This window comes from Neobacillus rhizophilus, from assembly GCF_018343535.1.
GTDB lineage: Bacteria > Bacillota > Bacilli > Bacillales > Cytobacillaceae > Neobacillus > Neobacillus rhizophilus.
This window is the reverse complement of the sequence record NZ_JAGYPF010000001.1, coordinates 1-57671: the sequence shown is the minus strand read 5'-3', so window position 1 is coordinate 57671 and position 57671 is coordinate 1. Positions and strand designations below refer to the sequence as shown.

General features: G+C 43.3%; 43 protein-coding genes, 18 tRNA genes and 3 rRNA genes (1 of these 64 running past the window's edge). 2 read left to right on the top strand and 62 right to left on the bottom strand.

The genetic code is table 11. From position 1 onward, the window contains the following. The 24 genes from KHA99_RS00320 to menE form a co-directional block, all read right to left on the bottom strand. Positions 1 to 627 carry the 5' portion of a 3-hydroxyacyl-CoA dehydrogenase family protein gene (locus KHA99_RS00320; RefSeq protein WP_249366375.1) on the bottom strand. 252 nt of this gene lie to the left of the window's left edge, so only the first 627 of its 879 coding nucleotides appear in the window; its start codon is at positions 625 to 627; its stop codon lies off the left edge, out of view. After that, a complete protein-coding gene (locus KHA99_RS00315) occupies positions 617 to 2239 on the bottom strand; it encodes a long-chain-fatty-acid--CoA ligase (RefSeq protein ID WP_249366374.1) in 1623 nt (540 codons plus the stop codon). The genes KHA99_RS00320 and KHA99_RS00315 overlap by 11 nt, the downstream gene beginning before the upstream one ends. Before the next feature lie 337 nt (positions 2240 to 2576). After that, positions 2577 to 3347, bottom strand: coding sequence for an SDR family oxidoreductase (locus KHA99_RS00310; RefSeq protein WP_213115448.1), 771 nt, complete (start codon positions 3345 to 3347; stop codon positions 2577 to 2579). 14 nt (positions 3348 to 3361) lie between these two features. Then, positions 3362 to 4510: an acyl-CoA dehydrogenase family protein gene (locus tag KHA99_RS00305; RefSeq protein ID WP_213115447.1), complete on the bottom strand. Its 1149-nt coding sequence runs from the start codon at positions 4508 to 4510 to the stop codon at positions 3362 to 3364. Between the two features lie 225 nt (positions 4511 to 4735). Beyond that, positions 4736 to 6400 (bottom strand): sigma-54 interaction domain-containing protein, encoded by a 1665-nt coding sequence (locus KHA99_RS00300; protein ID WP_213115446.1) that lies wholly within the window; start codon positions 6398 to 6400, stop codon positions 4736 to 4738. A gap of 76 nt (positions 6401 to 6476) precedes the next feature. Continuing rightward, positions 6477 to 7415 (bottom strand): MBL fold metallo-hydrolase, encoded by a 939-nt coding sequence (locus tag KHA99_RS00295; RefSeq protein ID WP_213115445.1) that lies wholly within the window; start codon positions 7413 to 7415, stop codon positions 6477 to 6479. Positions 7416 to 7418: 3 nt separating this feature from the next. Then, positions 7419 to 8978: a class I adenylate-forming enzyme family protein gene (locus tag KHA99_RS00290; protein WP_213115444.1), complete on the bottom strand. Its 1560-nt coding sequence runs from the start codon at positions 8976 to 8978 to the stop codon at positions 7419 to 7421. A gap of 191 nt (positions 8979 to 9169) precedes the next feature. Then, positions 9170 to 10312 (bottom strand): acyl-CoA dehydrogenase family protein, encoded by a 1143-nt coding sequence (locus KHA99_RS00285; protein WP_213115443.1) that lies wholly within the window; start codon positions 10310 to 10312, stop codon positions 9170 to 9172. A gap of 178 nt (positions 10313 to 10490) precedes the next feature. Continuing rightward, the gene (locus tag KHA99_RS00280; RefSeq protein ID WP_213115442.1) at positions 10491 to 11543 is read right to left on the bottom strand and encodes a phosphotransferase family protein; all 1053 of its coding nucleotides are present in this window, start codon (positions 11541 to 11543) and stop codon (positions 10491 to 10493) included. Beyond that, a complete protein-coding gene (locus tag KHA99_RS31295; RefSeq protein ID WP_213115441.1) occupies positions 11518 to 12732 on the bottom strand; it encodes an acyl-CoA dehydrogenase family protein in 1215 nt (404 codons plus the stop codon). The genes KHA99_RS00280 and KHA99_RS31295 overlap by 26 nt, the downstream gene beginning before the upstream one ends. Positions 12733 to 12792: 60 nt before the next feature. Next, entirely contained in the window at positions 12793 to 13968 is a 1176-nt protein-coding gene (locus KHA99_RS00270; protein ID WP_213115440.1) for a dihydrolipoamide acetyltransferase family protein, read from the bottom strand. Positions 13969 to 14041: 73 nt separating this feature from the next. Continuing rightward, positions 14042 to 15037 (bottom strand): alpha-ketoacid dehydrogenase subunit beta, encoded by a 996-nt coding sequence (locus KHA99_RS00265; protein ID WP_213115439.1) that lies wholly within the window; start codon positions 15035 to 15037, stop codon positions 14042 to 14044. 12 nt (positions 15038 to 15049) lie between these two features. Next, a complete protein-coding gene (locus KHA99_RS00260) occupies positions 15050 to 16054 on the bottom strand; it encodes a thiamine pyrophosphate-dependent dehydrogenase E1 component subunit alpha (RefSeq protein ID WP_213115438.1) in 1005 nt (334 codons plus the stop codon). Between the two features lie 58 nt (positions 16055 to 16112). Further along, positions 16113 to 16880, bottom strand: a complete 768-nt coding sequence (locus KHA99_RS00255) for an SDR family NAD(P)-dependent oxidoreductase (protein ID WP_213115437.1) — start codon at positions 16878 to 16880, stop codon at positions 16113 to 16115. 20 nt (positions 16881 to 16900) lie between these two features. Then, positions 16901 to 17959, bottom strand: coding sequence for a zinc-dependent alcohol dehydrogenase (locus KHA99_RS00250; protein ID WP_213115436.1), 1059 nt, complete (start codon positions 17957 to 17959; stop codon positions 16901 to 16903). Between the two features lie 91 nt (positions 17960 to 18050). Further along, on the bottom strand, positions 18051 to 18869 hold the full coding sequence (locus KHA99_RS00245; RefSeq protein ID WP_213115435.1) for an enoyl-CoA hydratase: 819 nt from the start codon (positions 18867 to 18869) through the stop codon (positions 18051 to 18053). A 19-nt stretch (positions 18870 to 18888) separates the two neighbouring features. Beyond that, on the bottom strand, positions 18889 to 19596 hold the full coding sequence (locus tag KHA99_RS00240) for an ABC transporter ATP-binding protein (RefSeq protein WP_213115434.1): 708 nt from the start codon (positions 19594 to 19596) through the stop codon (positions 18889 to 18891). Continuing rightward, positions 19589 to 20314, bottom strand: a complete 726-nt coding sequence (locus KHA99_RS00235; protein ID WP_307852007.1) for an ABC transporter ATP-binding protein — start codon at positions 20312 to 20314, stop codon at positions 19589 to 19591. Before KHA99_RS00235 ends, KHA99_RS00240 begins: the two co-directional genes overlap by 8 nt. Continuing rightward, a complete protein-coding gene (locus KHA99_RS00230; RefSeq protein ID WP_213115432.1) occupies positions 20301 to 21311 on the bottom strand; it encodes a branched-chain amino acid ABC transporter permease in 1011 nt (336 codons plus the stop codon). The genes KHA99_RS00235 and KHA99_RS00230 overlap by 14 nt, the downstream gene beginning before the upstream one ends. Further along, positions 21308 to 22177: a branched-chain amino acid ABC transporter permease gene (locus KHA99_RS00225; RefSeq protein WP_213115431.1), complete on the bottom strand. Its 870-nt coding sequence runs from the start codon at positions 22175 to 22177 to the stop codon at positions 21308 to 21310. The genes KHA99_RS00230 and KHA99_RS00225 overlap by 4 nt, the downstream gene beginning before the upstream one ends. Before the next feature lie 56 nt (positions 22178 to 22233). Beyond that, positions 22234 to 23412, bottom strand: a complete 1179-nt coding sequence (locus KHA99_RS00220) for an ABC transporter substrate-binding protein (protein ID WP_213115430.1) — start codon at positions 23410 to 23412, stop codon at positions 22234 to 22236. A gap of 94 nt (positions 23413 to 23506) precedes the next feature. Then, the gene (locus KHA99_RS00215) at positions 23507 to 24652 is read right to left on the bottom strand and encodes an acyl-CoA dehydrogenase family protein (RefSeq protein ID WP_213115429.1); all 1146 of its coding nucleotides are present in this window, start codon (positions 24650 to 24652) and stop codon (positions 23507 to 23509) included. A gap of 16 nt (positions 24653 to 24668) precedes the next feature. Next, positions 24669 to 25688 (bottom strand): zinc-binding dehydrogenase, encoded by a 1020-nt coding sequence (locus KHA99_RS00210; protein WP_213115428.1) that lies wholly within the window; start codon positions 25686 to 25688, stop codon positions 24669 to 24671. Between the two features lie 92 nt (positions 25689 to 25780). Then, on the bottom strand, positions 25781 to 27331 hold the full coding sequence (gene menE / locus KHA99_RS00205) for an o-succinylbenzoate--CoA ligase (RefSeq protein WP_213115427.1): 1551 nt from the start codon (positions 27329 to 27331) through the stop codon (positions 25781 to 25783). Between the two features lie 293 nt (positions 27332 to 27624). On the opposite strand from menE, the gene KHA99_RS00200 reads away from it, so the two are divergent. Continuing rightward, positions 27625 to 28221: a TetR/AcrR family transcriptional regulator gene (locus KHA99_RS00200; protein ID WP_213115426.1), complete on the top strand. Its 597-nt coding sequence runs from the start codon at positions 27625 to 27627 to the stop codon at positions 28219 to 28221. Between the two features lie 35 nt (positions 28222 to 28256). On the opposite strand, the gene KHA99_RS00195 is transcribed toward KHA99_RS00200, so the two are convergent. After that, the gene (locus KHA99_RS00195) at positions 28257 to 29051 is read right to left on the bottom strand and encodes a hypothetical protein (protein ID WP_213115425.1); all 795 of its coding nucleotides are present in this window, start codon (positions 29049 to 29051) and stop codon (positions 28257 to 28259) included. A 387-nt stretch (positions 29052 to 29438) separates the two neighbouring features. Here KHA99_RS00195 and KHA99_RS00190 point away from each other — a divergent pair, with 387 nt between their 5' ends. Then, positions 29439 to 29897 carry a low molecular weight protein-tyrosine-phosphatase gene (locus KHA99_RS00190; RefSeq protein ID WP_213115424.1) on the top strand — a complete coding sequence of 153 codons (459 nt, stop codon included), beginning with the start codon at positions 29439 to 29441 and terminating at the stop codon, positions 29895 to 29897. Between the two features lie 67 nt (positions 29898 to 29964). On the opposite strand, the gene KHA99_RS00185 is transcribed toward KHA99_RS00190, so the two are convergent. The 37 genes from KHA99_RS00185 to KHA99_RS00005 all read right to left on the bottom strand — a co-directional run. Further along, a complete protein-coding gene (locus KHA99_RS00185; RefSeq protein WP_213115423.1) occupies positions 29965 to 30429 on the bottom strand; it encodes a ParB N-terminal domain-containing protein in 465 nt (154 codons plus the stop codon). Positions 30430 to 30646: 217 nt separating this feature from the next. Then, positions 30647 to 31681, bottom strand: coding sequence for a beta-carotene 15,15'-monooxygenase (locus KHA99_RS00180; protein WP_213115422.1), 1035 nt, complete (start codon positions 31679 to 31681; stop codon positions 30647 to 30649). Positions 31682 to 31781: 100 nt separating this feature from the next. Beyond that, positions 31782 to 32906 carry an NADH-dependent flavin oxidoreductase gene (locus tag KHA99_RS00175; RefSeq protein ID WP_249366373.1) on the bottom strand — a complete coding sequence of 375 codons (1125 nt, stop codon included), beginning with the start codon at positions 32904 to 32906 and terminating at the stop codon, positions 31782 to 31784. Between the two features lie 319 nt (positions 32907 to 33225). Next, on the bottom strand, positions 33226 to 34140 hold the full coding sequence (locus KHA99_RS00170; protein WP_213115420.1) for a VOC family protein: 915 nt from the start codon (positions 34138 to 34140) through the stop codon (positions 33226 to 33228). A 90-nt stretch (positions 34141 to 34230) separates the two neighbouring features. After that, the gene (locus KHA99_RS00165) at positions 34231 to 36207 is read right to left on the bottom strand and encodes a PAS domain S-box protein (protein ID WP_213115419.1); all 1977 of its coding nucleotides are present in this window, start codon (positions 36205 to 36207) and stop codon (positions 34231 to 34233) included. Then, positions 36176 to 37021 (bottom strand): CheR family methyltransferase, encoded by an 846-nt coding sequence (locus KHA99_RS00160; RefSeq protein WP_213115418.1) that lies wholly within the window; start codon positions 37019 to 37021, stop codon positions 36176 to 36178. Before KHA99_RS00160 ends, KHA99_RS00165 begins: the two co-directional genes overlap by 32 nt. Positions 37022 to 37038: 17 nt before the next feature. Next, a complete protein-coding gene (locus KHA99_RS00155) occupies positions 37039 to 39708 on the bottom strand; it encodes a response regulator (protein WP_213115417.1) in 2670 nt (889 codons plus the stop codon). 453 nt (positions 39709 to 40161) lie between these two features. Continuing rightward, on the bottom strand, positions 40162 to 41856 hold the full coding sequence (locus KHA99_RS00150) for an L-lactate permease (protein ID WP_213115416.1): 1695 nt from the start codon (positions 41854 to 41856) through the stop codon (positions 40162 to 40164). Between the two features lie 397 nt (positions 41857 to 42253). Further along, positions 42254 to 43030, bottom strand: a complete 777-nt coding sequence (locus KHA99_RS00145) for an IclR family transcriptional regulator (protein WP_213115415.1) — start codon at positions 43028 to 43030, stop codon at positions 42254 to 42256. Between the two features lie 75 nt (positions 43031 to 43105). Beyond that, positions 43106 to 43885, bottom strand: coding sequence for a fumarylacetoacetate hydrolase family protein (locus tag KHA99_RS00140; RefSeq protein WP_213115414.1), 780 nt, complete (start codon positions 43883 to 43885; stop codon positions 43106 to 43108). A gap of 14 nt (positions 43886 to 43899) precedes the next feature. Continuing rightward, positions 43900 to 45102, bottom strand: a complete 1203-nt coding sequence (ystJ, locus tag KHA99_RS00135) for an NADP-dependent malic enzyme (protein WP_213115413.1) — start codon at positions 45100 to 45102, stop codon at positions 43900 to 43902. 159 nt (positions 45103 to 45261) lie between these two features. Continuing rightward, positions 45262 to 47442 (bottom strand): malate synthase G, encoded by a 2181-nt coding sequence (locus tag KHA99_RS00130; RefSeq protein WP_213115412.1) that lies wholly within the window; start codon positions 47440 to 47442, stop codon positions 45262 to 45264. Between the two features lie 26 nt (positions 47443 to 47468). Next, positions 47469 to 48935, bottom strand: a complete 1467-nt coding sequence (locus KHA99_RS00125; RefSeq protein WP_213116839.1) for an FAD-linked oxidase C-terminal domain-containing protein — start codon at positions 48933 to 48935, stop codon at positions 47469 to 47471. After that, positions 48935 to 50287, bottom strand: coding sequence for a (Fe-S)-binding protein (locus KHA99_RS00120; RefSeq protein ID WP_213115411.1), 1353 nt, complete (start codon positions 50285 to 50287; stop codon positions 48935 to 48937). The genes KHA99_RS00125 and KHA99_RS00120 overlap by 1 nt, the downstream gene beginning before the upstream one ends. A 2-nt stretch (positions 50288 to 50289) precedes the next feature. After that, positions 50290 to 51600 (bottom strand): FAD-binding oxidoreductase, encoded by a 1311-nt coding sequence (locus KHA99_RS00115; protein WP_213115410.1) that lies wholly within the window; start codon positions 51598 to 51600, stop codon positions 50290 to 50292. An 86-nt stretch (positions 51601 to 51686) separates the two neighbouring features. Next, positions 51687 to 52376: a FadR/GntR family transcriptional regulator gene (locus tag KHA99_RS00110; RefSeq protein ID WP_213115409.1), complete on the bottom strand. Its 690-nt coding sequence runs from the start codon at positions 52374 to 52376 to the stop codon at positions 51687 to 51689. 567 nt (positions 52377 to 52943) lie between these two features. Continuing rightward, positions 52944 to 53060 (bottom strand): 5S ribosomal RNA (gene rrf, locus KHA99_RS00105). A gap of 20 nt (positions 53061 to 53080) precedes the next feature. Further along, positions 53081 to 53162 (bottom strand) — tRNA-Leu (locus tag KHA99_RS00100). A gap of 6 nt (positions 53163 to 53168) precedes the next feature. After that, positions 53169 to 53242: transfer RNA gene (locus KHA99_RS00095), tRNA-Cys, on the bottom strand. Between the two features lie 8 nt (positions 53243 to 53250). Next, positions 53251 to 53325: transfer RNA gene (locus KHA99_RS00090), tRNA-Gly, on the bottom strand. Between the two features lie 4 nt (positions 53326 to 53329). Next, positions 53330 to 53404: transfer RNA gene (locus KHA99_RS00085), tRNA-Gln, on the bottom strand. A 4-nt stretch (positions 53405 to 53408) separates the two neighbouring features. Then, positions 53409 to 53484 (bottom strand) — tRNA-His (locus KHA99_RS00080). A 30-nt stretch (positions 53485 to 53514) separates the two neighbouring features. Next, positions 53515 to 53591 (bottom strand) — tRNA-Asp (locus KHA99_RS00075). Between the two features lie 3 nt (positions 53592 to 53594). Further along, positions 53595 to 53668: transfer RNA gene (locus tag KHA99_RS00070), tRNA-Met, on the bottom strand. A gap of 119 nt (positions 53669 to 53787) precedes the next feature. Beyond that, a tRNA-Ser gene (locus KHA99_RS00065) sits at positions 53788 to 53880 on the bottom strand. A gap of 7 nt (positions 53881 to 53887) precedes the next feature. Further along, a tRNA-Met gene (locus KHA99_RS00060) sits at positions 53888 to 53964 on the bottom strand. Between the two features lie 16 nt (positions 53965 to 53980). Then, positions 53981 to 54056 (bottom strand) — tRNA-Ala (locus KHA99_RS00055). 17 nt (positions 54057 to 54073) lie between these two features. Further along, positions 54074 to 54150: transfer RNA gene (locus KHA99_RS00050), tRNA-Pro, on the bottom strand. A 15-nt stretch (positions 54151 to 54165) separates the two neighbouring features. Next, positions 54166 to 54242: transfer RNA gene (locus KHA99_RS00045), tRNA-Arg, on the bottom strand. 22 nt (positions 54243 to 54264) lie between these two features. Next, positions 54265 to 54339 (bottom strand) — tRNA-Gly (locus KHA99_RS00040). 7 nt (positions 54340 to 54346) lie between these two features. Further along, positions 54347 to 54431, bottom strand: a tRNA-Leu gene (locus tag KHA99_RS00035). Between the two features lie 21 nt (positions 54432 to 54452). Beyond that, positions 54453 to 54528: transfer RNA gene (locus KHA99_RS00030), tRNA-Thr, on the bottom strand. Between the two features lie 5 nt (positions 54529 to 54533). Further along, positions 54534 to 54609: transfer RNA gene (locus KHA99_RS00025), tRNA-Val, on the bottom strand. A gap of 5 nt (positions 54610 to 54614) precedes the next feature. Continuing rightward, positions 54615 to 54689 (bottom strand) — tRNA-Glu (locus KHA99_RS00020). Between the two features lie 18 nt (positions 54690 to 54707). Then, positions 54708 to 54798, bottom strand: a tRNA-Ser gene (locus KHA99_RS00015). 120 nt (positions 54799 to 54918) lie between these two features. Further along, a 5S ribosomal RNA gene (gene rrf, locus KHA99_RS00010) occupies positions 54919 to 55035 on the bottom strand. Positions 55036 to 55122: 87 nt separating this feature from the next. After that, a 23S ribosomal RNA gene (locus KHA99_RS00005) occupies positions 55123 to 57671 on the bottom strand; the annotation flags it as partial.

Sequence of the window (57671 nt, the reverse complement as noted above, 5' to 3'; positions counted from 1 at the left end):
ATTTTCGAGAAGGAACAATGCCTCGTCCATCAGCTTCCCTAAAATCCTGTTGGCGACAAAACCGGATATTTCTTTATTCAGCAAGACTGGAAGCTTATTGATAGACTTCACAAACTCCATTGCCGTTTCGGCCGTCTCGGCAGAAGTGTGCGGCCCACGGACCACTTCGACAAGCTCCATCACGAGCGCTGGATTGAAGAAATGGACATTACACACTTGATCCGGCCTGTCAGTTGCATCAGCAATTTTCGAACTAACGATCGTTGAGCTGTTGGTGGCAAGAATCGCGTGGGCTGGTGTGATTTTATCAAGCTTTGAAAATAGCTCTCTTTTAATCTCCAATTTTTCAACGATCGCTTCGATAACAAAATCGGCATCGCTTAGTTCTTCTAATGAAGTGGTGAACGCGATTCGGCTGAAGGCTGCTTCTACTGTTTCCGCGGTCAGCCTTCCTTTTGCCACCCTTTTTTGCATTTGTTCATCAAGAATTTGTCTTCCTTTTTCAAGGCTTTCTGCACTTACATCCTGGAGCGTGACGGTATAGCCGCCGAGCGCACACACCATGGCAATTTGTGCCCCCATGGTCCCGGCGCCAACGACGCCGACTTTCCTAATTTCAGCTGGCATGATTCTGCTCTCCTCTCTCTAGCTCTTCTTTGACTAGGAGCCTTTTTAATAGTTTCCCAACTGTGTTTCTCGGAAGCGCCTCGCGCACTTCAAACACTTTTGGAACTTTGTATGGCGTTAATTTTGAATAGCAATATCCCTTCAGTTCATCGAGATCGATTTCCCTCCCGCTTTTAGTGACAATAAATGCTTTGACGATTTCCCCGTGCACTTCGTGGGGAATGCCAACAACGGCTGCTTCCTCGATATCTGGGTGTTCATAAAGGACACCCTCCACCTCTTGAGGGTAAATATTGAATCCACCGACAATAATCATTTCTTTTTTGCGGCCGACGATGTAAAAATAGCCATCATCATCCATCATCGCGAGGTCTCCCGTATGAAGCCATCCGTCCTGGAGTGCTGCACTTGTCTCTTCTTGGTTGTTCCAGTAACCTTTCATAATTTGCGGGCCTTTGATTAACAGCTCCCCAATACTTTTCGGACCAACCTCGTTGTTTTGTTCATCCACAATCATACAATCCGTATCAAGCAAGGGAATCCCAATACTTCCAACCTTCCGTATTCCAAAAGGCGGATTGCGGTGTGTGGTAGGCGATGCTTCCGACAACCCGAATCCTTCGGATATTTTTGCACCCGTTAGTCCCTCAAATCCTTTGAGCACTTCTACCGGCAGCGGCGCAGAACCGGATGAACAAAATTTCAAGCAGTTCAAGCTATAATCTTTGATTACTGGGTGGTTCACGAAAGAAATATACATTTTGGGTACACCTGGAAAAAATGTAGGTTGATATTGTTCAATTTTTTCCAGAACATGATTGATTTCAAATTTCCTGAACAACAAAATTTTGGCACCAATATAGATTCCGAGATTCATAGCACTTGTCATGGCGTACACGTGATACAAAGGGGTTGCAGCGAGAATGGTCTCCTCACCGCGAACCATGTTCTCCCCATACATATGAAGACTTTGAATCACATTGGCAACCAGGTTGTAATGGGTGAGCATGGCCCCTTTCATTTTCCCGGAAGTGCCACCGGTATATTGAATGACCGCAATATCTTCCCTGACGTCTATTTCCACAGGTGCATTGATTGGTTCTGAAAATGGAATTAGCAAATCCAGAGTTTTACACTCTTCTGAGTGCAAATCTTCAAATTGTGAGCCAATAATGTACCGAAAGGGATAGACTTCGTTTACATCGAGAATGGTTTTTCTAGACTTTGGATCCCCTACAATATAGGATACCTGCGAGTCATTAACGATTTGCAATAGCTCTCTTGGCGTATACAATGGATTGATTTGCACGACCGTTAGCCCGAGTGCTTGTGCAGCATAATAACAAATAATATAATCTGGATGATTGGCAAGCATTAAGCCGATCCGCTCGCCTTTTTGGAAGCCCATCTCCAGCCAAGCGCCTGCCAGCCTGTCGACCTGATCCTTCAGGTCTTGAAAAGTGACATGTTCATCCTCGAAAATAATTGCTGTTTTATCCCTATATTTTTGGACGGATTCTTCCAGCATGCGGTAAAGCGGAATTTCCGGAATTTCGACACTGGCATTGTGTTCGTAATATTTTGCCCATGGCCGGTTGCTTAATCGTCGCAATAATGTTGCACCTCCTTTTGAAGCATTGAATTAAATATGGTTTCGGGCAATACTCTCGGATAAACAGCTTTTTCTCTCGGATAGAATGGAAATACTCTCGCATAAGTTCGATTTTCTCTCGGATAAACCCGATTTACTCTCGCAGGACGTTTTTACTCTCGAATAGGCAAGAAATACTCTCGCATAAGCTCGATTTTCTCTCGGATAAACCCGATTTACTCTCGCAAGACGTTTTTACTCTCGATTAGGCAAGAAATACTCTCGCATAAGCTCGATTTTCTCTCGGATAAACCCGATTTACTCTCGCAAGACGTTTTTCAGGCCGAGAGGACGAGCCCTAAAGAGTACTTCCCCCATCCACAGCCAAAACCTGCCCCGTCACAAAATCACTTGCAGGACTGGCGAAGTAAAGCGCTGCTCCCATTAGGGCGTGGTCATCACCGATTCTGCCGAGCGGATTGTGCTTTTTAATTTCCTCTCCACGTTCTGCCAGCACATGTTTCGTCATTTTTGATGGGAAGAATCCCGGTGCAATGGCATTTACATAAATTTGATGACGGGCCCATTTTCTCGCAAGGTCTTTTGTAAAATGATGAACGGCTGCCTTGCTCGTGCTGTAGCCAATGGCATTCAGCACTTCAGGCGGTTCCGCCTTGATGCCAGCGACCGATCCAATGTTAATAATTTTGCCTGACCTGCGCTCAATCATTTGTTTGCCGACTGCTTTTGTCACTAGAAACATCCCGGTCAGGTTGACGTTCATGACTTTTTCCCAAGCCTCTAAAGGCATTTCTTCAACCGGTGCTCCCCAGGTGGCGCCGCTGTTGTTGACAAGGATGTCAATTTGGCCAAAATCAGAGAGAATCTGGTTTACCAACTCGTTGACTTCGTTTTCACTTTGGATATTGCAGGAATAACCTTTTGCCTTGACACCATACTTTTCTTCTAAATACTGTGCTGTTTCCTCGCACTGGTCTAGATGCCGCGAACAGACGGCGATGTGGCAACCGGAGGAAGCGTATGCCTCAGCGATTTGCCGGCCAAGGCCTCTTCCTCCGCCCGTGATAAAAGCAACCTTATTTTCGATATTAAACAATTCTTTTTGCATGCTCTTCCCCCATCTTAATTTTCTTCTAGGATTCTTCTTGCGATAATTAGACGCTGGATTTCGTTTGTACCTTCATAAATCTTTGTGATCCTAGCGTCACGGTAGAAGCGTTCGACTGGATAGTCAGATACATACCCCATACCGCCATGTATTTGAACGGCTTTGTCGGCCACTCTGTTAAACACTTCAGAAGCAAATAATTTTGCCATCGATGCTTCCTTGATCACTCTCTTGCCTTCATCAATCATCATCGCCGCTTTTAAGGTAAGGGCTCTTGCTGCCTCTGTTTCGGTAGCCATATCAGCAAGCATCCACTGAATAGCTTGGTTTTCGGCAATTGGTTTTTTAAATTGGACTCTTTGCTTTGCATAGGAGGCGGATAACTCAATTAACTTGTCGCAGGAACCGACGGACCGTGCGGCCAACCCTACGCGGCCTTCGCCAAGGATTTTTAACGCGGACATATAGCCCATGCCGACTTCACCAATGACATTTTCTTCAGGAACTACGCAGTCTTCAAAAATTAACTGTGCAGTATAGGAACCGCGCAAGCCCATTTTTTTATCCTTCTTGCCTACAGTGAAGCCTGGAAAATTCTTTTCTAGGAGGAAAGCAGTAATGCCGCCTTTGGCACCTTTTTCAGGGTCTGTTAATGCAAAAACGGTAAAGACATCAGCGACCGGTGCATTGGTTATGAAATGCTTTGTCCCGTTCAAAATCCAGTTACTGCCCTTTTTCTCGGCACGAGTTGCTAGATTAGTAGCATCTGACCCAGCTCCTGGTTCAGAAAGTGCGAATGCGGCAATTTTTCGGCCGGCGGCCATATCTGGAAGGTATTTTTGCTTCAGATAATCTGAAGCTAGCTTCACAAGTCCGGTCGAACCGATACCTGTGTGAGCACTGATTAAGCTGACGAAACCATTATGCGTACGGCCAAGCTGCTCCAGCACGACGGCCTTACCAACAGCATTGAGGCCGATGCCGCCGTATTCCTCTGGAATGCTGATTCCGAATAACCCTAAGTCTTTTGCCTGCTCAACCAAGTGCTGAGGAATGCGGTCTTCATCCTCAATCACCTGAGCGTATGGTTCAACTTCTTTTTCAACAAAGTTTCGAACCATTTGTTTCATTTGTTCAATTTCTTGTGGAAGTGTCACTAACATATGTATTTCCTCCTCTTTTTAGTTTCTGAATAAAATAGATGCAAGAACCGTGCCAACATTGGAAACGCTTTAAAATAAATATTTTGAACCTTTTTATAATTTAAATGATTCATTTTTGAATTAAAGAAAGGGCCAAAGTATAGTTAATTCCTGTGATTCATTTTTGAATTAAAAAATCAATTTTAAATCAAAAATAAAACCACCCATAACAGGCGGTTTGGTAGATTAAAAATTTAAGTTGTATTTCTTTAATTTCCGCACGATGGTTGGCTGGCTGCTGTCCAGTGCTTCCGCTAATTCATAGGTGGTCCGATATTTTTTCAGTGCCAGTTTGAGAAGCTGCTCCTCCGCCATTTCCGCCGCCTGCTTCAAAGTCATCAATTCATTGATAGGAATGGCCTGCATTTCCGTTTTTCGATAATCGACTGGTAAATGATCAACGGTTAAGATTGATTCTTCTGTAACAAGGCACATTCTCTCAATCAAATTGGACAATTCACGGACATTCCCCGGCCAGCCATAATTATAAAAGAACTCTTTGAGACCCGAGGAGAGTTGTTTTTTCAAGGAATATTTGCTATTCATTACCTCCAGGAAATAATCGACGAGCGGCAGAATATCGGCCTTTCTATCGCTGAGCGGTGGAATGGAAATGGGAATCACATTCAAACGATAAAATAAGTCCTCGCGAAACTTCCCGTCCGCTACCATTTCCTTTAAATTTCTGTTGGTAGCAGCAATGATGCGCACATCCACTTTCTTAGGGACCGTTCCGCCGATCCGCTGCACTTCCCGCTCCTGGATGACCCTTAGCAGTTTCACCTGCAAGTGAAGCGGAAGCTCACCCACTTCATCCAGGAAAAGGACGCCATCATTGGCAAGCTCAAACATACCCGCCTTTCCTTTGCCACTCGCTCCAGTGAAGGCACCGGCCTCATAGCCAAACAATTCCGATTCGAGCAAATCCGGAGGAATGGCACCGCAATTGATTTTAATCATTTGGCCTCTCCGGCTTCGTTCACTATTGTCAAATATATAGCGGGCCAGGACATCTTTCCCTGTTCCTGTTTCACCAAGAATCAGCACGGTTGCATCGACATTGGCGATGCGCTCTGCTGTCTCATAAATTTTCTGCAACTGCTCACTCCGGATAACCACACCACTTTTTGTAAATGATTTGCCTTTCAGTCGTTCAATTTCTTCTTTATAACTATTATTCAACTGATTTGCTTTTGTCAGTGCGGCCTGCAGGTCATTTAGCTCTGATAGGTCGCGGATATTGGTGACAATACTTTCGATTTCTCCATTTTCATCAAGAACAGGACTGCCGGTCAAAAGCACTTCCCTGCCTTTAAAATTTTGCTGGACTAAAGACACGCTTCGCTTTTTCTCTAGGACCTGATGGGTGACGGAATTTTTTAAAATTCCCCTTTTTATCAAGTCATCGACTTTTTTGCCAATATAATATTCCTTTGGAATCCCGGTCAGCCTTTCAATCGCCGAATTTGTTTTAACGGTAATGCCTTCTTTATTGGTAATATAAATCCCGTCATACATATTCTCAATAACCGCATTAAGCTCACGGTTTACTTTATTGGCTTCCTTTAGTTCCTTGATCAAGGAAGTCAGTTCAGTAGAAAAGGTGCCGATATAGCCGATATTCTCAGAATCAGGGAAAAGGCTTTTGATAAAAATCCAATCCTTACCCTCCAATGATGCATGAACAAGCTGCCCTCCCCTTAACTCTACCCAGGTATCAAAGACCTCCTGGATACATTTTCCTGAAAACGGAATGTGCTTTTTAAAAATTTCATTGCGATATAAGATGCGATTATCGGACGCAGTGATAAAAAACGGAAACGGAAGTTGGTCGATGATGACTGCCTCCATGAAATCACCTCAAAAAATTGTTATAATTATAATTTCTATGATAGGTTGAAAATTCCTCTTGGGGTATTTTTTCTATTTATACACCTTCATAATACCAAGTACCATTATGCAAACTTTTTGTGCACTGATTTTTAAAATAAAGATATTCCAGGTGTGCTAATGTTTCACCAACAGCAAAGCGTGTTTCGTGAATGTTTAAATTTTGAAACAAATGCCCGTTAACTTCGTAGATGGTCCTTGGTTGTTTCAGCACCTCACAGACTTTTTCCAATCGCTCCTGATGATGTGCCAATAATTCATCGATTCTCTGGTTGGCTCCTTGAAAAGGTTTGCCATGGGAAGGGATGACGTACTCTGCATCCAATACTTTTATTTTTTCAAGAGATTGAAAAAATGCTTCTAATGGATTGCGGATACCCCGGAACCAATAAGAGATATTTGGCGAAATTCTCGGCAAAATATGGTCCGTTGAAAAAAGAATACTATGTTCCTTGTTAAAAAGGCTAATTAATCCATCTGAGTGTCCCGGGGTGAAAATCACCTCGTATTCATAACGGCCGAAAGGGATTTTCATTCCCTCAATGAGATGACGGTTTACTGTAGGATAAGGTTTTACTTTAGCATTAAAACTATTTTCATCTGATATTAGAATCATGGATAAATCATCAGGAAAACCAAAGGTATCATAATGCTGCTTCATTTCAGCGATCGATTCTGGTTCCCAGCAGTCTAGTCCTGTCTTTGCATCCACTTCGGTCATCCAAACTTCGGCGTTGGTTAATTGCTGTAAAGTCCCGGCATAGCCAAAATGGTCGGGATGATAATGGGTAATGATAATATCTTGGACATCATGTTTTTCAATAATTGGCGTCCAGATATCCCTGGAAACCTCCGTGTTTAAACCTGCATCGATGATAGTCCATCCATTTGCTCCCTCGGCTAAAAAACAATTCACGTGATTTAAACGAAAAGGAAGCGGGACGGTTACTTGTGTGACTCCTATTTCTGTAAGCAAAATTTACGACTCCTTTCTGGTACTTTCTAATTCTCTTAAAACAGTTTTTAGAATTTTTCCTGCCGCATTCCGTGGCAATTCCTCCAAAAATTCAACATAGCGCGGTTTTTTGTAGCTGGCTAAGGCACTTGAACAAAAGTTGATGACCTCTTGTTCAGTTAACCTTTTCCCATTGCGCAGGACAATTAACGCTTTTACAGTCTCGCCCCATTTAGGGTCCGAGACACCAATAACTGCAGCATCAAGAACATCAGGGTGGGTATATAATACCTCTTCAATTTCTTTCGGATAAATATTCTCACCGCCGCTGATAATCATGTCCTTTTTACGGTCAACAACGGAAATATATCCCTCTTCATCTGTCACTGCCAAATCGCCGCTGTGCAGCCATCCGCCTCGAAACGCTTCCGCTGTTGCCTCAGGATTTTTATAATAGCCCTTCATAACCGTCGGACCTCTGAAAATAATTTCGCCAACCTGTCCCGGTTCAACATCGAGCATCCGCTCATCAACAACCCGAATCTCGACATTGGTAAAAGACAATCCCACCGAGCCAGATTTATTTAAGGAATCGGTAGGTTTTAGCGTTGTAGTTCCAGGAGAGGTTTCTGTCTGGCCGTAAGTATCAAAAACTCCTGCATTTGGGAAATGCTTCATGAGTCGTTTTTTCAATTCTAATGGTGTGGAAGCAGCAGCAGTACAAAGAACCCGCAAACTTGAAACATCAAATTCTAAGAATCTCGGATGTTCCAATAACATATTCCACATGGAAGGGACCATGAAACTATACGTAATCCTCTCAGCTTCAAAGGTTTCCAATACGCGTTCCGGTTCAAATTTATCATGAAAAATAGACCTTCCTCCCATGAGAATCACCATGGAGAAGGCAGAAATCCCGCCAATATGGAACATCGGAGTCGTAATTAATTGGACCTCATCCTTTGTAAGGCCGAATTCAAGAGAATAGTTCATGGCATTCATATAAACATTCTTATGTGATAGGACAGCACCCTTTGGTTTGCCTGTTGTCCCGGATGTATAGCAAATTAAGAAATCATCATCATCTTCAAGCTCAACCAAACTTGGAGTATATGGATTGGCAAAAATTTGATTATATGGATAATGGGAATCATTATGTAGGCTGTTATCATCAACCACAACAATTTCTTCTAGGTTCAGAAGATGGTTTTTTATAGTTTCTATCGTAGAAACAAGTTTGTTGTCAACCACGATCATTTTTGCTTCAGAGTTTGTGAGAATATACTCAATTTCAGCTGGCTGTAACCGGAAGTTAATCGGAACAGCGACAGCCCCTATTTTGGCTAAGGCATATAAACACTCTGCATACTCAATCCGATTAAACAGTAATAAGGCAACCTTATCACCCTTTTGAATACCTTTGAATTGGAGCCATCCAGCCAGGACGTTGACCCGATTATTTAGATCTTCATAGGTTACCCACACCTCATTGCTCACTAATGCAATCTTATTGGGAAACCTTCTTGTTGACCGCTCAAGCATTTGGTCTACTAACAATTGTCTTGATCGAATGAAATCTATCATGGTATCGCTCCTTAACTGACAAAAAGTTTAAAATTGAAAGGTTACTATATTAAAATTCCATTTATAATCGAAAATCCCTCCATTTATCGTAATTTTCAAAAAAATATTTTTAAATAAAGGGCCGGATCCCGCTATGATTGTAATCCGGAAACTTGACAGGTCAGACCCCTTAAGAGAAGTTTTCTTTAACTCTAAAGAATTATATCGGCAATATTTTCCATGATAGTTTCAGCTTTTTGTAGGTTTACCCTTGCTATTCGAATTTCCTTGTACCACCGCTCGATTGGCAGGTCACCGGCGAACCCCGAACCGCCGTGTATTTGCACAATATCATCGATGACTTTTGAAGCAGTTTCGGTTGCCTGCAGTTTTGCCATTTGTGCTGCAAGCTGCCAATTCTGTTCCTTTGATTCTATTTTTTTGGCTGCATCGCTTACCATTAATCTTGCAGCCTGTAGATTCAAAAATGATTTTGCCAGCATGGTACGGATAGTTGGAAATTCAGCTAGCGGTTTCCCTCTAGTAATTCGTATCATTGCATATTGTTTCCCAAATTCAAGCGCTTTGGTAGCTATGCCGATGCTTTTTGCACCAAGCAATACCTGTGCCTCTGCAAGCCAGTGCTGAACGAGAGCCGTGCCTTCCCCTATTGCCCCAACTCGTTGACAATCGTTGACGCGGATATTTTCCAATACAATACTGTGAGTTGATTGAACATCAATCATCACGGTTTCCTTAATACTAAGTTGATTGGCCTCCAGTAAAAATAAGGCTGGCTGATAATCGCCATTCTCTAATTGACAGTTTACAAGAATGACACCAAAGGAAGATTGAGCCATGTTTTGTATGAAAGCCTTATGGCCATTAATGATCCACTCAGTTCCGTCCTTTATAGCTGTCGTGGTCAAACTGTCAAGATGGTTATCTTCTTGTTCCTCCCATACGGCAACAAAACATCCCTTGCCCAGGCTGATGGCAGGCTTTATATATTTATCAATCTGCTCCCGCGAACATTTGTCCAAAAAACTTGGGAAATCTCCGCCAAATGCATCGCCGGCAGGATGGTAGAGTCCCAGTCTGTGCTTAGCGGCTTCCTCAAGCAAAACAGCTCTTGCTGATAAGGACAATCCTGTCCCGCCCCATTCCTGTTTAGCATGCAATGCCTGTAATCCCGCCTTTTTGGCCTCGGTTTGGAGATGGGCGACAACTTCTTCGGAAAGCTCTTTTACATACTTTTCAGGTGCATGTTCTGCGGGCAGAACATGGTCTTTGATAAAGGCATGGACGGTCTTTTTTAGTATTTCGAGCTCAATATCTACTATTGTGTTGGACATGTGTTTCACTCCTTTGTTAAAGGCTAACTCCTAAATAATCCGTGGGAATCCAATTCGCTAATAAACGGGGATAATTCGCTAATAAAACTGCTAAATTCGCTAATAAAAGTCGGAAATTCGCTAATAGACGGCTAAAATCCGCTAATAGAGAAGCTTTTTTTAGCTTAATTAAACCTTTTTATCGCAAAAGCTCCTTCCGCTGTGCTTTTGCTGCTTGTTTTAGCAGGTTTTTAATGCCCGTATCTAGTTTGCCAAAGCGTTCATCCGGTGCTTCGCCAATTTTCCAGCGGTAATAAAGTTGCTGAAGGATGACGGCAATTTTATAAAAAGCAAACGTTAGATAATAATCAATGTTGGATACGTCACGGCCGCTTTTCTTCGCATATCGTTCTAACATTTCTTTTCTGGAGAGAAAACCGGGATTGGCTGTAACGGACGTCAACCCGCTATCTTCCTCACCAGGTTCCGCCCAGTAGGCGATCGCGGAGGCTAGATCTGTCAATGGGTCCCCGATTGTACTTAATTCCCAATCAAAGACGCCGACGACTTCTCCTGGGTTGCTGGCAGAAAACATCATATTATTTAATTTAAAGTCATTATGAACGATAGATGGTGCGGGTGAAGATGGGATATTGTCAATTAACCACTTCTCTAATTTTTCAACAGAAGGAATATCATCTGTTTTCGAGTTATGGAATCGTTTAATCCAGCCATGCACCTGCCGGCTTAAGTACCCATCCGGATATCCGAAATTTTGCAGATCGGCTGCTTCATAATCTACGGCGTGCAACTGTGCCAGGGTATCCACAACAGCATTGGAAACTAGTAAGCCGGTATTTTCTCGGGTTTGAAACTCATCAGGCACGGAATCATCAATCACGACACCTTCTTTTTTCTCCATCACATAAAAGTGCCGCTCCATAATCCTTGAATCCTCACAATAAAGAAAGGGTTTAGGTGCTAATGAAAAAACGCGATTTAGTTTCTGAAGGATGACGTATTCTCTTTTCATATCATGAGCTTTAGGAGGGATGGCGCCAAACGGTGGTCTTCTTAATACTGCCTGCCAATCTCCGATTTTAATAAAGTACGTTAAGTTTGAGTATCCTGCTGAAAAAGCTTTGACCTGAATGGATTCGTCACTTAGCACGGGGATTTCCTGCTTAAGATACGCTTCAACCTTTGACCAGTTCACTTCAGTTACTTTATTTTGGAACTGCTGCTGGCTCATTCAATCTCTCCTTTTCTTGATACTCTTTTAAAACGTGTCTCGCTACGACCATGCGGTGGACCTCGTCAGCACCATCATAAATGCGGGCGGCTCTTGCTTCACGGTACAGGCCCTCGAGCGGTGTATTAGGGGTTAAACCGTACATTCCAAGAGTTTGAATGGCACGGTCAATCACATTGTTCAGTACTTGTGCACCGTAAAACTTGATGAGGGATACTTCTTTGCGGGATTCATCGCCCTGGTCCATTTTCCAAGCTGCATGCAATGTTAGGAGTCTCGAAGCTTGTATTTCTGCTTCTGAATCTGCAATATAGTTTTGAATTATTTGCGAGTCTGCTAGTGTCTTTTTACCATCTTTTTTCGTTAAGGAATAATCAATCATTTCATTTAATGAGCGGCGGGCAACACCAATCCAGCGCATGGCATGGGTAATCCGGCCAGGGCCTAAGCGCAGTTGGGCCAGCTTAAAGCCTTCGCCGCGTCTCCCGAGCATGTTTTTCTCCGGAATTCGGCAGTTTGAAAAACGGACTTCACAGTGTCCCCCGACATAATGGTCACCTAAAACAGGAACCTCGCGAACAATTTCAAAGCCTGGGTTATCGGTATCAACGATGAATAGGCTGGTTCTGTGATATGGGTCTGCAGCGGGGTCGGTCACCACCATGGCGATGGCGAAAGCAGCCCCCTCAGCTCCTGTTGTGTACCATTTATGGGCGTTTATCACCCATTCATCACCATCTTTGACAGCCGTGCCTTGAAGGGTTCTTGGATCAGAACCTGACACTTCCGGTTCGGTCATCGCAAAACAAGAGCGAATATCGTAGTTTGCGAGAGGACGTAAATATTTTTCCTTTTGATCTTCTGTTGCCGCATGTACTAGAATCTCACCGTTACCTGCATCTGGGGCCATCGAACCAAAGATATACGGTCCAATTGGACTTTGGCCAATCACCTCAGATAGCAAACCTAAAGAAACGAACCCCATTCCCATTCCGCCGTATTCCTTCGGTAAATGGGCGGCCCATAATCCGTTATCTTTTACAATTTGCTGCAAAGGCTTTAAGATTTCATCCGGCAGCCCACGATGTGGAACCATGTACTTCTCATTAGGAAATACATATTTAACCATAATTTCCGAAGCTTTATCGAGCATTCTTCGTTGTTCTTCACTTTCTGTGAAATGAAACACGATGGATCACTCCTTTTAAAAAAATAATTGGTAAGGCCAAAAAGAACCAAAAAGGCTCTCTTATGCCAGGCTATGAACAGATAGATTTTCAAGAGCATTCTTCACGGCATTGGTAAATCCGGCAGCTGTTACACCATCAATAAACCGATGATCATAAGCAATTGACAGCTTCATCATCGGGGCTACCACAATTTCGTCAAACTCATTTACGACAGGGGTTTTTTGGATGCTGCCAGCAAAGATAATCGTTGATTGTGGAGCATTGATAATCGGTGTACCTGTTTCGATACCAAGGCTGCCCAAATTCGAAACGGTAATCGTTCCGTTTGCATAATCATCCAATGTTAACTGATTATTATTTGCTTTTTCAGATAGGGCTTTAATTTCTTTCGAGATTTCTGATACTGATTTGCTGTCAGCATTTTTCACTACCGGCACCACTAATCCTTGCCCGCTGTTGACGGCAACGGAAATGTTCACATCTTCAAACACAACAATTTTATTTTCCTCTAATCTACTATTTACGATGGAATACTCTCGTACCACATTCGCAACAGCCTTTACAATTACATCGTTAATCGAAACACCCCCTAACTCCTTCTTCGCCTTTAATACTTGGGTCATATTGACACTGACGATTTGGGTAAATTGTGGGATGTTTCTCCAGCTGTTTAACATGTTTTCAGACATAGATTTTTTTACATGGTTTAAAGGAATCGTTTCTTTAATCCTAAGTTCAGCAGTTGTTTCCGTAACGGCAGCAGCATTTTGGACATCCTTTTCAGTAATGAGCCCATCTTTTCCGGTTCCAATCACCGTAGCAAGGTCAATTCCCAACTGTTTGGCAAGCTGGCGTGCTTTCGGTGCGGCTTTGCCGCCTCCGCCTACCTTCCCTGCTGCTTCTTGTTTCTCAGCCACAGCCTCAACTGCTGCAGCAACCTGCACTGTTGCTTCTTCCGCAGGTTGTGCTTCTAAATATGGGGAAAGGTTAATCTCTTCATCCTCTTCGGCAAGAATGGCAATAACCGTATTAACAGGCACCTCTTGTCCCTCTGGAATGATAATCTTACGCAGGACGCCTGAATTCATGGCTTCAATTTCCACTGTGGCTTTTTCTGTTTCCATTTCAAAAAGGTAATCACCTTTCTCGACAAAATCACCTTCTTCCAATAACCAATTTGCTACCGTTCCTGCCTGCATCGTGACACCGAGACGGGGCATTTTAACTTCATTCATCCACATTTCCTCCTTTTAATAGTATGTAAGAATCGCCGAATACATCCCGAATAGATGTATTCGGCGTCATCGACTAGTATTCTAGTAATTCTTTAACCACTTCAATAATTTGATTTTCGCTCGGACGGTAGAATTGCTCCAAATAGATACTTTGGGCTATCGGAACATCCGGGCTGCCAATTCGCTTGATCGGGGCATGAAGATCGAACAAGGCCTTTTCCGCAATTTGTGCAGCAATTTCGGCACCGCAGCCGCCTGTTTTTGGTTCTTCATGGACAATCAGCACCCTTCCTGTTTTCCGTACAGACGCTAGGATCGTATCCATGTCTAATGGCGCAAGTGTTCTCGGGTCAATCACTTCCGCCTCAATTCCGTCTTTCGCCAAGGTGTTCGCGGCATTCAAGGCTGTGTGTACCTGCAGGGCGGTAGCAATAATCGTTACATCCGTTCCCACACGTTTTACATCAGCCTTTCCGAGCGGAATTAAGTATTCCTCCTCAGGAACATCACCTTTCATTCCATAAAGAAGCTTATGTTCGAAGAAAAGTACCGCATTATTGTCTCGAATCGCGGTTTTTAATAAGCCCTTTGCATCTGCTGGTGTGGATGGAATCGCAATGTGAATGCCGGGAGCGTGCATAAACAATGCCTGCGGGCTTTGCGAATGTTCCGGACCGGCACCGCCGGCAATCCCAACCGGTAACCTTAATGTGACCGGCACTTCCATCTGACCGCCATGCATATAGCGCCATTTACCAAGTTTATTAAACACCTCATCAAAGGCTATTCCGACAAAGTCACCGAACTGTAATTCAGGTATTGGCCGTAGCCCCGTTATGGCCATCCCCAAGGCCGCACCTACAATCGTAGTTTCCGCGATAGGTGTGTCAAACACGCGCTGGCCGCCGAATTTTTCGTACAAACCCTTCGTGATGGCATTAATCCCGCCAAATTTACCAACATCTTCACCAAATAAAACGGTACTTGGATCGCGCTCCATTTCCTCCACTAAGGCTTCAATAATCGCTTCGCGCATTGTAATTGTTTTTACTTTTACAGCTGTCCCCATCGTTATCCCTCCTTAAGCATATAGGCCTTCAAAAATTCGATTTGGTTCTGGCAGCGGCGCATTTTCGGCTACTTTAATAGCAGCATGAATTTCATATTCCACCTCTTCATCAACATTTAATAGATCGTTCTCTGTACAATATTGATTTTCTAGCAATTTTTTCTTAAAGCTCTTAATCGGATCACGGTTTTCTTTCCAGTCATTTAAGACAGCCTTGTCAACATAATCATAGGCATCACCTTCGAAGTGGCCCCGGTGGCGGAAGGTTTGAGCCTCAATGAAAGTAGGACCCTCACCAAGTTTGGCTCTTTCAACCGCTTCCTTCACCACTTCCTGCATTAATAGAACATCGTTGCCATCGACTACGCAGCTTGGAATTCCATAACCCCAAGCCCAATCTGCTAAATGCTCCCTGACCGAATGTGTTTCTTCAAAAGTAGAAGAAATAGCATAGCCGTTATTCTCGCAGATATAGACGACCGGAAGCTTATACAACCCTGCCCAGTTAAGGGAACCGTGCAATGGTTCACGAGATGCTGCTCCATCACCAAAATAGCAAACCGAAACCTGGTCAGTGCCTCTTAATTTAGCGGAATAGGCTGTTCCAACAACAATATTAAACTGGGAACCAATCGTTCCACATTGGCCCAACACGCCTCTAGAAGGATCGGCGCTATGTACAATCCCTGCTCCCAATCCTCTAGTGGTTCCCTCTACCGTCCCCAGGAAGTCCCCATAAATTTTAGAGAGAGGTACGCCTTTAGCAATCTTTTGATTGCAGCCCCGGTGATTATAGAAGATATAATCTTCATCACGGAGGATATTCGTGATAGAACCCACTGAGACACTTTCTGAACCGATACCGGAATGATAGAACCCGGACACTTTCCCTTCATGCATTAAACGAATCAGGTGTTCATCAAATTTCCTGATTTTCACCATTTCTCTATAAAACTTAATTAAATCCTCTTTCCGGTAATCACTGAGCTTAATTTCCTTTTGATAGATTTCAGCCAAAGTACTCACTCCTTTAATTTTTATAATTTAACGTAGTAAACCTACGGTAAATACTTGATTACTGGGCCGCGATGCCGCCATCGACCGGCATAATCAGTCCGGTAATATAGCTGGATTCATCGGAGGCCAGAAATAGAGCAGCGTAGGCTATCTCTTCCGGTTTCCCTACTCTTCGAAGCGGATTGCTTGTGAAGGCCTTTGTAAATGCCTCATTTTTCAACACATCCGCGATCATCGGCGTATCAATCGCTCCCGGACAAATACAATTGACGCGGATATTATATTTACCATAATCAACGGCCATCACACGTGTAAGTGCCACGACACCGCCTTTTGCGGCGGAATAGGCATCAGCACCCGGCACGCCAACAATCCCATTTAATGAGGAATTGTTGATAATACTTCCGTAGTTTTGCTTCTGCATAATGGGCAGCACATGCTTAGACAACAAATAAACACCGTTCAAATTGATGGAGAGAATATCATTCCAATCTCTTTGCGGTGTTTCAATCAGCGATGCCATTTTATATTTTGAACGGGAAGAAAATCCTACCCCTGCATTATTAAAGACGATATCGATTCGGCCGTAACGGTCCATGACTTCCTCGACGAGAGCAACGATATTATCCTCGTTGGATACATCTGTTTGAAAAAATAATGACTCATGCCCTTCCAAATTGATTTCATCCTCCACACTTTTTCCATTCTGTTCATTCCACTCAGCAATAATCACCTTGGCACCTTCTGCTGCGAATAATTTCGCTGCTGCTTTCCCTTGACCGCTACCTGCACCTGTTATAATAGCTACCTTATCTTTTAATCTCATATTCTGCTCCTTTTTAAAAATTAGAATTCTATCATGACCTTCACGGATTGATGCGGGTCCATTTGGGTCTCAAATGCTTCTTTGGCATGCCGAATTGGGAAAGTATGGCTGATTAAATGGCGGGTCTTAACTTTCCCTTCCTTTAATAGCGAAATCGATGATAGGAAATTCCCGCCTAACGCCCCAATAATCCTTGGCATTTTATGAACGATCTTGGTTGTATCGATTTGCGCTTTTTTCTCAGGCAGGCCGACAAAGGCAATCGTGCCGCCGCTTCGGACAATCTCAAACGATTGTTCCACAGCGGACGGGGCACCGGCAGCATCGACAACGATATCCGCCATTGCTCCTTCATTAAAATGGTACGGGCCAGCGCCTGTTATGTCTTTAAGCCCCTCGACAACATTTTCCTTGGCCGCATTGATAACCAGATCAGCCCCGGATTGGATGGCAGCCTGCAGGCGAAGCTCGGAAACCTCCGTGACAATGGCTTTTTCAACGGAAGATGCTTTGAAAACCTGCATGACTGTGTTTCCGATTAAGCCAGCGCCCATCACAACCACTTGATCGCCAGCTTTTGGCTGGCAAAGCTCGACTGTGTAGGCCGAGACAGAAACTGGTTCTATCGTGGCGGCGGTTATATCGTCAATTTCATCAGGGAGGTGATGGAAACTTACCCCGGCAATGGCGTTTGGTATTCTGACATATTCGGCAAAAGCACCTGGCTGACCATAACCAGTAGAGTTTTTAAACAAATCGGGACATAGGGTGTATTGATGGTTTTTACACCAATAGCAGGTGCCGCACACACCGGCATAAAAACCTGTCCCTCTTTCTCCCGCCTGGATTCCTTGGACATTTTTCCCGACTTTTACGACCTCACCGGAAAATTCATGGCCCATAATCTGCCCTTTGTTGATATATAAACCCGTGCCGTAACTATGGACATCTGAGCCGCAAATTCCACAATATTTCACCTTTAGCAGGATATCGTTTGGACCAATTTCCGGCAGGGATACATTTTCGATACGCAAATCGCGGGGGCCGTAATAGACAGCAGCCTTCATCGTACTGTTCATCTAGATTTACCACCTTAAAAATAAATTTTACAAATCAGTATTTTTATAAAAGAAGACAGCAAGAATGGGCGAGCATATACATTTGTTAAAATCATATGGACGATTTAAAAGATTTATCTCGTTCATCGAAATATTTTTTCAAGTCTCCGCGTTTATGATTACCCATCCCATTTCTTGCTTCTTCAGTAGAGTGGCTTAACAAATGGGAGGCAAAGTGCATTTTCATGGAATTGGTGAAGCCCATATTATCAAGGGTATTGTTAATCGACTCTTTGACGAGTGAAACCGCCATTGGCGGCATGAGGGCCACTTTTTTGGCCATTTCATAGACTGCTGTATCGAGTTCCTCTCTAGGAACCACTTGATTGATCATCCCAAGACGGAACGCTTCATGAGCGGTTAAACTATCACCGGTAAATAGCAATTCTTTTGCTTTTTTCTCACCGACCACCCATGGCAAGATCATCACTTCTTGACTATTGGCACCCATTCTGACAACAGGATCATTAAACACGGCATCCTCTGAAACGATGACGATATCGGCCATTAACGCCAATACAAGCCCTGCGGCGATACAGTAACTATGAACCTGAGAGATTAAGGGCTTGCGAATATTCCGCAAATACATAATTTCATCAAAGTAATATTTTCTCTCCCATATAATTCGTTCTTCGGAAGTACTCGGATATTGTTCTTCGGCTGATAAATCATGTCCAGCAGAAAAACAAGGACCTTCCCCATTAAAGATGATGACCCGAATATCATCGTTTTTCTCTGCTTGGCGAAAGGCTTCGCCCATCTCCAGAATCATCTTTTTATTGATGGCATTTCGTTTTTGCGGACGGTTCATCGTCACCCAAGCAATTCCTTCATCAGGCGATTCTTTATATACAATCGTTTCAAAGTCCATAACCGGCATCTCCCTTCAGTTAAAACCCCAGATAAATTTTTCTGACCCGATCATCATTTAATAAGTCAGATGACTGGCCTTCGAGGCCGATCTTGCCTGTTTCAAGAATATAAGCCCGGTCCGAAATCTTTAACGCGGCATTGGCATTTTGTTCCACTAATAGTATGGTGGAGCCTTCTTCGTTCATCTTTTTAATCATCTTGAAAATTTCGGCAACAATGATAGGGGCTATGCCTAACGATGGTTCATCAAACAAAAATAACTTAGGCTTTGCCATAATCGCACGGCCAATCGCCAGCATTTGCTGTTCCCCGCCGCTCATCGTTCCCGCCATCTGCTGGCTTCGTTCCTTCAGCCGGGGAAAAAGGTCAAAGATGTGTTCCAAATCCTTTTTGATGGCAGCCTGTGAATCCTTGCGGCGGAAGGCACCCATCTGCAGGTTTTCATAAACAGACATGTCAGGGAAAACATGTCGTCCTTCCGGAACATGTCCAATTCCCATCTCCACAATTTTATGGGAGGTCATCTGGTGGATCGGCTCTCCCATAAAAGTAATCGACCCTCCAGAAGCCCTTTTAATCCCGGAAATCGTTCTTAATAATGTGGTCTTCCCCGCACCATTTGAACCAATAAGGGTCACGATTTCGCCCTCATTGACCTCCAGTGAGACATCATGGATGACCTGTACTTTATCATAATGGACTTGAAGATTCTCGATTTTAAGCAAGTGCCTCACTCCCTAAATAGGCTTCAATCACACGAGGATTCTCCTGGATTTCCTGTGGTGTTCCTTCAGCAATTTTCTTGCCGTACTCCAATACGACGATTTTGTCGCACAAGCCCATGACGGCTTTCATATCGTGTTCAATCAAAATAATGGTCACACCTAATTTGGTCCGGATTTCTCTTAGTAAATGCACCAATTGCTTCGTTTCCTCCGGATTCATTCCGGCGGCTGGTTCATCGAGGAGAAACAGCTTTGGTTCTGTTGCCAAAGCAATACCAATGGCGAGCCGGGTTTGATAGCCTAGGCTCAAGTTTTCAGCAGTGGTATCTTTATATTCGCTGACACCGACGAACTCCATAATCTCGTGTGCCTTTTGTTCCAGCTGGCGCTTCGTTCTTGATGGGTCTTTTCTCTTCATCACGTACTGTCCAGTTGTGATATTTTCATAGACAGATAATTTTGGAAAAACCTGCGTATGTTGAAAGGTTCTCGTCAAACCCAATTCTGTAATTTGAAAAGGATTTAAGCCTGTAATCTTCTTTCCTTCAAAATAGACTTCTCCTTTTGAAGGCGGAAAAAAGCAGGTGATGCAGTTAAAAAGCGTACTCTTTCCGGCCCCGTTTGGACCGATAATCCCCAAAATATCCCCTTGCTTAACCGTAAACGTAACATCGTCGAGTGCCACTAGCCCTTTAAAAAATCGGCTAATTCCTTTCACTTCCAGCAATGGCCGCCTCCTCCTTTCCTGTCGACAGAAGATTTTTTTCGCTATGGTGTTTCTTTTTCCGGACAAAGCTCTTAATGAGACCAAGAATACCGTCACGCATAAACATAATCGTTAAAACAAGCAATCCTCCGTAAATCACCATCCGCCATTCCGATACACTGCGTAACAGCTCAGGCAGGAAGATTAGGAAGGTTGTGCCTAAAATCGGTCCGATGATGGTTCCCATTCCCCCGATAATGACCATCAGCAGTATACTGACAGACTCTGAAACCGTAAAGGAATACGGGGATATATAGGAGTTATAGGATGCATAAAGACTGCCCGCAAACCCAGCGAGCGCAGCACTTAACGTAAAAGCAAAAATCTTCACTTTCCAGGTATTAATCCCGACAAACAACGCGAAGTTTTCGTTTTCCCGGATGGCGATCATGGCTTTACCCGTTCTCGAGCCAATTAACAGCTTCACGAACAAAACTACCAAAACCGCACTGATTAATATTAAGTAATAAAAGTGTTCACGTAGGGCAAAATCAAGCCCGAGAATATTAGTTGGAAATGGAATGTTATAAATACCGTTTGGTCCGCCGGTTAAATCTCTCCAGTTATAGATGGTTAAGCGGATAATCTCGCCAAAACCCAAGGTAACGATAGCAAAAAAGTGGGTTTTAAAGCGCAGTACCGGAAGCCCAATTATAAACCCCAACACCCCCGCAACGATTGCCGCAATGGGGAAGGAAGTCCAAAACGAAAAGCCTGCTGAAGTTGTCAAGATGGCACTTGTGTAGGCGCCAACTGCAAACAAACCGACATGGGCAAACGATAGCTGTCCCGTATACCCGACCATCAGGTTAAGGCTGGCAGTTAAGATGACCCAAATCCCAATTTGATTGAGAATGTGGATTAAATACGAGTCTAACAGGAACGGCAAGACGGAGAGAACAACCAAGACCGCGATAATCGTTCCAATTTTCATTCGGTTATTGTTCATCTTTTCGCCCCCCCAAACAATCCATTAGGTTTTAGTAAAAGAACCAAAATTAACAGAATATATCCAACTAAATCTTGGTAGGAAGCAGCCCAGAATAGAGAGGTAAACGTTTCGGCGTACCCCATAACAAAGGCACCGACAATTGCACCCACGACACTCCCCATACCGCCAAGAATGACAATAATAAAAGCTTTCAAGCCTGGCCCTAAACCCATCGTCGGGTCAACGACATAAAGTGAACCAATTAATCCGCCCGCCATCGCCGCCATACCGGCACTAATCGCAAACACCAGGCCGTATGTAAGGTTTATGTTGACTCCCATCAGGGCCGATGCATCCTGATCCTGTGATGTTGCCCTTAGTGACCTTCCAAACTTCGTAAATTTAATGACCCAAAATAGAACCGCCACTAATAATGCCGTCAGCAACAGCACCATTAAACGATGGGTAGAAATAGTAGCACCAATGATTGTAAAACTCTTATCAGAAAAAGGCGTCGGGATGCTTCTCATTCCTGTCCCTGCAATCTTCAAAACTAGATTGCTAATAAAGATGGATAACCCAATGGAAGCTAATAAGGTATTTAACATCGCCGTATTTCTGAGCGGCCGGAAAATATAGCGCTCAATCAAAAACCCAAGGCCGCCGACAATCAACATGGCCGCAAGAATCGCTACAAAGAAGTTAATCTGATAGACACCAACCATAATAAACGTAGTAAAAGCACCCAGCATATATAATTCACCATGTGCAAGGTTAATAACATGCATAATACCAAATACAAGGGTAAAACCAATCGCCATTAAGCCATAAATGCTGCCACTCACTAGTCCATCCAGTATAGATTGAATTATTTGATCTCCCATGATTACCCCCCTTTAGAAATAGAGGCAGAGACCAAGATCTCTGCCCCACTATATAATTATTTCGGTAGCGGTTCGTTGACTGTTTGGTAAATCACTTTACCGTCTTTGATGATTGCTCGGTTTCCTACTAGGCTGTTTTCACCTTTTTCATTGAAGCTGTAAGTTCCAATCAATCCCTTATACTTTGCATCGCGGATTGCTTTGTTGATTTTTTCCTTATCTGTCACAGTGCCCGCTCTCTGCATGGCATCGACAATAAAGTGGATGCCATCATAACCGGAATAGTTGAAGGAATTAGCTTTGTAACTATTAGATTTAGCAAAAAGCTCTTGGAATTTTGTGATTTCTGGTGTTACGGCGCCAGCACGACTTAAGGTAACTAAGCCGTTTACGGCATCGGGAGCCACTTTAATCAATTCTTCCGGAATACTTCCACCTGACTCCATAATTTTCACATCTGGCATCACTTCATGCAGTTGCTTTAATAACGGAACCGCTAATTCGGTTTCGGCAGCGAGCACAATACCGTCAGGATTTTTTGCTTTGACTTTATTTAACATGGTCATAAATTCTTTTTGTTCCGGCGCAAACTTTTCCGTAGCGACAATTTTAAGACCTTTTTCTTCCATTGCAGGTGGATAAAGCTTTCCATATGATTGCCCCCAGGCATCATCAACGTAAATAAAAGCAATATTTTTCATTTCCATATCTTTCATTGTTTTTGTACCGGCTTCTACATAGTTTTTGTTTGCCGGTGCTGCTTGCGAGAAGAAGCTGGCTCCCTGTGCTGTTAAGATGTCACTGGCGGCAACAAAGGTGATAAGAGGTGTCTTGGCGCGTTGTGCAATTGGAATCATGGCTGCTGTTTCGGAACTAATCGAGGTTCCAAGAATGACCGGCACTTTGTCCTGATTAATCAGTTTTTCTGTTGCAGCTGTTGCCGATTCAGCTCTTCCCTCCGAGTCATACTGGACGATTTTTACTTTGTAAGTTTTGTCACCAACCTTAAAACCGCCATTGTCATTGATTTCCTTCTCGGCTGCTTTATGTCCGTCCAAAACCCACGTTCCCGTTTGTGCAATTGGTCCGGAGGTGGCCAATACAACTCCAATTTCAACAGTTTCCACTGATCCGCCGGATTTACCGGAGGTCTCTTCCGATCCTTTACTGCACCCTGCTAAAGCAGCAAAAACGGAAAGTACGAAAATTACTAGGCCCAACTTTACTTTTTTCATAAACAACACGCCCTCCTAAAGGTTAAAATTGGATTGGTATAAACCTATACTCCTCTTGAAAATAGAATTTTCAGTGCCTTTTTCCTTGTGTTGCTTACAATTCAAGCCTTTTCGCAATGATGCTTTTCATTATCTCGTTGGTTCCTGCATAAATGGAGGTGGCCTGGATATCCCGGAATCTTCTAGCAATCTCGTATTCTTCCATATATCCATAACCACCATGAAGCTGCATGCACTGGGTGGCGATTCTTTTGGCCAGATCAGTGACCCACCACTTCGCCATCGACACTTGTGTGACAACCTCCCTCTTCTGGATATGGTTGGCCACTAGGTCATCGACAAACACACGCGCAATCTGGATTTCTGTCGCCATTTCCGCCATTTTGAATTGGGTATTTTGGAATTGGCTGATAGATTTTCCGAATGCTGTCCTTTGTTTGACGTATTCCTTCGTTATTTCGAACATTCGTTCCGCGACGGCCACAGCCCCAACTGCTACAAGGAGCCTTTCCTGCTGCAGCTTTTCCATTAAATAATAGAAACCTTTCCCTTCCTCACCCAATAGATTGGCCGCAGGTACTTTTGCATCCTCAAAGACAAGCTCTGCCGTATCTGAACAATGCTGCCCTACTTTACTAAGCTGCTTGGCTTTAATAAAACCAGGCGTTCCTGCCTCTATTACGAAGAGGCTGACTCCTTTGTAGGCCGGTTCCGCTTTCGGGTCCGTCTTGCAGACAAGAACGACTAAATCAGCATGGATGCCGCTCGTAATAAACGTTTTGGCACCGTTTACAATATAGTAATCTCCTTCTCTTCTAGCAGTAGTTTTGATACCTGCAAGATCAGAGCCTGAGCCTGGTTCGGTCATAGCAATAGCGGTTATGAATTCTCCTGTTAAACATCCAGGCAGCCATTTTTCCTTTTGTTCCTCGTTACCAAAACTATTTATATATGGAACGACGATATCATTATGGTTATTAATGCCGACCAGACCGCTGCCAACCTTTTCTAGTTCTTCGTTGATGACAACGGAATAGCCAAAATCAGCATTCACACCGCCATATTTTTCATCCACCCATGGAGCGAGGAAGCCATTTTCCCCCATCTTCTTCCAGAAGGACCGTGGAACCAATTTCTCATGTTCCCATTGCTCATAGAAAGGAATGGCGTTTTTTTCCAGGAACTTTCTTAATGAGCGTCTAAATATTTCATGCTCTTCCTGCAGGAATGCTCTCCCCATCTGTATTTACCTCCTTTCACAATTCGTGCCATGGCATGATAACCACGACCTTGCCGAAGTTTACACCTTTTTCGATTCGTAATTGTGCTTCCCTGATTTCCTCGATAGAAAAAACAGAATCAATCACTGGCTTGATTTTGTGTTTATCATAGAAGGAAAGCATACTCTGAAATTCAGCTGGCGAACCCATTGTCGTTCCAATAACATCGATTTGTTTTAAAAATATCTTTGGCATAACAAGCTGTGGTACAGGACATGCAGTCGCACCAAAGGTGACAATCCGGCTTCCGTGCTTTGCGATATTCAACAGTTTAACGAAATTGTCGCCTCCGACACTGTCAATGCAAAGGTCCGCCCCCTCCGGCATCCATTTTCTTAATTGCTTTTCCCAATTAGGTTCTTTGTAATTGACTCCCCCTGATGCTCCTAAAGAAATCGCTTTTTGAATTTTCTCTTCACTGCTGGATGTGACAAAGACGTTGGTACCTAAGGCAACGGCCATCTGCAGCAGGAATGTTGCGACACCACCTCCAATGCCAGGAATTAATACAGCTTCACCTTTTTTTACCTTCCCTTTTGTCAGCAACGCACGATATGCGGTAAGACCACCTAATGGCAAGGCAGCAGCCTCTTCCCATGAGAGATGCTCCGGTTTTGGAAATACATTTTCCCTCGGGACATTTATATACTCGGCAAAGGTGCCATTCGTAGGTACTCCGACAATTGAAAAGTCTTTTGTATAGATTCTTTCATCATTACCCCAATTTAATGCCGGATTGATGACCACCTTATCTCCGATAGCGAGGTCTTTCACCCCTTTGCCGACCGCAGCAATTTCACCTGCCCCATCCGCACCAGGAATGGCCGGAAGACGGATTCCCGGATATTCGCCTTTTCGAATGAATATGTCACGGCGATTAAAAGCCGCTGCCCTAATACGTACTAAAACCTCATCCTCACCGAGACTGGGGATGTCAACATCTCCGATTCGATATTGCTCCGGTCCGCCAAGGTCTCTTAAAATAACGGCTTTCATATGTTCCTCCTTTACTCTATTAAACTTTTATTCAAGAACTGTCCTTCACATGGGGACTAGAAGTATGAAGAGTCCCCATCCACTCCACTATCTTAAACTTTTAAGTTATAATCTCTCAGCTTTGTTTTGAGAATTTTCCCCGAGCCATTTCTCGGCAGTTCTTCTAAAAATTCAACATAGTGCGGCTTTTTATAGCGGGCAATTTTATCTGTGCAATAGTCAATCACCTGCTGCGCTGTAATGCTTTTCCCATTCCGCAGGACTATGTACGCCTTTACGGTTTCACCCCATTTTTCATCCGGGATTCCCACCACAGCTGCCTCAAGAATATCAGGATGAGTATATAACACCTCTTCAATTTCCTTTGGATAGATATTTTCTCCGCCGCTGATGATCATATCTTTCTTCCGATCGACAACGGTGATATATCCTTCATCATCCAGCTTTACCAAATCCCCGCTATGGAGCCAGCCACCTTTTACCGCTTCTTCTGTAGCCACTGGATTCTTATAATACTCCTTCATCGTGGTTGGTCCGCGGTATACAATCTCGCCTACCTCACCAGGAGCGCAGTCATTCATGTTTTCATCTACTACTTTTATTTCTACATTGGAATACGGGAGGCCGACAGACCCTGTTTTAAGGATGGAATCACTTGCCTTCAGTGTCGAAGTACTTGCTGCCATTTCGGTATGTCCAAAGGTATCGTAGACACCTGAGTTTGGAAAATACTTCATTAATTTTTTCTTTAGCTCTAACGGTGTTGTGGCAGCTCCGCAGCATATTTTTTGGATGCTTGTGACATTGTAATTTTTGAATGAAGGAAGTTCTAGGAGTATGTTCCACATCGATGGCACCATAAAAGAATATGTTACTTTTTCTTTTTCAAAGATTTGCAATAGATGTTCGGGGTCAAATTTACTTAGAAGAATGGACGTTCCACCAACTAGCATCAGCATTGTCAAGGCAGATATGCCGCCTATATGAAACAAGGGGGTTGAAATGACTTGTACTTCGTCCTTTGTCAAACTACACTCAAGGCACATATTGACGGAATTCATAAAGACATTTTTGTGGGTGAGGACAGCACCTTTTGGTTTACCTGTTGTACCTGAGGTATAAACGATAAGGAAGTCGTCATCGTCTTTCAAATCTTCCAAACTAGGAATAAAAGCGGTTTCAAAAATATCATCATATGAAAAATAGGAATGGTGTTTAGCTTCTTGCTGATCAACAATTATTACTTCTTCTAACAACGGGAGGTTGACTCTCATTTTTCCAATGATTTCAACAAAGTCTTGGTGGGCAATCAGCATTTTCGCATCGGAGTTTTGGAGGATATATTCAAATTCAAGCTGCTGAAGCCGGAAATTAACAGGAACAGCAACTGCACCAATTTTGCCTAAAGCTAATAAGCATTCAGTGATTTCGATGGAGTTGTACAACAAGAGCGCTACTTTTTCTCCCTTGTTAATTCCTTTCGACTGAAACCAGCCTGCTACTTGATTGACGCGATTTAGCAGAGTGACATACGTCATCCTTCTTTTATCATCTACGATAGCGGTTTTATTTGGAAACCGGCGGGCTGATCGGTTGAGCATTTCATCTACCAATAACTGTTTTGCTCTGACATACTCCAGCATGTTCTCACTCCAATCTCAACTGAATTACCATTTACTTTTTGACCTACTGTTTACTTTTTTATTTTATTCCAAAGATTCTGAAAAATCAATATGAAAATCAATATTTTTTTATAAGGATAATATTAATTCTTGAAAAACTATAAATATAAGACATTTAACACCTTTTTCCACATTTTTAAATTTCAGGTTGATTTTTCAGAAAATTTAACATATATTTAAAAATAAAACAATAACTGATAGTTTACTTTAAAACTCCAAAAGGATAAGTAACCAGAATTAAAAGGAGGTTTTACATGACTTCTCTTAGAGCACAAAAAATTGCCAAGAGGAAACAGGAAATCTTGCGATCTGCCGCTTCTGTTCTTGCTGAAAAAGGGTACCATGGGGCAACAATGGAAGAAATAGCGGCAAAACTTCTCCTGACAAAGGGTTCAATGTACAATTATTTTAAAAATAAAGATGACCTTCTTTATCATTGCCACCAAATGATTATGGAAATGAGTTTGAAGAGAATTGAGGAAGTCATAACTAGTGACTCGAATCCTATTGAAAAATTACAAAACGCGATTCGTGCTCATATTTTGCTCGTTACAAGTGAGAAATCAATGTTTATGATTATGGATAAACCAAACCAAAATTTCTCTAATGATAAGTTAAACGACGTTTTAGAGCTAAGGCGAAACTATTCTCAACATTTTGATAGCATAATAAATGAAGGCATTGTCCAAAAGGTATTCGACCCTCAAGTGGATGTTAAAATGGTGCGGTTAATCATTCTTGGGGCGTTAAATTGGATACAGCAATGGTATGTCCAAGAGGGTTCAAAAACGGATAAAGAAATTGCAAGCGCTTTCGCGAAATATCTACTAAAGATGGTTATCAAAAAATAACCCGCTTTTTGAAAAAACGGGTTATCTTCGAAGTTTTAGTTTCCTTTTATTCTGCTTTTAAATTGATCATAGTCTGTTTTCACGTAATGGAAGGCTTTGGCGCTGCCGCCATGGTCTGGATGTGTTTCTATTAATAATTTTTTAAAACCGGCCAAGACTTCTTTTGGACCTGCTGTTTTGGAAAGCCCCAGTTTTCGACGATAATCTTGCGGATTAGATGATGGTCCGGATTGGGATTGTACCTTTTCATCCTCTCCTTTACCTTGTTTCGAGAGCTCTTCTTTTAGTCTTAACAATTCCTTACGAAGGTCAATATTTTCCTTTAACACGTTTCTGGTCTCCAGTTGCAATTCCGATTTTTCATGCTTAAGGCTGGCGATTTCTTTATTCAGCTTGTCCCGTTGCTGGATCATCGCTTTTAAGGACGTTTGATGAAGCTCCTGTATCCCTTTGATTTGCTCATCCTGTGCTTTAAGTTTTACTTTTAGCTCACGAATCGTCATATCGGAAGGTTTGTCTTCAAAAGGTGGCAATTTGGGCTGGGTAGATATGTATTCCTTGATTTGGTCCACATTCCCTAGTCTATGAATCTTCCCTTCATTATACCAGCGTTTGACTAGTTGAATACCGATGTTTGCAGCAACACCTGCATCCTTTAATAGGTCAAAGGCTTCATCCGTATCTTCCAGTATGTATTCTGTTTTGGAGAGCCTAGCTTTTCCTTCGAATCTTATCTTTCGCTCCCGCATCCACCGTCTAACCGTCTGAATGCTAAGCTCATCCGGAACTCCAGCACTCTTTAACAACTCAAAAGCTTGATCCGTATTCACAACAAATCCTCCTCCAAAAACAACTGAGGTGACAGAAAATGACACAAATGGCCATATAATTTAATAGTTTTCTATTTAATATTAATAGAGGAAAAAAAGAATGTGAATGGCTCAATTAGACTAATAAATGAGGCATGGGGACGGTTCTTATGCCTCATTATGGGAAATGAAAGAAGCACTAAATCAAGGAGTTTATTGGTTTATGAGAGTTTTTGAGGAGTATTTACTAGTAGTGCTAATTAACTCTTTTATCGCAGGTATCTTTCGACATTGTTTCCGGGAACATGGACACTCTGCTTTTCAATAATCCTAAAGTATAATATTCTTAGAATTGTCGGTACGGTATTACGTTTCGACCCGCTAGTCTTAACTAAAGGAGTTCATAACATGATTAACGTTTTATTCGTCTGTCTGGGGAACATTTGCCGATCACCGATGGCTGAGGCTGTGTTTCGCGACTTACTTGAGAAAGAAAATCTGTCCGGCCAAATCGCTGTGGATTCCGCCGCAACCAGTTCATGGCATATCGGATCCCCACCCCATAAAGGAACCATAGCTATTTTAAAAAAATATAACATTTCCGCAGAAGGTCTTATTGGACGTCAATTAACAAAAGACGACTTTGAAAAATTCGACTACATCATCGGCATGGACGAAAGCAACACAAGAAACATTTACGAAATTACCGGAAAGCCAAATCATCCAAAAATCATCCGTCTGCTCGACCTAACAGAACACAAAAAAGATGTACCGGATCCTTACTATACAGGTGATTTTCAAGAAACCTACCAGCTTATAACAGAAGGATGCCGGGCTTTACTCGAGAAAATCCTTGCAGAAAATTGACGCGTGGGGACGGTTCTTGTGCCTCACTCAAGTAAATCAACTGAGGCAAGAGAACCGTCCCCATGCATCATTTTAAGATTTCATCTACCATGGTTCTCATTGAGTAAACTACGGTTTTTTTGTACTTTACAGCTAATATGAGGACTCTGATTTGTTGGGATCGGTTTAGGTGCTTGAAACGAGGTTCTTGTTTTAGAAAGGAGCGGACAATCGACCAGCTTTTAGGTGTGAAAGGAAAATCATCAAGGGGCTGCTTTCTCAATAAACGATGAAACCACGAACTAATATCGGAGGAAGTGCTTTTGTCCACAATACAAGGCGCATAAATGCTTTTTGTATGTTTCTTGAGGCTTTCGAATCGCTCCTGCCCGCTGACGATAATATAGTTGCCATCTTTCTTGCTTTTTCTGACAACCAGAACAAACATACAATCCCACATAAATCTCTGCAGCCTTTTCAGATGCTCTGTCATTTTCACCGAAAAATCCGGCTTGATTTTTTCAAGCGGAATATATTGTACCGTAAATTTCATCGTCATCCCCTCCTGGATTTTGATGAGTCCATTCCCGCTCAGGATTAGCGGCAGCATCGGTTCTCAGCAGGTATTGCAGTAAGAGGAATGGGTAATCGCAAACGGTTTGCCAAATACCTTTATCATTATATGCATGATTTGGGTTGAGAAGAAGCATGGGGACGGTTCTTGTGCCTCATTCATAAAATAAATGATGCATGAGAACCGTCCCCATGCATCATTTCACATTTTCTTTTAAAGTGCTTATAAATCTGTTGGGTTCGTCTACGCGAATTGCTACTTGTGAATATTTCTTTTTAAGTCCCATGATTAATGTTGCTTCGACTGGGTGTTTTAATTTCAATATAACATCAGGCTTTACTTCTTCAAAATCACGGGCAATGAATTCAATGGTATCTTTAGTACGTTTTCCAACCAATGGCGCCTCGATAACTTCTTCAACATCGCACCACTTTATTTCCATTCGTTTCATTAATCCGAGGGAAATGTACATACCTTCTTCAGTGACAAGCAAGGGATTATGGCGAACGGCTTGGATATCACCTAAAAAGAAAATAACTGTGTAAATATTAAGTACGAGTAAAATGATTGATAGAATCACAGACTTTTCATGAAACAACCAATGAAGCCCAGCCATTTCAATAACCGTCGCGTGAATCAGCATCACTTGCATCGCAATCAAACTCGATTTTTGATGTATTGTAAATGCATTCGAACCAAGCTGTTGTTTCTTTTTCCAAGATGCAAACGCATAGTAAAAAATGAGCATTTCTGAACAAATGATGCGATAAATGGGATTTGGTTTAACCTCTTTATCCACAGCTTTTAAAAAAGAAAAGATAGCCGGTAGGGAACTTCTTCTAACAGCACGTACAATGTTTGGCATATATTTAAACAACGAGACAAGAACTATAACCTCTAACAACAATAGTCCGCCTTCAACAGCAAACCCAGCCCACGTGACAGCCTCAAATGGAGCCAAATACTCCATCGGTATGAGGAAGCGCACCAAAATAAGTCCGCCTGCTATCCCCACAATCAGGTTTTTCCCATTCATTTTTCGTTTCCACGCTAAAAATAAAATCGGTGAAATCAACGCCAAGTCTACCATGGAAGCAGCAACGATAATATTCGGTTGCTCAGGCAATATTTGAATTCCCAATGTTGTATGATACAAGGAATAATTCGCACCCATTACTAATAACAGCAAAATCAGCAGCGCATTTCGGTTCAAGGTTCTTTTTAAAACCATAAAAGTCCCTCTTTCTTTTTTCTTTCATTATACCATATTTTACCTATCACTTATTAGATATATTAAAAAAGTATCCTAAAAAAGGATACTTTATCTACTTCTATTCAATTCCCGGAAACCAGCCCGGAGTATGGATGATAGCCTGCCACAATGGGTCAGGAACCATTAATTCCTGCTGCTTTCCTTTATCAATTTTAGTTACAATTTCATCTTCCTTGCCTTCAGCAACCTTTTGAACCCAATCCGGATCAATAATTAATTCCCGCCCCATTGCAATGAGTGGCAGCCCTGTCTCCTTTGCCTTGAGGACATCGTCTGCAGAATAAAGTGAGCCGACTCCTATAACAGGGACCTTACTGCCAACACGTTCCTGTATGATTTCGATACGAGCACGGGTGTCCTCCACGCCTCTTCTTGGCTCTGACCAGAAATCATTTAATGAAACATGGAGGTAATCAAGGTTCTTATCAGCCAGCGCATCGATTAGCACCAAAGTATCTGCCATCGTAATCCCAGGTGTTTCTGGTTCTTCTGGTGAAAAGCGGTAGCCCACAATAAAAGGTTTATTTGTATTTTCAGCAACAACCCTTTTCACTTCATCAACAATTGCCACAGGGAAGGTCAATCTCTTTTCAACGCTCCCGCCCCATCGGTCATCCCGGCGATTGGCATGCGGAGAAAAGAATTGCTGAATAAGGTAGCCATTGGCCCCATGAATTTCAACACCATCATATCCTGCTTCAATGGCCCTTCTAGTTGTATCCCCGAAAGCTTTAATTATCGCTTCAATTTCTTCTTCCGGCAGTTCTCTAGGAACAGGTTTCCCTGCCCCTTCAGACGGAATGGCACTAGCACTAACAACATCACCATTTGGCACTAATTGAGGAGGAACTTCCCTCCCTCCATGGAAAATTTGCAATACAGCTACTGCACCCTGCTCTTTAATACCTCTGGCCAGTTGTCTTAAACTAGGGATTAATTCATCAGAATCAGCGCCAAATTCTCCATTAAACCCCTTGCCATTTGCAGTAACATATGTACAAGCAGTGACCACCATTCCTACACCGCCAGACCGTCTTGCGTAATATTTTACTTCTGCATCCGAAACCGTCCCATCCGGATTGGAAGAAAAATTAGTCATCGGCGCCATCACAATCCGGTTTTTCAATTCAACACCACATGGAAAAGTAAACGACTCAAACAAAGCTTTAAATTTAGAATCCAATGCATAATCCCCCAAAATAAAATTCTTTTCATCCATACTTTTCCCTAACGAAGGAAGGTGATGCATGGGGACGGTTCTCTTGCATCATTTTTCTGAAATCACTGCAAATAAATGGTTTCCACTGTCATTTATTAAAATTGGATGAATCCTATAATACTTAGCTCTTTCTTTCTGCCGTACTGATATTGTAAAAAAAGACTTCCAACAAATTTAGTCGAAAGCCTTGATGCAGCTAGATTATGTAAATCTGTTGTCTGGGAATCGAACTGACACTCCGAATTCTACTTCATTTTTTTATATCACTTTGGCTCTATTCCCATTATCCCTTGTAAGCTTTCCGCAATTCCTCAAGATCAAATTTCTTCATTTTAAGAAATGCTTTCGTTACGCGTGCAAGTTGCTCAGGTGCACTCTTTCTCATCATCTCGTCCATCTCACTAGGCACAATTTGCCAGGAAATACCATACTGGTCTTTCAGCCAGCCGCATTGCTCCGCTTCAGGAACCTTAGAGAGCTTTTCCCAGTAGTAATCAATCTCTTCTTGTGTGTCGCAGTACACCATAAATGAGATAGCTTCGTTAAAACTGAATTTATGTTCGTGAGCACTATCCATTGCGGTAAACCATTGATTTTCTAAGCTGAATTCACTGAACATGACTGTTCCTTCTTTATCAGGTTCCATTCCTTTAGGATAGCGGGCGATAAGTCCCTGCTTCGCATTCTTAAATACTGATAAATAAAAATTCATCGCGTCTTCCGCGTTACCACATTGATCACCGACAAACAAAAGTGATGGAATTAATGAAGGTCGCTCTTCACCTTCTGGATTGGTTAGGATTAACTGCCATGTCAAACCAAACTTATCCTGAATCCAGCCATACCTTTCACTGAACGGATACTTATCAAGAGGCATTAACGCTGTGCCCCCGTCGGATAATCTGTTCCAAACTTCATCTATTTTTTCTCTCGCGTCTTTATCTCGTGATGGGTCAAAGTTTACCATAAAAGATATCGACGGATTGATCTTGAAAAAAGGTCCTGCGCTGATAGCCGCGAACTTCTGCCCCCATAGCTCAAATGAGACTATATCAGAGTCGCCTGAGGGTGTGTTGTGAATGGTTGTCACATCTGTAATTTTCGAGTCCGGGAATATGTTAACGTAAAACTCGGCTGCTTCTCTTGCCTCTTTGTCATACCATAAATGCGGAACGATTTTTTGATTTGTTTTTGTCAAAGCTTTTCCTCCTTTATTCTCTTACGGATGCATGGGATGGTTCTTTTGCCTCAAAATTTTTTTGTCAAACAAAAGAATATATGCTTATTTCTAGAAATCCCTTTCCCGAAAACGGACAAAAAAGGTAGTTCCTTTAGTGCTTGTTTGCAGATCGATAACGGCTCGATGACGCTCGGCGACACTATAGCAGATGGGCAAGCCCAAGCCAGTCCCGGAATCTTTGGTAGTAAAAAACGGCGTGCCGATCATATCGACCAGTTCAGGTTCGATGCCGGAGCCTTGGTCTTGGATTTCCAACACTACATCCTGCCCGTCAAGATAAGTTTTAATCGTCAATTCCCCGCCGGCTGCCATCGACTCAAGTCCATTCAGGGAAAGATTAAGAATCAGCTGGCTAATTTCTTTTTCATCAAGATAAAGCCTTGGGACTTCCGATAACATTAGGGAGACCGTTTTATCCGCTAGCAGCGCTTCGGCTTTGATTAAAGGATAGAGCCCCTCAATAATCGGATTCAACCACTGGGATTTTTTATACGATTGCTTGTTTTTCGCTAAATTTAGGAATTCAGAAATAATCGAATTGGCCCTGTCCAATTCTGACAGCATTAAATCAATATATTGAACGGATAAATTGTCGATGCTTTTTTTCGAAAGCTCCAAAAACCCTTTGACGGTGGTCATCGGATTCCTGATTTCATGCGCGATCCCCGCCGCCATTTCGCCAATTAGATTGAGGCGGTCGAGGCGCGCTATTTTCGCTCCCAGTTGTTCAAGCTCAGTTACATCGGTAATCACACTGAGAACGCAGCTTTCACCTTTCACCTCAATGATTTCCGTTGCCAACAAGCCCTGCCGGTTCTCTCCTGATTTTGTTAGGTAATGAATCTTTTCATTTTGCGGGGATTCCTTGTGACAGGCAGGTAAAACCGCCAGCTGCCTGCCGATGACCTCCACTAAGGAATAACCGGTAAATTTCAGCCAGCTTTCATTGACGTCCAGGTACCTGCTGTCAGTCATTGAACGAATTTCAATCAGGCAGGGGCTTGATTGAAAAATTTTATAAAAATGCTCCTGCGACAGGCGCAGGTCTTCGGCAAATTGTTTTCGGACTTCAATTTCCTTCCGCAACTCTTCTTCAAATTGCATCCGTACCTCTATTTCTTTGCGCAGCTTTTCGTTGGCAATGACAAGTTCATTCGTCCTCTCTTCCACCAGCTTCTCAAGCAGCTCGTATTGCTGCTTCCGCTCGGTAATATCGCGCAGCGAACAAACATAGAAATGCTCATCATGGATAACGGCCTCACCGATTTGCAGCTCGACAGGAAAGCGGCTTTCATTTTTATGCTTAGCAACAGCCTCAAGCATTTTCCCGACGCAAGAACCATTGTTATCCCACATATCTGCAAAAAGGTCCTCTATTTTAAGTCCCAAAAATTCCTCCATTGAATAGCCAAATAATTTTTGGGCTGCAGGATTGACCGATATAATCGTCCCTTCACAGTCAAACGTAATAATCGTGTCAAGCAGCGTTTCCCCAATCACCCGGGCCAGTTCTTCATTTTTTTGCAAATCACGGGTTGTTATGTTTAGCTTGACGTTTACATCAAGAAGCTCCTTCTGCAGCTTTACTTCCTTCTGATCTTGATTTTGATGGATTTTGACAAATTCCTGTACCTTTAACTTTAATGTTTCCGGGTGAAATGGCTTAAAGATATAATCAACCGCCCCTAAATTATACCCCTTTAGGACATGCTCAGTCGTTTGACTGATAGCTGTAATAAAAATAATTGGAACAAACTTTGATTTTTCCCGCGCCTTAATCAATTTTGCCGTTTCAAAACCGCTCAGACCCGGCATTTGCACATCTAGCAAAATTACAGCAAAATCTTGCTTCAGCACGCACTTCAACGCTTCCTCACCCGACCCGGCCTTCACTAAACGATAATTGGGCGATGCTAAAACAGCCTCTAACGCCAGTAAGTTTTCCGGACGGTCATCAACCATTAAAATATTGACTTGATCCAAAGGTTGGAGATTATGGATGGATTTTACGGTAGAGTTTCTCATCTGAATCGACTTCCTCATAATAATTTGCAATTTCGGTAAACCGAATTCCCTCCTTACTTCCCAAGCCAAGGAATCCGGATGCAGACAAACTTTCATGCAGCAGGTGCAGCACACGGTTTTGCAGGCATTTATTAAAATAAATCATGACATTCCGGCAAATGATGACATGAAATTCATTAAACGATTGGTCAGTAGCTAAATTATGCTGGGCATACACCACATTTTCCGTAAGAAAAGGATGGAACGCAGCGCTTGTCTCCCGGGCAACATAGTATTCTGAAAAAGCACTCGTCCCGCCTGTCTCAAGGTAGTTTTTCGTATAGTTTTTCATTTTGTTCAAGGGCATCATCGCTTTTCTGGCCTGCACCAAGGCTGCCTCGCTCATATCGGTGGCGTAAAGTTTTGTTTTTTCATAAAGGCCTTCTTCATGTAGGAGAATCGCCATTGACAGGACCTCTTCTCCGGTCGCGCAGCCAACATGCCAAATCCGAATCGATGAAAAGTTGCGCAGAATCGGAACAACCTTTGTCCGAAAGGCTAAAAAAAACGACGGATCCCGAAACATTTCCGTAACATTAATTGAAAAATCGTAAAATAACCTGCGCATCATCAGCGGGTCGTAGAAAATTTTTTGCTGGAGATCGGAAATACCCTCCAGCTTCTCCGTTCGAATCCGATGTTCAATTCGCCGCTTCACAAACGCGGCGGAGTAATTACGAAAATCAAACCCATATAAACGATAAATCCCCTCGAGCAGCAGATTTATTTCGATCTTTTCAATTTCACGCTTGTCGAATGATATTAATTTTTCCATCAATAAATAAACCTTCCTTATCTGTATAACCAAACTCGCATAATGGAAATAAGCTGCTCCATATGAACTGGTTTGCTGATATAATCAGAAGCCCCAGCTTCAATGCATTTTTTTCGATCACTTTTCATTGCCTTTGCGGTCAGTGCAATGATAGGGAGATTCATGTATTCAGGCACCTGGCGGATTGCGCGAATCGCTTCAAACCCATCCATTTCCGGCATCATAATGTCCATCAGCACCAAGTCAACATCCGGATTTTTTTGCAGGATTTCGATGCCTTCCCTGCCATTTTCCGCAAACACCACCTCAACAAAATAGCTTTCAAGCGCTGAGGTTAAAGCAAAAATATTGCGCATATCATCGTCGACAATCAGGATTTTCATCCCTTCAAGAGACTCTCTTTCGTCAATGTCCGGCTGTGGTTCTTCAACTGTGACAGCTGCCTCAAGCCTAGCTTGTACAATTTGTAAACTAGGGATATATAATGTAAACCTACTGCCTTCGCCGACAGTGCTTTCAACTGTCAGATAGCCACCTAAAAGCTGAGCCAATTCACGGCTGATTGTAAGCCCCAGGCCAGTGCCGCCATATTTGCGGCTTGTCGTCCCATCGGCTTGTTGAAAGGCATCAAAAATTAACTTCTGATTCTCTTGTGAAATGCCAATCCCTGTATCACTCACCGAAAAAGCAATCATGGTTTCGACTAGATTATTTCCCTTTTCCTCTGAAAAAACAGTTTGCTGCGCTTTCTCAATCTGCAGCAAAATCCTGCCCTTCTCCGTAAATTTAAAGGCATTTGACAACAAATTGATAAGAATTTGCTGAAGCCGCTGTGGATCGGTTTGTATTAGATCCGGCAAAAAAGGGTCAAGCTGAATGGAAAAGTCGAGTCCCTTTTGCCGTGCCAGCGGGAAAAATTGTGACTTGAGTGATGCCTTTATTTCTTGAATCTCCGTTTTCTCAAGGAAGATCTCCATCTTCCCTGCCTCAATTTTAGAGATGTCAAGGATATCATTTATTAACCGCAACAGGTCATGACCAGAAGAGAGAATTGTTTTTGCATATTCAACCTGCTTTGGCGTTAGGTTTTGACCGCTGTTTTCTGAAAGCATTTTGGCAAGAATTAACAAGCTGTTCAACGGTGTTCGCAGCTCGTGTGACATATTGGCAAGAAATTCGGATTTATATTGGGAACTCATCATTAATTGCTGAGCCTTCTCCTCGAGCATATTTTTAATTTTTTCAAGTTCATGCGTTTTTTGCTCCGAGCTTTTGAACTGCTCCTCAAGCTGTTCATTGACGGTCCGTAATTCTTCCTGCTGCAATTGCAGTTCTTCGGACTGACTTTGCAGCTCTTCGGTCATGGTTTGTGATTCCTGGAGCAATTCTTCCACCCGAATATGCCTTTGGATACTCTTAATGTTGATGCCAAGATGGCTGACGACTTCCTCAAGGAGTACCTGTTCAAGCCGAGTGAATGGTTTAAATGAAGCGAGTTCAATGACAGCCAGCACTTCTCCCTGGTATTCAGCAGGGATGACAAGGATGCTGTTTGGGGGCGCTCCGCCAGTGCCGGATGAAATTTTGATATAATCCTCAGGTATGTCTTCAAGTGATATTGGCCGCTTATCAAGCGCACATTGACCGACTAGCCCTTCGCCCACAGAGAAACTTTCCCGCCCAACAGGCTCCTCCTGTCCGGCATATGATCCATACCTTCGAAATACGTTGTCTTCCTTCAAATAAATAAGCCCGCAGCTTGCCCCGACAATAGGCGCCAACCTAGTAATAAACAGCTGAGCTAATTCTTTGAGGTTGTTAATGCCAGGGTACATCGTGGCAATTTCCGCAATCTTCGTATTTAACCAGCTTTGTTCCTCAGCAGCATTTTTTAATTCTATTTCTTGTTTATGATGTTTCTCAAGCACCTGGGCCATTTCATTATAAGCGATTGAGATTTGTCCAATTTCATCCTTCGTTTTCACCCTGATCCGCGGCAGATGGTCCCCCTTTCCAAAAGCGGCGTTTGTGAAAACAGACATGACATCATTTAAATTTTTAGACATACTCCTTAAGATAAAGAATGTGATTGCTCCGCCCATGATGAGAACGGCAACAGCATAGCCAAAAATGAATTTGTAGGCGATGGAGGTGGTATCGTTCGACAGCTCAAATTCACTTTGGACTCCATCCTCCTGAAGGGTCTGTAAATAAGTGGCATCACTTGTCATTTTATCAATGACATCCCACGTATCATACCAGAATAGGTTCCTTGCTTCTTCATCCTTGTTTTGTTCCATTAACTTATTGGTCTTGGCCTCAATGGCGCGCAGCTGAATACTTAATGATTGTAACTCTGCGATGACTTTCTGAGATTTTTCGCGTTTGTCGAGCTTACGGAGAGTCTCAATTGCTTGATTGGCTTCCAAGTAACTTTGTTCCTTATGGTCTTGAAACTCTTTTAACAGGTCAGCCGGCGGATTCGCCAATATGCCCTTGGAATCACTGCGATACCAATTAAGGGAATCTTGTATCTTGTAAGCTGTCTTAGCCATTTCGTAGTTGTCAACGGCATTCTTCATATTCGTATTCAACTGATTCATCAGCATCATTAAGAACAATTGAAAAATAATAAACAGGAAAATCAGTAAGCCAAACCCTAAATACAATTTTGTTTTTAATTTCATAATTATTTTTTCACCGCTCTGCTAAGTGTTGATTAATGCTGAAAGCCATTTCATTTATATTCTCTAGTTTACAATTAACTTATTGAAACTAACTAGAATAAAAGTCAGACTTATCTAAATTATTTTAACAAAAATTTTTTAAGAAAATTTATTTTTTCGACAAAGCTCGAAAAATAATTTTTATGACAAATAGAGGCGGCATTCTGTTTAGAAACTTGTAGATAAAAGCCAACCGCAGCTCTTCCAATAACTAGTTCAAATCCTACCTATTTTAGGCTAATCCAATCCTTCTTTTGCCTTTTTCGGCAAACTGAAAAACACTCACAAACATTGATGTTATTTATCAATCAAAAAATAATTAATATCGCCCATGGCAATGTATTTCCTTCAAGTATACCAAAAAGGCCAGCCTAAAATTTGGCTGACCTTAACCGAAAGTGATTGGATTCTATTTTATGGTACCATCCATCCTAAAACACTGCTATTTTGCAGGAATGTCATAATACAGACAATTAAGACCAAAACAATACTGTGCTTAACCGTAAAGCGGAACAAGTCGGCCTCTTTTCCTGCCAGGCCTACAGCTGCACACGCTACAGCAATCGATTGTGGTGAAATCATTTTTCCTGTAACCCCACCCGAAGAGTTTGCAGCGACTGCTAATACCGGATCCATACCAAGGTTTAGCGCTGTCACCTTTTGCATCGCACCGAACAAAAGGTTCGATGATGTATCTGACCCAGTGATAAACACGCCTAACCATCCAAGGACTGGAGAGAAAAAGGCAAATAGTGAACCTGTTTTTGCGAGCGTCATTCCTAATGTCGTACTCATCCCTGATGAGTTAGTAACATAGGCATACCCTACAACTGACGCGATCGTAATGATAGGGAACTTTAGTTCATTTAGAGTTTCCCCAAAGGTTGCAACCCATTCTTTCCAAGAAATTTTAACGATAAACTTGGTGACAATGGCCGCAATAATGACTGATGTACCAGCTGCACCCAAGATTTCCAGCTTATAAATGGCAGCAACAGGAGCACCTGCAGAATTAATGACTTGGTTGTTTAATAATGGAACTTCAGGCATAAGTGTTAACGCATGTCCAAGAGCATTTACCGCTTTCAAAATAGCGTTTGTTCCTTCATAATGACCTGTCAAAGCCAATTTGACTGTTGGAATTCCCCAAATCGTAATAAATGCAGTCAATACAAGGAATGGTGACCAAGCTTTAAAAATTTGCCCACCTGAGTATTTTACTTGCTGACTATTAGATGCTTTGGCAGCAACAGATGCAGCCAGTTCTTGCTCAGATGAAAAGCGGAAAATAGTTTTTGGTTTCCAAAATTTTAAGAAGATTGCTAGGGCAAACAATGACACTAATGCAGATAAAATATCGGGAAGTTCTGGACCAAGGAAGTTGGAGCTTAAGTATTGAGTTACTGCAAAAGTGAAACCGGTGATGAAAATGGCTGGTAAGATTTCCAATGCTTTCTTAAACCCTGCCATAATAACAACTAAATAAAACGGAACGAATAATGATAGGAACGGCAACTGACGTCCAACCATTTTGGAAATTTCCAATGCTGATATTCCAGTTGGTCCCTCAACGGCAATGATAGGAGTACCAATAGCACCAAAGGCAACAGGCGCTGTATTGGCAATTAAACACAGGCCAGCAGCGTAAAGAGGATTAAATCCAAGACCCACAAGAAGCGCTGCCGAGATGGCAACCGGAGCGCCAAAGCCTGCAGCTCCTTCAAGGAATGCTCCAAATGAGAACGCTACCAAAAGTGCTTGAAGACGTCTGTCCTCGGTGAGTGAAACGACCGAATGGCGGATAATATCGAATTGGCCAGTCTTGACGGTTAATTTGTAGAGGAATACAGATGTGATAATGATCCAGCCTATAGGCAATATTCCATATACGGCACCCTGTGTGGCAGACATGACGGCCATACCAGCAGGCATTTTAAATGCAACTACTGCAAGTATTAAAGCAATTAGTAGTGTTGTTAACCCGGCTAAATAGCCCTTCATGCGTTTTATGGCTAAAGCCCAGAAAAAATATAAAATTGGTATAAGAGCTACCAAAGCGGATAAGGCGAGACTATCTCCCACCGCTGTAAAATTTTGTGTAAATGTCATAGTAATCCCCCATCATAAAAAATAAAAAATTTTCATGTATCGGTCTTATTCCCTTTTCAGACCTAGAAATGAATAGTTCTGATGGAACAAATCAATAGATTTCTATGATGACTGATTAATATGTAAGTGACTGCGAAACGGCTGCAAGATCACACTTTAAATTTTTTACTATTAAAACTTTCACCCCTCTTCGTTTCTTAATACGAAACAACACTTAAATTTGTTGCTAAGGACGAAACATGTTATACAACAATAATTCAATTGTTATATAACATGTTTCATTCACTCTTTTATTATACGTATTTTTATCTGAATTACAACAATTTTTAGAAAATTATAATTAAAAAACTCCAAAAATATATTTGACCAGTATATCATTTATACTAGTCAAATATTCTTAGCTAACTCTATTTTCAAAACCCAGTCGTGTTGATATTTGTTTTGCTATTTGCAGCATTCGGGCTTTAAGCAGTTTTAACCGTTCATCAGTCATTCGCATCGTTGGTCCAGAGAGGCTGGCTGCCGCAATAACTTTGCCCGAATAGTCAAAGATCGGTACAGCAATGCATGTGATTCCATATTCATTTTCTTCTAAATCAAGTGCATAACCCTTCCGTTTTACGTTTGCCAATTCCCGTAAAAACTCTTCTTTATTGGTAATTGTTTTATCTGTGTACATCGGCATGCCTCTTCGCTCAAGAATTTCCAGAACAACATCAGTAGGCTGAAAAGCAAGGATTGCTTTGCCAACGGATGTACAATGCATGGGAGCCCTTTTTCCTACCTTGGAATGCATTCGTAACGTTTCAGTTCCTTCTAATTTTTCGATATAAACTACTTCTCCTTGATCATAAACAACAAGATGGATGACTTCATTGGTTTCACTTTCCAATTGTTTTAAGAATGGCTTTGCCTCAGCCCTTAGATCAATGGATTCAAGCAGCTTTGAACTGATATCCAAGAATTTATAACCCAGTTTATAGCGGCCGGTAACGTCATCTTGCTCGATATAACCATACTGGACAAATGTTGATAGGATGCGGTAAACAGAGCTTTTGTTGATATCTATTTGTTTAGCAATCTCTGTCACACCTAATCCACCCTTTTTTAAACTCACCAAATGAATAATCTCCAACGCCCTGCTTACAGATTTGACCATATTTTCTCTATCCATAATCGCTCACCTCAAAATACTGTCCCTAATAGGTTACATTAAAGCAACAATTTTTTACCGGCCGTTGCTAGGGATTTAATTAGATTTAACGGACTCCTTTGCCAATAAAAAAGTGTTACGCAATGTCCCAATTTCTTTAATTTCACATTCAATTGTATCTCCGGCACCAACCAACTCAGCTCCAACCGGACTGCCTGTCAAGATGACATCTCCCGGCTTAAGAGTCATCACTTTTGTCAAATAAGATACCATTTTCCGGATCGGAATAATCATTAATTCGGTAGCACTATTTTGTTTCTCCACACCATTAAGTTTTGCTTCGACCTTCACAGAAAATGGATCTAGTTCAGTTTCGATCACTGGCCCTAGCGGTGTGAAGGTATCAAAGGACTTACCGATTGTCCAATGCCCGTCCTGATGGAAAAATTGAGGGGCTGTTACGTCGTTTCCAACCGTATAGCCGAATACATAATCCAACACCTCTGATTCAGGAACGTTTTTAGCTTCTTTACCAATGACAATGGCTAACTCAGATTCGAACTTTACCTTTTCAATTCCCTCTGGAATGATGATTTCCTCTTCCGGACCAATAACGGATGAGGTTGGTTTAAAAAAGAAAACTGGAATTTCCGGAAGCTCGGACGGCAGGTCCTCAAGCTTAGAAACATAGTTTGCGCCAATTCCTATGATGTGGTTTGGTTCAAATGGCGCCAGCAATTTTACGTCAGCTACAGAGAAACTGTTCCCTGTAAACTCCCATTCTTCAAACATATCACCTTTAATTTCCTGGATGGTGCTATCTTTTATCACACCTGTATAAACAGTTGAACCTTGTGTAAATCTAGTAAATTTCATTTTGATACTTCCTCTCAAAAAGTTTTTTCTTGCTCCATTTTCTTTCGTGCGACTCCTGTTTTAATGGCAGTCTCCGCAACTGCAGCGGTTACTACTTCTGTAACTCTTTTGTCAAAAGGATGTGGAATCACATATTCACGGGAAAGTTCTTCCTCCGTGATTAAATTGGCAATGGCATAAACTGCAGCCAGCTTCATTTCTTCATTTATTTCAGAAGCATGGACCTTCAGCGCCCCTTTAAAAATACCAGGGAATGCGAGAACATTGTTCACCTGATTCGGTAAATCGGAGCGTCCTGTCCCTACCACTGCTGCTCCAGCTTCCATTGCCTCTTCCGGCATGATTTCAGGGATTGGGTTTGCCATTGCAAAAATAATCGCATCCTCATTCATAGACATGACCATCTCTTGTGTGACTGCTCCGGCGGCAGATACACCGATGAACACATCTACCCCCTTAATCACTTCTTTTAAATCTCCTTGAATATGGCTCTTATTTGTCAGCATAGCAATCGAGTCTTTCATCGAATTCATTCCTGTTAGGCGTCCCTCATAGATAGCGCCTTTTGTGTCACACAAAATGATGTCACATACTCCCATTCTCAAAAGCAATTTTGTAATCGCAATTCCCGCCGCACCTGCGCCATTGACTACTACACTTGTCTCTTCAAGACGTTTGCCAACTAGCTTTAAAGCGTTAATTAATCCAGCTGCCGTGACAATTGCCGTTCCATGCTGATCATCATGGAAGACAGGGATGTTCATTTCTTTTTTAAGTCTTTCTTCTATAATGAAACAATTTGGTGCTGCAATGTCCTCCAAATTGATGCCGCCAAATGTTGGTTCCATTAATTTTACGGTTTGAATAATTTGCTCCACATCATTTGTGTTCAAGCAGATTGGAAATGCATCAACATCAGCAAAAGCCTTAAATAATGCGGCTTTTCCTTCCATAACGGGCATCGCGGCAGCTGGACCAATATTCCCGAGGCCTAATACGGCTGATCCATCGGATACGACCGCGACAAGATTTCCTTTAATCGTATAGTCATAGATTTTTTCAGGGTTCAGATAGATCTCTTTACAAGGCTCTGCCACCCCCGGTGAATAAGCCAAACTTAAATCATATGCATTTTCCACCGGAACCTTAACATTGATATTTATTTTCCCTTTTGACTGCTTGTGAAGTTCCAGCGAAGTCTCCCTTAGGTTTTGCATAGCCTCATAACCTCCATTATTTTTTCAAAAAATATAAGTAATGTTGAAAATGGCGGTCTTAGGCTAGGTGTTGTCACTCATTCAACGGAAACTTTGGTGATTTTTTTTCCGGGGCATTCTCATTACAAGAATGCCCCAGAATTCATCTATTCTAATCGATTATTGTTTTACTGCAAACTTAGCCTTTGCTTCAATCCGTCTACGATGCAGGATTGGCTCCGTATAGCCATTTGGCTGGCCATAGCCTTCAAAAATCAAGTCGCACGCCGCCTGGAAGGCAACGGAATCATTATAGTTTGGTGCCATGTTCCGATAAACCGAATCTCCTGCATTTTGCTTATCAACAACCTTGGCCATGCGCTGCAATGTTTCAAGAATTTGCTCTTTCGTACAAATACCATGGTGAAGCCAGTTTGCCAAATGCTGGCTGGAAATTCGCAATGTAGCTCGGTCTTCCATTAACCCCACGTCATTGATATCCAGTACTTTTGAACAGCCAACCCCCTGATCTACCCAGCGGACAACATAACCTAAAAGGGTTTGGCAGTTGTTGTCAAGCTCTGCCTGGATTTCTTCAGGAGTCCAGGATGGGTTCTTTGCTACAGGAACTTGTAAGATATCATCTTGGAAGTCTCCAGTTTGATGAAGCATTTCATTCTGTACTTCTTTTACATCTACTTCATGGTAATGCAGTGCATGCAATGTCGCAGCAGTTGGAGATGGCACCCAAGCTGTAGTGGCTCCCGTTTTTACATGACCGATTTTTTGCTTTAGCATTTCTGCCATTAAATCCGGCATAGCCCACATGCCTTTGCCGACCTGTGCACGGCCCATGAATCCGCTTGAAAGTCCGGCAATCACATTGGATTGTTCATAGCCCTGAAGCCATTTGGATGATTTCATATCATTTTTACGAACCATTGGACCAGCTTCCATGGAAGAATGAATTTCATCGCCTGTTCTGTCAAGGAACCCGGTGTTAATAAACACAATCCGGTCTTTTACCTGTTTGATGCATGCCTTTAAGTTCAAAGTAGTTCTGCGTTCTTCATCCATGACACCGATTTTTAAGGTATTTCGCTCAAGTCCTAGCAAATCTTCGACGCGGTCAAAAAGCTGATTGGCAAAAGCAACCTCTTTTGAACCATGCATTTTTGGCTTTACAATGTAGACAGAACCCTTCTCCGTGTTTTGAAATGGACCATTGCCTAAGAGGGTATGTTTGGCAATAAGGCTAGTCAGAACGGCATCCAAAATACCTTCCTGAATTTCCTCATCATTTGCGTCAAGAATGGCACTATTAGTCATTAAATGTCCGACATTGCGGACAAATAGCAAGGAACGTCCATTTAAAGTGATTTCCTTTCCTTCTGGTGATAGATAGTTCCGGTCCGGATTGAGTGTCCGTGTCATCGTTTTATTGCCCTTTTCAAATGTAGCTGAAAGGGTTCCTTTCATAAGGCCTAACCAGTTGCGATAGACGAGCACTTTGTCTTCGGCATCTACGGCAGCTACAGAATCTTCGCAGTCCATAATGGTCGTAATCGCCGATTCAAGGATCACATCCTTCACGCCAGCCGCATCCGTACTGCCTATCGGATGATTTCGGTCGATTTGGATTTCAAAATGAAGTCCATTATTTTTTAAAAGAATGGCGGATGGATATTCCTGTGTTCCCTGATAGCCGACAAACTTTGCTTCATCTTGTAACCACGTCGGTGTTCCATTATTTAATGCAACCTGTAGTTTGCCATCTGCTACGGTATAGGAAACCGCGTCCTTATGCGTTGCTCCTTGTAATGAAGCCGCTTGGTCAAGAAAATTCCTTGCATATTCGATTACCTTTGCACCGCGTACAGGATTATAACCTCCCTCACGGCTGGCACCAGCTTCTTCGCTGATTGCATCCGTTCCATAAAGTGCATCATAAAGGCTTCCCCAACGGGCGTTGGCCGCATTAATGGCATAGCGGGCATTATTGACTGGAACAACTAACTGTGGTCCGGCTTGAACAGCGATTTCGTCGTCCACATTTTCAGTGGTAATCTCAAAATCTTCTACTTCCGGTTCAAGATAGCCAATTTCTGTTAAAAGTGACTTATACGCTTCGAAGTCAAAGTTTCCATTGTTTTCGCGATACCATGTGTTCAGTTTGTTTTGAATGTCATCACGAACCGCCAAAAGCTCCTTGTTTTTAGGCGTTAAGTCGCTGATGATCGCTTCAAAGCCAGACCAAAACTGATCGGCATCCAATCCGCTTCCCGGAAGAGCCTCCGAGTTAATAAATTCATAGAGTTCCTGGGCTACTTGAAGATTTCCTTTTTTTACATAGTTTGTCATTGGGGTAATATCCTCCTTTGTTAAAATTAAGATGTAATAGCAGTTTCCTTTTCTTTTAGATCTCTCTTAATTTCTACGCATCGTCCCGGCATCGGGAATAGTTTGCCGGCATTTAATAGATTATCAGGATTGAAAACCTCGCGAATATCCGTTTGGGCGATTATTTCTTCATCTGTGAAAACAAAGCGCATTTCTTCTCTTTTCTCAATACCGACGCCATGCTCACCAGTGATGGTGCCGCCAACATCCGCACAAGCCTGCAGACAGGCGCTGCCCGCTTCCAATGCTTTTGCACTTTGTCCAGGTATTCTCGCATCAAAAAGAACTAATGGGTGCAGGTTTCCATCTCCCGCATGAAAAATATTTGCGATCCGGAGTCCGGATTCTTCACTAATTTTGTTAATTTTATTTAGAACTTCCGGCAGTTTGCTGCGAGGAATAACGCCATCCTGTACTAAATAATCAGGAGAGATCGCCCCCATTGCGCCGAATCCCGTTTTCCGGTTCGCCCACCATCTGCCGCGTTCCGCCTCATCCTTGGCTGCTCTGACCTCTCGTACGTTCCTATTTTTGCAGACATCGAGAATTTGGTTGATTTGCTCATCCAAACCAGCTTCAATGCCATCCACTTCAATAAGCAGCACAGCTTCGATATCCTTTGGGTGCCCGACTGGGAATGCGGCTGCCTCCACCCCTTCAATTGCCGTTTTGTCCATCATTTCCAGTGCAGCCGGAACAATCCCTGCTGAAACAATATCAGAAACAGCCTGAGAGCCGTCTTCCACTTTATCAAAATAAGCAAGTACTGTTTTCTTTGATTCTGGGTTTTTCAGAATGCGTACTGTTATTTTCGTCACGATTCCCAATGTTCCTTCAGAACCTGTTAGCAGGCCCAGTAAATCATAGCCTGGTTCATCAGGGATGCCGTTTGCTCCAATTTCAATAATCTCGCCATTTGGCAGAACAACCTCAAGCCCAAGGATATGGTTGGTTGTCACGCCATATTTTAAACAGTGCGCACCTCCAGCATTTTCCGCGACATTGCCGCCGATCGTACAGCAATATTGGCTGGATGGATCTGGTGCGTAGTAATAGCCCTTATCGGAAATGGAGTTCGTCAGCTTTAAATTGACGAAGCCGGGCTGAACCACAGCACGTCTGTTCTCGAAGTCAACACTTAACAGTTTTTTCATTTTAACCAAGCTAATAATGACCTCACCATTTAAAGGGATGGCCCCGCCGCTTAGTCCTGTTCCTGCTCCGCGGGCGAGGAATGGCAGCTGATGATCGGAACAATATTTAACAAGGGCTGCTACATCCTCGGTGTTATTCGGGAAAACAACGGCTTTGGGCAAATGTCTGTGCAAGGTGAAGCCATCACAGTCATAAGCGATAAGATCTTCCTTATGGTAAATAATCGACCGGGCATCTCCGACGATGTTTGCAAGATTTAAAATATGCCGATCGGTTGTTTTGATTCCCTTTACCGCCATTATCGTTCCCCCTTTCCGTCTTCTTTTTGATAAGCCCAATCCAGCAGCTGCACCGTGTGGACGATTTTTTGTGTTCGTCCATGCTTTTGTACGCCCATTGCCATTTGCAGCATACATCCAGGGTTCCCCATCGAAATCATTTCGACATCTTCCGGAACATTTTGCATTTTGTTATCAAGGACAGCTGATGCCATTTCCGGATTCGTAATATTGTAGATTCCCGCACTGCCGCAGCAGCGGTCCGAATTTGGCATATGAACCATTTCCACTCCAGGAATGTTGAGCAATAGATCGCGCGGCTCCTGACGGATACCCTGGCCATGCGCCAAATGACAGGCATCATGATAGGTAATTCGGGTTTTTAATTCCGCTTTTGGTATTTCGTAACCTGTATCATAAAGGTGTTTCGAAATGTCCTCTACCTTCGCCGAAAACTCTTCCGCCTTTTCATGCCATTCTGGATCATCCCGGAATAACTCAGGATATTCCTTTAAGGCACAGCCACAGCCTGCTGCATTGACAATCACCTTATCAGAATCCTTAAATGCCTCGATGTTTTGTTTTGCCAGTTTTCTTCCCATGTCACGGTCCCCCGCATGGACATGCAGTGCTCCACAACAGGTTTGGTTCTTTGGGATCGTTACGTCATTACCGTTACGAGTTAATACGTTAATCGACGCTTCATTAATATCACTGAACATGACATCCATTACGCACCCTGTTAAGAATGCCACCTCACGCTTTGTTTCCCCTTTGGACTTAATGACGTTGACATCTTTGTATTTTTTTCGGACCGGCTCTTTCACTTCGGGCATGATGGCTTCCATATCGACGAGATGCTGCGGCATAATATTAATCAGCTTTGACTTTCGTACGACCTTTTGCATGCCGCTCTTTTGATAGAATCGCAGCAGGCTTCCGAGTTTATTGAGACGATTTTGATGCGGAAATAACCCCTGCAGGAACACCTTGCTTACCGCACCTTTTACGCCTGTTAACGGCATTGCTTGGCGAATCTGACCGCGCGCTTCTTCAATCAGCCCGCCGACTTCCACATCCGCTGGACAGGCAGTCGTACAAGCACGGCAGTCAAGACAAGCGAAAACAGGATCCATAAACTGTTCATTCAGAGAGAGCCGCCCTTCCGCCACCGATTTAATCAAATGGACGCGGCCGCGTGGGGAATGCTGCTCCTGACCAGTAATTTCATAAGTCGGGCATGATTCTAAACACATACCACAATGTACACAATCTGCCCATTTGCTTTCATCTGGGTGATCCTTCGCCAGATAATTACTTAAGCTAGTAGTGCATGCTGGGTCTTTCTTTAACTCCGCTTCTAAAAGACTCATCATTAAATCCCTCCCACAAATCGTTTAGGATTGAGAACTCTATTCGGGTCAACCTTGGATTTGATCCCTTCTAATAGGAAGAAATGTGATGGCTTTTTACCCCAGGTGTCTACTTCCTGTCTTAAGGCAAAAGGCAAATGATTAATGACGGTGTACCCGCCAAGTTTTGTGGACAATTCTCTGGTTTGCTGAATGGCTGAAAGGATATCGTCCTTTGAACCGCTAAGGTTAATTTGGCATAAGCCGTGGCCCAATCCGCCATTGGCTTCTACCTCTAAGTTGTGAGAATCACTAAGGAGATGACTTGCTTTTATTACGTGCGTTACATCCATGTTAACCACACCAATTTTCAAAGAAGCCTGTGTTGAATCTGTGGAGGAGTTTGGTGAAAGAGAGTAAAATTGATTCCAAAAAGACTGTGCTTCTTGTTGAGAAAGAACTTTCAATTCTGAAAGGGCTGGCTGAATGCTTTGGATAAAGTTCTCTTGATAGCGTACCGATGTTTCAACATCCTCCAGACCAACCGCGATTGTGTAACAGCGTTGACCGATCAATCTTTCCGACAATGATGGACTAAGCAATTCCAGTGTTACAGGTTCCATCGTAGAATCCAGAAGCTTGGTGGCAAACGCCTTGATTTCATCCATATTTCCTTGTGGGAATAATACTAAATTCAAACTTTCATATTTAGGGAGCGGCCGAAGCTTTACGGTTACTTCAGATACCACACCCAACGTACCCATCGAACCGATAAACAATTTGTTCATATCATAACCAGCGACGTTTTTGACCACTCTTCCACCTGAACGAATCACTTTACCATCCGGGTAAACGATCCTTAGCCCAATTACAACGTCTCGTGAAGAGCCATAACCGAGCCGCTTGGGTCCGCTATCATTCGCGGCGATAATTCCCCCGATCGTTGCAGACTCTGGACAATAAGGATCGAGTGAAATTTTTTGCTTAAACTGCGTCAAATACTCCTGCAATTCCTTAAAATTGGTACCTGCCTTAACGGTTAACGTCATATCACCAACGACGTGTTCTACAATACCTTTATAGTTTGATAGGGAAAGTAAAATATCGGCTGATTCGGTTAAACCGCCAAACCCTTTTTTGGTGCCATTGCCTTCTACGTTTACCGTTTTACCATTATCATTTGCAAATTTAAGAATGCTTGCTATTTCTTCTTCTGTTTGCGGATACACCTTGACTATGCCGCTATTTCCAAGTGGATGATTTTTATCTCCTTCGATGACTCGCTCTGGTGATAACATGGCCTGTAACTCTGTTAAAAGTTCTGTGGTAATCACTACCAACACCTCCTAGTTGCGTAATAAGCAACTTAGATTCTGCTATTTCTTAAAAAAAATGAAATCACTTTGTCGGTCTGCTTAGCTTATTGTAAGGCAAGACTGTTCAAAAGCTCTTTCTCGACGTAATCCAAGTGTTCCATCATCATCTGTTTCGCATTTTCAGGTTTTCCAAGCTTAATGGATTCATAGATTTTAAAATGTTGTATTTCCATCATCTGAGCAGTGGTTGGGTTTTTCTTAATATAGCGGTGAAAATCAATCATGGCGTTCTTCATCGTTGTTGAGATAAATTCTAAAAGTTGAATAATGATTTCATTTCCTGCCGCTTTGGCGATGGCTGTATGTAACAGATAATCCGAATCCCATCCATTCATAGTTGGATTAGCGAAAATATCTGCCATTAACTGCAGATCTGCTTCTTTTCTATGTATAGCGGCAAGCTCAGCAATCCCTGGTTCTAAAATCTTTCTGACTTGATAAAGTTCACTGATATCTCTTGGTTGGGTAAGCAGCAAATGATTGTTGAAGAGTCTCGTTGAGTCAAATTCCAAAATATAGGTTCCTTCTCCCTGCTTTACATCGACTATACCTTTTCCTTTTAATGTCGTAATAGCATCACGGACTGCAGAACGGCCAACACCAAACATTTCACATAGTTCCCTGACAGAAGGAAGTTTTTCTCCCACCTGAAACGTACCGGATCTAATCATCTCCTCGATTTGCTCAGCAACAGAATCGGACACTTTCTTAGTCGAGATCTTTTGAATTTGCAAACATCTCCCCCCTTCCTTTCAGATATCACATATCTGATAAGTTTAGATTACTTTTATTAAAACACTTTTAACAAAAAAGTTCAATGAATTTTCAGAATAAAATATTTATTGATGCATGGGGACGGTTCTTTTGCCTCAAATGATGGGCGGAAACGGCTCAAGACTAAGAAGGTTCGGACGCTTCCGATTCTTTTTTAAGCGAATTTGTCCGAAGGTGCCCCAGATTCGGACACTTCCGGACTTTTTTCAGACAATTTTGTCCGAAGGTTGTCAAGTTCGGACACTTCCACTTCTTTTTAAAACGATTTTGTCCGAAGGGTACACAGGTTCGGACGCTTCCACCCCTTTTTAAAGCGATTTTGTCCGAAGGTTACACAGGTTCGGACGCTTCCACCTCTTTTTCACTCGATTTTGTCCGAAGACTGCACATCAAGTACTTCAGACTTTTTAGGAAACCTTGGTAGAGAGTATTTCTAAGTGATCTTCGACGATATTACTGCATCAAAATTTCAACCTTTAAGCTTTACTTCACAAAAAAAGACAACCATTTCAGTTGTCTTTTTGTTTGCCCGGCGGCGTCCTACTCTCACAGGGGGTTTTGCCCCAACTACCATCGGCGCTGAGAAGCTTAACTTCCGTGTTCAGGATGGGAACGGGTGTGACCTTCTCGCCATTGCTACCGGACATATTTTATTTAAGTATAATACCGGTGGTCGGGGTCGAACCGACACTCCTTGCGGAACACGATTTTGAGTCGTGCGCGTCTGCCAATTCCGCCACACCGGCATGATATGGAGGCGGCAACCGGATTCGAACCGGTGGTAAAGGTGTTGCAGACCTGTGCCTTACCACTTGGCTATGCCGCCATATTGTTTGGAGCGGAAGACGGGATTCGAACCCGCGACCCCCACCTTGGCAAGGTGGTGTTCTACCACTGAACTACTTCCGCATATTGGCTGGGCTAGCAGGATTTGAACCTACGAATGACGGAGTCAAAGTCCGTTGCCTTACCGCTTGGCTATAGCCCAATAATGGAGCGGGTGATGGGAATCGAACCCACGAATGTCGGAACCACAATCCGATGCGTTAACCACTTCGCCACAACCGCCATATTGATTTTTATAAAAAATTTAATTGGTGGCGGTCTGGACGGGACTCGAACCCGCGACCTCCTGCGTGACAGGCAGGCATTCTAACCAACTGAACTACCAGACCGAATTGCGGGGGCAGGATTTGAACCTGCGACCTTCGGGTTATGAGCCCGACGAGCTACCGAACTGCTCCACCCCGCGATAATAAGAAAGTATTAAGTTTACGCCATGCTAAAAGCTAACGCCTGACTGTATTAATCTTCAAAAGTATATTCAAGAAAGAGATCAATTGATACACTCTAAAATAAATAACAGTCTTATGGCGGAGGAAGAGGGATTCGAACCCCCGCGCGGTTTAACCCGCCTGTCGGTTTTCAAGACCGATCCCTTCAGCCGGACTTGGGTATTCCTCCGAATAATTGGTAGCGGCGGAGGGGATCGAACCCCCGACCTTACGGGTATGAACCGTACGCTCTAGCCAGCTGAGCTACACCGCCAAATATATGATTTCTATGGTGGAGCCTAGCGGGATCGAACCGCTGACCTCTTGCATGCCATGCAAGCGCTCTCCCAGCTGAGCTAAGGCCCCATAATTTTTTGAAAAAATGGTCGGGAAGACAGGATTCGAACCTGCGACCCCTTGGTCCCAAACCAAGTGCTCTACCAAGCTGAGCTACTTCCCGGTGAATGAAATTTGATGGCGCGCCCGACAGGAGTCGAACCCATAACCTTCTGATCCGTAGTCAGACGCTCTATCCAATTGAGCTACGGGCGCATTATTAGTTTTATTGAAAAATTGGAGCGGAAGACGGGATTCGAACCCGCGACCCCCACCTTGGCAAGGTGATGTTCTACCACTGAACTACTTCCGCAAATAAATGGTGCGGGTGAAGGGAGTCGAACCCCCACGCCCGAAGGCGCCAGATCCTAAGTCTGGTGCGTCTGCCAATTCCGCCACACCCGCAAAAGAAGTAATTATTTGAAGTGGTGCCGGCTAAAGGACTTGAACCCTCAACCTACTGATTACAAGTCAGTTGCTCTACCAATTGAGCTAAGCCGGCATTTATGGTGGAGGATGACGGGATCGAACCGCCGACCCTCTGCTTGTAAGGCAGATGCTCTCCCAGCTGAGCTAATCCTCCATTTTTGGTGACCCCTACGGGATTCGAACCCGTGTTACCGCCGTGAAAGGGCGGTGTCTTAACCGCTTGACCAAGGGGCCATTTTAAAAATTTTATTATGGCGGAGAGCAAGGGATTTGAACCCTTGATACGCGGTTAACGTATACACGATTTCCAATCGTGCTCCTTCGGCCACTCGGACAGCTCTCCATAATATGAAAGAAGCGACAGTGAATATTTTCGCACATCTATACTTTTATATCAACGAACAATTTCTTCCAAATTCATTTTAGGGGAAGAAAAAAGACAGAAAGTAAAATTTCTGTCTTAGCCCGGCAGCGTCCTACTCTCACAGGGGCTTTCGCCCCAACTACCATCGGCGCTGAGAAGCTTAACTTCCGTGTTCGGGATGGGAACGGGTGTGACCTTCTCGCCATTACTACCGGACCTATTGAATTATAGGTTTCATTCCCTCAAAACTAGATAATGCAGAAGAAGTATAGTAAAAACGAGTGCGCCTTACTTAATAATGACTTGGTTAAGTCCTCGATCGATTAGTATCAGTCAGCTCCACACGTCACCGCGCTTCCACCTCTGACCTATCAACCTGATCATCTTTCAGGGATCTTACTAGCTTGACGCTATGGGAAATCTCATCTCGAGGGGGGCTTCATGCTTAGATGCTTTCAGCACTTATCCCGTCCGCACATAGCTACCCAGCGATGCCTTTGGCAAGACAACTGGTACACCAGCGGTGCGTCCATCCCGGTCCTCTCGTACTAAGGACAGCTCCTCTCAAATTTCCTGCGCCCACGACGGATAGGGACCGAACTGTCTCACGACGTTCTGAACCCAGCTCGCGTACCGCTTTAATGGGCGAACAGCCCAACCCTTGGGACCGACTACAGCCCCAGGATGCGATGAGCCGACATCGAGGTGCCAAACCTCCCCGTCGATGTGGACTCTTGGGGGAGATAAGCCTGTTATCCCCAGGGTAGCTTTTATCCGTTGAGCGATGGCCCTTCCATGCGGAACCACCGGATCACTAAGCCCGACTTTCGTCCCTGCTCGACTTGTAGGTCTCGCAGTCAAGCTCCCTTGTGCCTTTACACTCTGCGAATGATTTCCAACCATTCTGAGGGAACCTTTGGGCGCCTCCGTTACATTTTAGGAGGCGACCGCCCCAGTCAAACTGCCCACCTGACACTGTCTCCCACCCCGATAAGGGGTGCGGGTTAGAATTTCAATACAGCCAGGGTAGTATCCCACCGACGCCTCCACCGAAGCTGGCGCTCCGGCTTCTCAGGCTCCTACCTATCCTGTACAAGCTGTACCAAAATTCAATATCAGGCTACAGTAAAGCTCCATGGGGTCTTTCCGTCCTGTCGCGGGTAACCTGCATCTTCACAGGTACTATAATTTCACCGAGTCTCTCGTTGAGACAGTGCCCAGATCGTTACGCCTTTCGTGCGGGTCGGAACTTACCCGACAAGGAATTTCGCTACCTTAGGACCGTTATAGTTACGGCCGCCGTTTACTGGGGCTTCGATTCAGAGCTTCGCTTGCGCTAACCCCTCCTCTTAACCTTCCAGCACCGGGCAGGCGTCAGCCCCTATACTTCGCCTTGCGGCTTTGCAGAGACCTGTGTTTTTGCTAAACAGTCGCCTGGGCCTATTCACTGCGGCTCTTCGGGGCTATTCACCCCAAAAAGCACCCCTTCTCCCGAAGTTACGGGGTCATTTTGCCGAGTTCCTTAACGAGAGTTCTCTCGCTCACCTTAGGATTCTCTCCTCGCCTACCTGTGTCGGTTTGCGGTACGGGCACCTTTTATCTCGCTAGAGGCTTTTCTTGGCAGTGTGGAATCAGGAACTTCGGTACTATAATTCCCTCGGCATCACAGCTCAGCCTTAAGGTGAACGGATTTTCCTATTCACCAGCCTAACTGCTTACACGCACATATCCAGCAGTGCGCTTACCCTATCCTCCTGCGTCCCCCCATCACTCAAACGATAAAGAGGTGGTACAGGAATATCAACCTGTTGTCCATCGCCTACGCCTTTCGGCCTCGGCTTAGGTCCCGACTAACCCTGAGCGGACGAGCCTTCCTCAGGAAACCTTAGGCATACGGTGGATGAGATTCTCACTCATCTTTCGCTACTCATACCGGCATTCTCACTTCTAAGCGCTCCACCAGTCCTTACGGTCTAGCTTCAACGCCCTTAGAACGCTCTCCTACCGCGGACACCATAAGGTGTCCACCCACAGCTTCGGTGATACGTTTAGCCCCGGTACATTTTCGGCGCAGAGTCACTCGACCAGTGAGCTATTACGCACTCTTTAAATGGTGGCTGCTTCTAAGCCAACATCCTGGTTGTCTAAGCAACTCCACATCCTTTTCCACTTAACGTATACTTTGGGACCTTAGCTGGTGGTCTGGGCTGTTTCCCTTTTGACTACGGATCTTATCACTCGCAGTCTGACTCCCACGGATAAGTCATTGGCATTCGGAGTTTGTCTGAATTCGGTAACCCGATGAGGGCCCCTAGTCCAAACAGTGCTCTACCTCCAAGACTCTAACTACGTGAGGCTAGCCCTAAAGCTATTTCGGAGAGAACCAGCTATCTCCAAGTTCGATTGGAATTTCTCCGCTACCCACACCTCATCCCCGCACTTTTCAACGTGCGTGGGTTCGGGCCTCCATCCAGTGTTACCTGGACTTCACCCTGGACATGGGTAGATCACCTGGTTTCGGGTCTACGACTACATACTATTTCGCCCTATTCAGACTCGCTTTCGCTGCGGCTCCGTCTCTTCAACTTAACCTCGCATGCAATCGTAACTCGCCGGTTCATTCTACAAAAGGCACGCCATCACCCATGAACGGGCTCTGACTACTTGTAGGCACACGGTTTCAGGATCTCTTTCACTCCCCTTCCGGGGTGCTTTTCACCTTTCCCTCACGGTACTGGTTCACTATCGGTCACTAGGGAGTATTTAGCCTTGGGAGATGGTCCTCCCTGCTTCCGACCGGATTTCACGTGTCCGGCCGTACTCAGGATCCACTCAGGAGGGAACGAAGTTTC

Excerpts from the sequence above, each read along its gene's own strand:
- KHA99_RS00310 (WP_213115448.1), bottom strand. The coding sequence starts at position 3,347 with ATGCAAAAAGAATTGTTTAATATCGAAAATAAGGTTGCTTTTATCACG.
- KHA99_RS00305 (WP_213115447.1), bottom strand. The coding sequence starts at position 4,510 with ATGTTAGTGACACTTCCACAAGAAATTGAACAAATGAAACAAATGGTT.
- KHA99_RS00300 (WP_213115446.1), bottom strand. The coding sequence starts at position 6,400 with ATGGAGGCAGTCATCATCGACCAACTTCCGTTTCCGTTTTTTATCACT.
- KHA99_RS00290 (WP_213115444.1), bottom strand. The coding sequence starts at position 8,978 with ATGATAGATTTCATTCGATCAAGACAATTGTTAGTAGACCAAATGCTT.
- KHA99_RS00285 (WP_213115443.1), bottom strand. The coding sequence starts at position 10,312 with ATGTCCAACACAATAGTAGATATTGAGCTCGAAATACTAAAAAAGACC.
- KHA99_RS00280 (WP_213115442.1), bottom strand. The coding sequence starts at position 11,543 with ATGAGCCAGCAGCAGTTCCAAAATAAAGTAACTGAAGTGAACTGGTCA.
- KHA99_RS00270 (WP_213115440.1), bottom strand. The coding sequence starts at position 13,968 with ATGAATGAAGTTAAAATGCCCCGTCTCGGTGTCACGATGCAGGCAGGA.
- KHA99_RS00265 (WP_213115439.1), bottom strand. The coding sequence starts at position 15,037 with ATGGGGACAGCTGTAAAAGTAAAAACAATTACAATGCGCGAAGCGATT.
- KHA99_RS00255 (WP_213115437.1), bottom strand. The coding sequence starts at position 16,880 with ATGAGATTAAAAGATAAGGTAGCTATTATAACAGGTGCAGGTAGCGGT.
- KHA99_RS00250 (WP_213115436.1), bottom strand. The coding sequence starts at position 17,959 with ATGAACAGTACGATGAAGGCTGCTGTCTATTACGGCCCCCGCGATTTG.
- KHA99_RS00245 (WP_213115435.1), bottom strand. The coding sequence starts at position 18,869 with ATGGACTTTGAAACGATTGTATATAAAGAATCGCCTGATGAAGGAATT.
- KHA99_RS00230 (WP_213115432.1), bottom strand. The coding sequence starts at position 21,311 with ATGAACAATAACCGAATGAAAATTGGAACGATTATCGCGGTCTTGGTT.
- KHA99_RS00225 (WP_213115431.1), bottom strand. The coding sequence starts at position 22,177 with ATGGGAGATCAAATAATTCAATCTATACTGGATGGACTAGTGAGTGGC.
- KHA99_RS00220 (WP_213115430.1), bottom strand. The coding sequence starts at position 23,412 with ATGAAAAAAGTAAAGTTGGGCCTAGTAATTTTCGTACTTTCCGTTTTT.
- KHA99_RS00215 (WP_213115429.1), bottom strand. The coding sequence starts at position 24,652 with ATGGGGAGAGCATTCCTGCAGGAAGAGCATGAAATATTTAGACGCTCA.
- KHA99_RS00210 (WP_213115428.1), bottom strand. The coding sequence starts at position 25,688 with ATGAAAGCCGTTATTTTAAGAGACCTTGGCGGACCGGAGCAATATCGA.
- menE (WP_213115427.1), bottom strand. The coding sequence starts at position 27,331 with ATGCTGGAGTATGTCAGAGCAAAACAGTTATTGGTAGATGAAATGCTC.
- KHA99_RS00200 (WP_213115426.1), top strand. The coding sequence starts at position 27,625 with ATGACTTCTCTTAGAGCACAAAAAATTGCCAAGAGGAAACAGGAAATC.
- KHA99_RS00190 (WP_213115424.1), top strand. The coding sequence starts at position 29,439 with ATGATTAACGTTTTATTCGTCTGTCTGGGGAACATTTGCCGATCACCG.
- KHA99_RS00185 (WP_213115423.1), bottom strand. The coding sequence starts at position 30,429 with ATGAAATTTACGGTACAATATATTCCGCTTGAAAAAATCAAGCCGGAT.
- KHA99_RS00180 (WP_213115422.1), bottom strand. The coding sequence starts at position 31,681 with ATGGTTTTAAAAAGAACCTTGAACCGAAATGCGCTGCTGATTTTGCTG.
- KHA99_RS00165 (WP_213115419.1), bottom strand. The coding sequence starts at position 36,207 with ATGAGAAACTCTACCGTAAAATCCATCCATAATCTCCAACCTTTGGAT.
- KHA99_RS00160 (WP_213115418.1), bottom strand. The coding sequence starts at position 37,021 with ATGGAAAAATTAATATCATTCGACAAGCGTGAAATTGAAAAGATCGAA.
- KHA99_RS00155 (WP_213115417.1), bottom strand. The coding sequence starts at position 39,708 with ATGAAATTAAAAACAAAATTGTATTTAGGGTTTGGCTTACTGATTTTC.
- KHA99_RS00150 (WP_213115416.1), bottom strand. The coding sequence starts at position 41,856 with ATGACATTTACACAAAATTTTACAGCGGTGGGAGATAGTCTCGCCTTA.
- KHA99_RS00145 (WP_213115415.1), bottom strand. The coding sequence starts at position 43,030 with ATGGATAGAGAAAATATGGTCAAATCTGTAAGCAGGGCGTTGGAGATT.
- KHA99_RS00140 (WP_213115414.1), bottom strand. The coding sequence starts at position 43,885 with ATGAAATTTACTAGATTTACACAAGGTTCAACTGTTTATACAGGTGTG.
- ystJ (WP_213115413.1), bottom strand. The coding sequence starts at position 45,102 with ATGCAAAACCTAAGGGAGACTTCGCTGGAACTTCACAAGCAGTCAAAA.
- KHA99_RS00130 (WP_213115412.1), bottom strand. The coding sequence starts at position 47,442 with ATGACAAACTATGTAAAAAAAGGAAATCTTCAAGTAGCCCAGGAACTC.
- KHA99_RS00125 (WP_213116839.1), bottom strand. The coding sequence starts at position 48,935 with ATGGCGGTAAAGGGAATCAAAACAACCGATCGGCATATTTTAAATCTT.
- KHA99_RS00120 (WP_213115411.1), bottom strand. The coding sequence starts at position 50,287 with ATGAGTCTTTTAGAAGCGGAGTTAAAGAAAGACCCAGCATGCACTACT.